Raw genomic sequence first — 55,604 nt, 5'->3', positions numbered from 1 at the left:
CAACACATCGTCGGCAAGGAGACCGCATGGCAGACGCACCATTGATCACGATGATGCGAGCCTTCCTCGTTGCAGCGGGCGCGATGCTGTGCCTGCTGCTGGGTATAGGCAACGTCAACGCCTACAGCGGGTTTGGCACCGCGGTGATCGAGGATCGGGAAGGAATACCTTGTTTCGGCCTGCCTCCACGGGCACTGGAATGGGTCCGATCGCCCCGTATCCTGCAAGCGGTGATGGTCTATCACCACGACACGGTGAAGGCATGGTCGTTCATGTACGACCTGACTCCCGCAGAGCCTTTGGCGCCGGGCCAGTGCATCGTCTACGGTGATCTGCCAGCCTCGGCCACGCTGCGCACCTCTCCACAGCCATTGATTCCTGCAACCTTGTATGAGGTCTACCTCAACGCTCCCACCAATGGCCCAATCAGGGGCTACACGGCGAAGTTCTGCCTGAAAGCTGCGCCTGACGGATCGACTCGGGTGATCCCCATCAGGTACGAAAAGCGGACGGGTTGGAGCGCAGCTGTCTGCCAACCCTGACGGGCTACGCGGCAGAACGTTATGTTATATCCTGTCACGCCGGTCGAGCATCCCACGTGGCCCCTTCCCCCTCCCTCCGCCTGGCCTCCATCGACCAGCTGCGCGGCACCGTGATGCTGTTGATGTTGCTCGACCACGTGCGCGAGACCTTCTTCCTGCAGCACCAGGTAAGCGACCCGATGGACGCGGCGACGGTCTCCCCTGCGCTGTTCACCTGCCGTCTGCTGGCGCACCTGTGTGCGCCCGTGTTCGTCCTGTTGACCGGCCTGTCGGCCTGGCTGTACGGCCAGCGCCAGGCGGATCCGCGCCGGGCCACCGCAGCCTTCCTGCTCAAGCGCGGGCTGTTCCTGGTCGTGCTGGAACTGACCCTGGTGAATTTCGCCTGGACCTTCCAGCTGCCGCCGGACACGCTGTACCTGCAGGTGATCTGGGCCATCGGGCTGAGCATGATCGCGCTGGCCGGGCTGCTTTGGCTGCCACGCCCGGCCCTGCTGGTGCTGGCAATCGCGGTGGTGGCCGGGCACAACCTGTTCGACGGCTTACGGGTGCAAGGCAATGGCCTGCTGGCGGTGCTGTGGAAAGTGCTGCACCAGCGCGACTGGATCGAGGCCGGTGCGCTGCGCCTGCGCACGTCCTATCCGCTGCTGCCGTGGATCGGGGTGATCGCCCTGGGTTATCTGTTGGGACCGTGGTTCGCCCGCGAGCGCGACCCGACGCAGCGCCAGCACTGGCTGCTGTGGGCAGGCGTCGGTGCGCTGGCCCTGTTCACCTTACTGCGGTTCGCCAACGAGTACGGGGATGCCCCTTGGCAGTACCAGACCACAGCACTGCGCACCTGGCTGAGCATCCTCAACATCACCAAGTACCCGCCGTCGCTGCAGTTCCTGCTGCTGACCCTGGGCGTGGGGCTGTTGCTGCTGCGCCTGTACGAATGGCCGCCCCTGGCGCGTGCGCTGCGCCCGCTGGCCGATATCGGCGCCGCGCCGATGTTCTTCTACCTGCTGCACCTGTACGTGCTGAAGGGGCTGTACCTGGCCGCGCTGGCGGCCTGGGGGCCGACCCATGGCGAGTTGTATGCCCTGGATTCGGTCAGCGGCCTGCTGCTGGTGGCCTGTGCGCTGGCGGTGGTGCTGTACCCGCCGACCCGGGCATTCGCGAGGTTCAAGGCGCGAAGGCGTGACCTGGCGTGGTTGCGGTACCTGTGATCGCCCAGGCCAGTCCGGCAATCCACGCATGGCGTGGATCTTATCTCTTGCCAATCTGGCACCTTGGGTGCCGAGAGCCCGGCGTGGGCGACCGTGTGGATCCAGGTCTTGCGACCGAGAAGTAGCTTGGGTCCCCACGCCGGATTCTCCCTGAACCGCCCGAACAGTTGGTTGAGTTGGCGCTCGAACTGATAAGACTGGGCAAGCGGGGAGAGCTCTCGACCCTGTCAGCCTAGCGGAGTTCTGCCATGTTTGGGATCGGGATCGATGTGAGCAAAGCCACGCTGGATGTGGCCGTCCATGGAGAGCAGTTTCGCCAATTCAGCAACGACAAGCGCGGCTTTGTGCGCTTGATTCGGTGGCTGAAGACGTGGCCGATCAAGCAGGTCGTTCTTGAGGCAAGCGGGGGTTACGAGCGTGCTGCTCTGGATGTATTGCACGCCGCTGGCCTGCCGATGGTACGAATCAATCCGGCGCGTGCACGGCGATTTGCCCAAGGCACGGGCCGTGCCGCCAAGACCGATCGGCTCGATGCGACAGTGCTGGCACAGATGGCCCATTTGTTGCCGCTGACCCGCTACGTACCGCCTGCTCCTTGGCAGCAGCGTCTGGCTGAATTTGCGCAATGCCGCAGGCAACTGGTGAAGATGCGGGTCAGTGAGATGCAGCGCTTGCGGCGATTGGTCGATCCGGATCTGATTGCGATGAAGCAACGCCATATAGCTCAGCTATCTGACGACCTGAAGCAGTTGGATAAAGCTATTGCCGAGCAGCTTGAGGGGCAGCCTGGCTGGAAGAATATCGGCGCGCTCAAAGGCGTCGGCCCCATCCTGATCAGCACACTGGCCTGCGAGTTGCCCGAACTGGGCAGCTTGGGAAGCAAAGCCATAGCATCGCTGGTGGGGTTGGCCCCGATGAACCGCGAAAGTGGCACCTGGCAGGGCCAACGGCGGATCAGTGGTGGGCGCGCGGTGGTACGCGAAGCCCTTTACATGGCGGCCCTGACGGCCATCCGGTACGAGCCAAGGCTGCGCGCGTTTTACGCTGGCCTGAAGGCCAAGGGCAAAGCGAGCAAGGTGGCGCTCGTGGCGGTCATGCGCAAAATGCTGGTGATCCTCAACGCCCGTAAGCGAGACGCCGAGGTGGCCCTCGGCTGCCCCTGACAAGACAGTTGCTACTGAAAGCGGATCGGGCCACAGGCCTATAATTCCGCGATGAATTCCACCGCTATCGCTTCCGACGACTTCCTGGGTCACCCCAAGGGCGTCTATGTCTGCTTCTTCACCGAAATGTGGGAGCGCTTCTCCTTCTACGGCATGAAGGCGCTGTTGCTGCTGTACCTCACCAAGTACCACCTGTTCGGCGACAAGGCCGGCCTGGACCTGCTCGGCGCCTACGGTGGCCTGGTGTACTGCATCCCTGTATTCGGCGGCATGCTGGCCGACCGCTGGCTGGGCATGCGCCGGGCCGTGCTGTTCGGCGGCATCCTGCTGGTACTCGGCCACCTTGGCATGGCCTTCGAAGGCCACGCTGCGTACCGGGTGAACGGCGAAGTGGTGCGCGACACCTCGGCACTGGCGGTGACCTACCTGTCGCTGGCGCTGATCATCATGGGCGTCGGTTTCCTGAAACCGAACATCTCCACCATTGTCGGCAAGCTGTACGCCAAGGACGATCCGCGCCGCGATTCGGGTTTCTCGCTGTTCTACGCCGGCATCAACCTCGGCGCGCTGTTCTCATCGCTGGTGTGCGGCTTCCTCGGCGAGGCCTACGGCTGGAAGTACGGTTTCGGTGCGGCCGGCATCGGCATGCTGGCCGGCCTGGCCATGTTCCTGTGGGGCCAGAAGTACCTGCAGGGCCACGCCGAGCCGCCGCAACCGGCGGCGTTGAAGCAGAAGGTGCTGGGCCTGCCGCGCGAATGGCTCATCTATCTGTGCGCGGTGCTCGGTGTGTTGCCGGTGGCGTGGCTGATGTGGGCGGCCGGCAACGGCGCGTTCGCGCTGGGCGGTGAAATCAGCCTGGCACTGATGTTGATGGTGGTGGTGCTGGGCGGCGTGCTGGTCTGGTTCGCCTGGTTCACCGGCAGCAAGTGCACGCCGGTACAGCGCCAGCAGATGATCGCGCTGATGGTGCTGATCTTCATGGCGCTGGTGTTCTTCACCATGTACGAGCAGTCCTACGGCTCGTGGGTGACCTTCACCGACCGGCTGCTGACCAAGGACATCGTGCCCTCGCTGGTGATCACCGGCGGTACGCCGCTGCCGTGGTCGATCCTCTCACTGCTGCTGGCACCGCTGGGCTTCGTGGTCAGCGCGCGGTTGTCCGAGCGTCGTCCGGGTTCGGCTGCGCCGCGCACGTTCTTCGCCGCCATCGTCGTGCTGATGCTGGTGCTGCTGGTGCGCGACTGCCTGGTGATTCCGCAGACCGCCGGCTCGCTCACCTATCTCGGCGGCCTGTTCCTGGTGCTGCTGGCACCGGCCTTCGCCGCGCTGTGGACGTGGATGGACCGCCGCGGCTGGGAACCGGGCAAGCCGGTCAAATCAGCCTGGGGCCTGGTGATCGGCGCACTGTCGTTCGTGCCGCTGGCACTGGCCGGGCAGCAGGTTGGCGCCACCGGCGAGATGGCCAGCGTGTGGTGGCTGGTGCTGGCCTACTTCCTGCTGGCCAGTGGCGAGATGTGCCTGTCGCCGGTCGGCCTGTCGGCGGTGACCCAGTTGGCCGTGCCGCGGGTGATGAGCCTGATGATGGGCACCTGGTTCCTGGCCACCGCCTTCTCGGAGACGCTGGCCGCGCTGTTCGGCAAGCTAGCCGCGATCGAGGTGCCGGAAGGCGAATCGCTGGACATGGTGGCCGCCGCCGGTGCCTATGCGCACCTGTTCTGGCTGCTGATGTGGATCGGCCTGGGCTGTGCGCTGGCCGCTTTCATTGCCGCGCCACTGTTGAAGAAGATGATGCACGGGGTGAAGTAAGCCCACGCACAGGCAGGAACCGGGGCGGCGGTTGGATCATCCGCCGCCCTTTGCGTTACGGCGCCCTGCCCTTGCCGTCCGCAGCCGCAGTCGTGGCGGTCTTGCCACCCAGGCTGCGCGACAGGAAGGCCAGCAGCTTGCCGTAGTACTCGCTGCGATGGGCCTGGGTATAGAAGCCGTGCCCTTCGGTCTTGTAGTACAGGCTTTCCACCGGCGTACCGGCACGCTTGAGCGCCGCTTCCATGCGCTCGGTGTGCTGGACCGGGGCGCGCTTGTCCTGGCCACCGGCCGCCAGGAACACCGGCACCTTGATCCGCTCGGCCAGGTTGACCGGCGAGACCGCGCCCAGCGTGGCCGGATCACCCAGCCACTCGCGCAGGTAGCTCATTCCGGAATCGCGGTCCTGGATATCGCCGCCAGTAAACATCAGCGGCAGGTCGTAGACGCCCACATAGCCGGCCGCGCACTGGTACAGCCCCGGTTCGCGCGCGGCGCCCATCATCGCCGAGTAGGCACCGTAGCTGGCACCGTAGATGCAGATGCGCCGGGCATCGGCGATGCCTTCGCTGATCGCCCAGCGCGTGGCGTCGGTCACGTCGTCCTGCATCGCGCGCCCCCACTGTTCCAGTGCTGCCCGGCTGTGGGCACGGCCGTAGTTGCCCGAGCCGCGGAAATTGATCTGCAGCACGGCGTAGCCGGCAGCGGCCAGCAACTGGTTCTCGTGATCGAAACTGCCGTTGTCGAATATCCCGATCGGCCCACCATGCGGCACCACCACCATCGGCAGGTCACGGCCAGTGCTGCCATGCGGGACTGTCAGGAATCCATGGAGCTCCAGCCCGTCACGCGCCTTCAGCAGGACCGGCCGCACCGACGCAGTGCTCTCCGGGTCAATCCATTCGCTGCGCGCCATCAGGAAGCGTGCCTGGTTGCGGTCGCGGTCGTAGAGGTAGAACTCGCCCGGATTGGAACCGGACCCGGTTTCCACCAGCAGCCGGCGACCGTCGCGGGTACTGGAGGTGATGAATACTGCACGCCCGGGGAAGGCCGCCTCCAGGCTGCGGTACAACCGTGCCTCGTCCGAGCTTTCGTCGAAGAACCGGGTATGCGGCGTGTTTCCCAGGAACAGCGCACCGACCGGCACGGTGCTGCCCGGGCTGCGGATCAGTCGTGCCGGATCGACAACCTCATCGCGCAGCACGACCTTGCGCTCCTGCGTGGCCGGGTTCCAGCTGACGATGGCATCGGGGCCGCTGGGCTGCTCGCTGAGCAGGTAGGCCAGCTGGCCGTCGGCGGAAAAGCCCAGCGCCGCCTCGCTGCGACCACTCCGTTTCTCATCGTTGACCAGCGCCCAGTCGCCACCGTTGCGGTGGTAGAGCCGATGGACGTTGTCAGTACCGGCGCCCTGTACGAAACGTACGTCGCCGCGGGCATCCACCACATAGGAGGCACCCGGCATCGGCGCGCGGGCCAGCAGCCGCTGCTTGCCGCTTGCCAGTTCCAGCTGGGCCGCATAACCGTTGGCATCCAGCCGCGATCCGCCTACTGCGATGACCACGTGCGCATCGTCGCCAGGCAGGGCGTCACTGAGGAACGCCGCGGCCGACCTCCGGTACTTGGGCCGCACGCGCAGGCCAAGGTCGCGGTAGCCCACCAGTAGTTCCGGTCGTCCGGTGCGTGCATCCAGTGTCAGCAGCTCGCCGGTGGCCCACGGCGCATCGCGGGTACCGAACTTCTGCGCCAGACCGAACATCACCTGATCGTTGTTGACCCAGTGCAGGCCGAAGACATGCGAATTGAGTGGTGGGCGCAGGTTGCCCACCGGCGTGTTGTCGTCCGTACGAAGGATGATCACAGCGGTGAAGCCGTCCGCAGGCACGGTCGCGGCCAGATAATCGCCCCCGGGAGACAGCATGACATCGCCGAACTTGTCCGCTCGCACATAGGCGCCCAGATCGATCGCAGCAGCGGTTCCACACCACAATCCCGCCACGATGATGGCGGCCAGCCAGCGCTTGTGCATCCTTCTCTCCCCCTGCCTGGACCCCTTGTCCCGGCTGGCCGATTCTAGGCAGGCCAGTGCCCGGCCCGCCAGTGGCGTACAAAAAACGACGGCACCGTTGCCGGTGCCGTCGTTACCACTACCTTGGAGAGAGAGTCAGGACGTGGGTTCGGGGGGCGTGCGCCGGGTCAGTGGACCCCGCGCACCGCCAACGTGAGGGCCAGGATGCTGAGGATCACCGCGATGGTGCCGTCGAGCACGCGCCAGGTGCTGGGCTTGGTGAACAGCGGCGCCAGCAGGCGCGCGCCCAGGCCCTGCGCGGTCAGCCACAGGCAACTGGCGGTGACCACACCGGCAGCGAAGGCCATGCGGGCGTTGCCGAAGTTCTCGGCGATCGAACCGATCACCATCATGTCCAGCCAGAAGTGCGGGTTGATCAGCGAGAAACCGACCGCCGCCATCAGCACTGCGCGGCGGCTGCCGTCGTCGCTGTCAGCCTCGCCCATGCCGCCGCCACCGGCGATCGCGCGGCGCGCCGACTTCATCGCGTACCAGGCCAGGAACGCCACGCCCGTCCACAGCACGGCGGTGGTCAGCCACGGCAGCGCCGAAGTGAGCGTGCGCAGGCCGGCCACGCTGGCGAAGATGAAGATGGCATCGATGGCCGCACAGGTGGCGACCACCGGCACGATGTGCTTGCGCAGGATGCCTTGGCGCAGGATGAAGGCGCTCTGGGCGCCGACCACGGCGAACAGGCCGATGCCGGTAGCTGCACCAGAGAACCAGGCACCGAGGCCGGTGCTGGCGGAGATGACCGAGAACATGGGATTCACTGCCTTTACTTGCTTGGGGGGGACGGTGCCTCGCGAAGGCGGACAGCACCGGAACGAGCGCCATTGTCGCGCCGCAACATGAAAAAGACGAGCTAAACTTCCTAAACCAACATTAGCGGAACTTAATTCGATGCGTATCGACCATGCCCAGCTGCGCGCCCTGGCCGCAGTGATCCGCGAAGGCAGCTTCGACCGCGCCGCGCAGTCGCTGAATGTCACCCCGTCCGCCATCTCGCAGCGGGTCAAGGCGCTGGAGGACCGGATCGGCCGGCTGCTGGTCAAGCGCGGCACCCCGGCCACCGCCACCGCCGAGGGGCAGTTGCTGGTGCAGCTGGCCGAGCAGACCGCCCTGCTCGAGCACGATGCGCTGCACCGGATGGGCCTGGCCGATGAGGACCTGCCGCAAGCCAGTATTCCGGTGGCGGTGAACCACGACAGCCTGGAAACCTGGTTCCCGCAGGCGGCCTACCAGTTCGCGCAGACCACCGGCACTACGCTGGACCTGCGCGTGGAGGACCAGGACCACACCGTGGAGCTGCTGCGCCAGGGCACGGTGCTGGGTGCGGTGACCACCCTGGACGAGCCGGTGCAGGGCTGCCAGATCCATGCGCTGGGCAGCATCCGCTACGCCGCCACCTGTACCCCCGAGTTCCGCGAGCGTCATTTCGCCAAGGGCGTGACCGCGCAGGCGCTGGCGCAGGCCCCGGTGCTGGTGTTCAACCGCAAGGACGACATGCAGTCGCGCTTCGCCCGGCGCATGGCCGGCGACGACCTGCCCAGCACCGCGCCGACCTGGTGGATTCCGTCCACGCGCGCCTTCGTGCAGGCCAACCTTGGCGGCATGGGCTGGACGATGAATCCGTTGCCGCTGGTCAAGCGGCACCTGGACGCGGGCCGCCTGGTCTACGTGCGCCAGCGCGCGTGGGAAGACGTGCCGCTGTACTGGCAGCATTGGAAGGGCGACGTGCAGACCATGGCCTTGCTGACCCGCGCGGTGCTGGATGCCTCCTCGGCACTGATCCGGCGTAAGCGCTGAAAAGGGGACGGAGGGGATTAAGTCGTATAAGGCCCAAGCGACACATCGGGCAAAGACGACTTAATCCCCTCCGTCCCCTTTTTGCTCCATCCAATCTCCATCAACCCTCCACACCGGGTCCATGCGTGATGCGGATACTGGCGGGCCAATCACTACAAGGGTGTCCGGTATGCCGATAGCCGTGCGCGATGCGCGCCCCGAAGATGCCGCCGCCTGCATCGACCTGCGCGGGCGCACCCGCGAAAACGCCTTCAGCGCCGCGCAGTTGGCAGAGCTGGGCATCACCGAGGACAGCTGGGCGGCCGGCATCGGCCAGGGCGATTCGATCGGCCGCGTCGCCTGGGAGGGCGAGCGCATGGCCGGCTACTGCTTCGCCGACCGCGACAGCGGCGAGGTGCTGGTGCTGGCCCTGCTGCCCGAGTATGAAGGCCGCGGCATCGGTCGCCAGCTGCTGCAGGACGTGGTCAGCCTGACCCGCGATGCCGGCCACCAACGCCTGTTCCTGGCCTGTTCGGCCGACCCACGCTCGCGCTCGCATGGCTTCTACCGGCGCCTGGGCTGGCGCCCGACCGGGCAGGTCGACGAGGCCGGTGACGAGATTCTTGAGCTGGTCTGAGTGAAGCTGTCGCCAGGGATGGCCTGACGTTGGCAAGGCTTCGCTCGCCGGGTATCACCCGGCGCTAGCGGGTGAGGATGGCGCGAAACGCCGGATGCTGCGTTGCATCAAAAACAGACCGGATCCGGTTAGAATCGCATACGGATGCTGCAAGGCGTTGTTTCTTCACGCCCTTTCCCTGTCCCACGCGCATCCTGACCCCTTCCCCTCCGCCAACGATCCCGCCCCCATGAAGAAATTTGGCAAGGCTCTTCTCGCCCTGCTCGTGCTGCTGTTGCTGGCCGCCGCGCTGTTCCTGTACTGGCCGCTGACGCAGCGCTCGGTGCCCGCCGCCAGCAACGACAAGCCCGTCGACGTTGTGCTGGTCGGCGCCGGCATCATGAGCATCACCCTGGCCACCTACCTGCAGGAACTGCAGCCGGACTGGAACATCCAGGTCTACGAACGCCTCGACGGCGTCGCCGGTGAAAGCTCCGACGGCTGGAACAACGCCGGCACCGGCCACTCGGCCTTCGCCGAACTGAACTACACCCCGGAACTGCCCGACGGCAGCATCGAGACCAAGCGCGCGGTCGGCATCGCCGAATCGTTCGAGGTCTCGCGCCAGTTCTGGTCGCACCAGGTGAAGGAAGGCCGGCTGAGCCAGCCCAGCGACTTCATCAACCCGACCCCGCACATGAGCTTCGTCTGGGGCGATGACAACATCGCCTACCTGCACAAGCGCCAGCAGGCCCTGGTGAAGAATCCGCTGTTCTACGGCATGCAGTACTCCGAGGATCCGGCCCAGATCAAGCAGTGGGCCCCGCTGCTGATGGAAGGCCGTGACCCGAAGCAGAAGGTTGCCGCAACCTGGATGCCGCTGGGCACCGACGTCAACTTCGGCGTGATCACCCGTCAGCTGACCGCCGGCCTGCAGCGCAGCCCGAACTTCAGCCTGCATCTCAACCACGAAGTGAGCGCGCTGCGGCAGAACGCCGACAAGAGCTGGAACGTGACGGTGAAGGACCTCAAGGCTGGCACCGAGACCACCACCCACGCCCGCTTCGTGTTCATCGGTGCCGGTGGCGCTGCACTGAAGCTGCTGCAGATGTCCGGCATTCCGGAATCGAAGGACTACGCCGGCTTCCCGGTCGGTGGCCAGTTCCTCGCCTTCCAGGGCCAGGACGTGACCTCGCGCCACGGCGTGAAGGCCTACGGCATGGCCGAGACCGGCTCGCCGCCGATGTCGGTGCCGCACCTGGATGCGCGCAAGCTGGACGGCAAGCCGGTGGTCCTGTTCGGGCCGTTCGCGCTGTACAGCACCAAGTTCCTCAAGCACGGTTCGTGGTGGGACCTGTACTCGTCGGTGAACCACAACAACGTCGGCCCGATGCTGGAAGTGGGCAAGGACAACCTGGACCTGGTGCAGTACCTGATGGGCCAGGCGCGCCTGAACGATGCCGACCGCCAGGCCGAGCTGGTCAAGTACTTCCCCACTGCCAAGCCGGGTGACTGGAAGCTGGTGACCGCCGGCCAGCGCGTGCAGATCATCAAGCGTGATCCGCTGAAGGGCCCGGTGCTGCAGTTCGGTACCGAGATCGTGACCGACAAGGACCACACCATCGCCGCCCTGCTCGGCGCTTCGCCGGGTGCGTCGACCTCGCCGCCGATCATGCTGGACCTGATGGCCAAGGCCTTCCCGGACCAGATGAAGGCCGGCTGGGAAGCCCGCCTGCGCGAGATCGTGCCGTCGTACGGGCGCAAGCTCAACGACAGCGCCGCGCTGGTCAACGAGATCCGTACGCTGACCAGCCAGACCCTGCATCTGCCGTATCTGGAAGTGCCGGTGGATGCGAACGCGGCATCGCCTGCTGCGGCTGCAGTGCCGGCAGCGGCCAAGGAAAAGCGCAACGCCAACGAGGAACTGCAGGCGCTGTAAGCCCGCAGTTTGCTTTCGATGGAGACGGACGGCCACCTTCGGGTGGCCGTTTGTTTTTGTGCGAAATGGGTCGGATTCCTCCCGCACGGGAGGGCTCTGACCTGCACCTGGGCGCCGATGATGGGGTCAGAGCCCATTGCCTGCGGCAACGGGCTCCGACCCCGGCCCGCCACTGCTCTGCGCCGGAAAGCCTCCCGCGAATGACGCGAATTGTAATGTTGTTACGAATTATTTACATTTGCGTCCTGTGCAGTGATCGCACCTCCCCAGATGGACCTGACCGTGCCCGAAGCCGCCGCCCCGGGTGCTGGACGACTGTTGCCGCCCTTCCCCGCTTCCGAGCCTTGAGCCCACCATGTCCCTGATCCTCCGTAACCGCCTGCCCCGCCGCGCGTTGCTGCCGGCTGCCCTGCTTTCGTCGCTGACCCTGCTGGCCGCGCCCAGCGCGTTCGCCGCCGCCGATGGCACTGCCGATGCCAAGACCCTGGACCGGGTCAGCGTCCGCGCCGAACAGTCCGCACCACCGTCGAGCACCACGCGCCTGCCGATCACCCTGCAGGAGACCCCGCAGTCCGCCACCGCCATCAGCCTGCAGCGCCTGCAGGACGAATCACTGTTCAGCATCAACGATGTGATGCGCAATGTAACCGGCGTGAGCGTGTCCTTCTATGACACGCAGCGCCCGCTGTACTACGCGCGCGGCTTCGCCATCACCGACTTCCAGGTCGATGGCATTCCCACCTACAGCGGCTCCACCAACCAGGAGTACGACACCGCCTTCTACGACCGTATCGAAGTGATCCGCGGCGCCAACGGCCTGCTCAGCGGCGCCGGCGTGCCGTCGGCCACGGTCAACCTGCTGCGCAAGCGCCCGGGCAAGGAATTCGATGCGTCGTTCGCGGTCAGCGCCGGCAGCTGGGACTACCGTCGCATGGAGGCCGACGTGACCGCGCCACTGACCGCCGACGGCCGCTTCCGCAGCCGCGTGGTCGCCGCCTACACCGATCGTGGCCTGTATTACGACCGCTACGACGAGAACAAGATGGCCGGCATGGCGGTGCTCGAAGGCGACGTCACCGACAGCACCACGATCACTCTCGGTTACCAGAGCCAGGACAACAACCCCACCGGCTCGACCTGGGGCACCGTGCCGTTCTTCGACAACCAGGGCCATTTCGCGCACCTGCCGCGCTCGACCAACCTGTCGCCGAAATGGAGCTACTGGAAGCGCGAGAGCAACACCGCCTTCGCCAACCTGGAACAGCGTTTCGGCGACAACTGGCTGTTGAAGATCAACACCGCCTATACCCGTGGCAACGTGCAGAACGTGCGCCTGTACGGCACCGGCAACCCGGACCCGGTGACCGGCGCGGGCATCTACCTGCGCGCGGCCGCCGGTGATTCGAAGGACACCCGCCGCAACGTCGATGCCTACCTGACCGGCAGTTTCGATCTGTTCGGCCGCGACCACGACGTGACGCTCGGCGCACAGTGGTCGGACCTGGAAGGCACGACGAATACCCTGGCACTGAACTTCCCGAACGACTGGGCGCGCTGCGGCAGCGAGCGCTGCTACTACATTCCCAGCGTGTACAACTGGAACGGCGACATCTCCGAGGTGACCTACCGCCGCACCGGCGCGCGCCGCGTGGCCAAGACCACGCAGAGTGGCGTCTACCTGGCCACCCGCCTGCGCCTGGCCGATCCGCTGTCGCTGATTGCCGGCGCACGCCTGAGCCGCTGGGAAACCCTCACCCGCTCCTACAACGCCGCTGGCGCCTACACCGGCACCAGCGGCGCGTACAAGGTGAGCGATGAAGTCACTCCCTACGTGGGCCTGGTCTACGACATCACCCCGAACGTGTCGGCCTATGCCAGCTACACCGAGATCTTCAACCCGCAGAACTTCAAGGACCGCAACGAGAACCTGCTGGCACCGGTGCAGGGTTCGAACCTGGAAGCGGGCATCAAGACCCAGTGGCTGGACGGCCGCCTGACCGCCAACGCCGCCGTGTTCGAGGCCAAGCAGGACAACTACGCCGTGCGCGACATGGGCGTGCCGGAAGGTTCGCTGAGCGATGGCACCTCCGCCTACATCGGCGTCAACGGCACCAAGGCACGCGGCTGGGAAGTAGACGTCAACGGCGAGATCCTGCCGGGCTGGACGGTCAATGCCGGCTACACCCACGTCAAGGTCACCCGCGCGGCTACCGACCTGCTGTACGCCAACCCGCCGAAGGATCTGTTGCAGCTCAACACGCAGCTGCAGCTGCGCGGTGCGCTGGAACGCCTGAGCGTTGGCGGTGGCGTGCAGTGGCAGAGCAAGGTGCAGGGCTACAACATCGCCTATCCGCTGGGCGGCACGGTGACGGTGAACCAGCCGGCCTACATGCTGATGCAGTTCAATGCCAACTACCGCATCAGCGACAGCTGGACCGCAACGCTGAGCGTGCGCAACGCACTGGACAAGACCTACTGGGCGAATCTGGACTACAACAACTACGGCGAACCGCGCTTCGTGTCGGCCAGCCTGCGCTGGAAGTTCTGAGCAACCCGCGAACCGGTGGGTGCCTGGTGGGTGCCGACCGTTGGTCGGCACGCTCTCCGCCACGACCCACGGTCGTGGCCTACCTGAATGGGCCCGCCTCCGCGCGGGCCCTTCCTTTTGCTGCACTGCAGGTTGCGGCGTCCTTCGTAATTATGTCGTAATTACATCGACACCAATCGGAAGCCGGTCGATGAACCCGAGCTGGGATACGTTGGAACGCAGCCGCCAGGCCCGCCTGGAACGTGCCGCGCCGTGGGCCCGGGGACGCGAGGTCGCCGCCGGCGACGTAGGCGAGCTGCTGCACGCAATGCTGGAGCCAGGCGACAAGGTCTGCCTGGAGGGCAACAACCAGAAGCAGGCCGATTTCCTCGCCCAGGCCCTGGCCGATCTTGACCCGGCCCGCGTGCACGACCTGCACATGGTGCAGTCGGTGCTGTCGCTGCCGTCGCACCTGGATGTATTCGAGCGTGGCATCGCGTCGAAGCTGGACTTCTCGTTCTCCGGCCCGCAGTCAGTGCGGTTGGCCAACCTGGTGGCTGAAGGGCGCATCCAGATCGGTGCCATCCACACCTACCTGGAACTGTTCGGCCGCTACTTCATCGACCTGACCCCGCGCGTGGCCCTGGTCGCCGCGCAGGCCGCAGATCGGCACGGCAACCTGTACACCGGGCCGAACACCGAAGACACGCCGGTGATCGTCGAAGCCACCGCCTTCGGTGGCGGCATCGTCATCGCCCAGGTCAACGAGATCGTCGACACCCTCCCCCGCGTCGACATTCCCGCCGACTGGGTCAACTTCGTGGTGCAGGCGCCGAAGCCGAACCATATCGAACCGCTGTTCACCCGCGACCCGGCGCAGATCTCCGAGATCCAGGTGTTGATGGCGATGATGGCGATCAAGGGCATCTACGCCGAGTACGGCGTGAACCGCCTCAACCATGGCATCGGCTTCGACACGGCGGCCATCGAACTGCTGCTCCCCACCTACGCCGAATCGCTCGGCCTGAAGGGAAAGATCTGCCAGCACTGGGCGTTGAACCCCCACCCGGCACTGATTCCGGCAATCGAATCGGGCTTCGTCAGATCGGTGCATTCGTTCGGTTCGGAACTGGGCATGGAGAAGTACATCGCCGCGCGAGGCGATGTGTTCTTCACCGGCGCCGATGGCTCGATGCGTTCCAACCGCGCGTTCTCGCAGACCGCCGGCCTGTATGCCTGCGACATGTTCATCGGTTCCACACTGCAGATCGACCTGCAGGGCAACAGCTCCACCGCCACCCGCGACCGCATCGCCGGCTTCGGTGGCGCACCGAACATGGGTTCCGATGCACGTGGCCGGCGCCATGCCAGCGAGGCCTGGATCAAGGCCGGCCAGCAGGCCGCACGCCCGGGTGAGATGCCGCGCGGGCGCAAGCTGGTGGTGCAGAAGGTGGAAACCTTCCGCGAACACATGGCGCCGGCCTTCGTCGACCGCCTCGATGCCTGGGAACTGGCCGAGCGCGCACAGATGCCGCTGCCGCCGGTGATGATCTACGGCGACGACGTCAGCCATGTGCTGACCGAGGAAGGCATTGCCAACCTGCTGCTGTGCCGCACCCCTGAGGAGCGCGAACAGGCGATCCGTGGCGTGGCCGGCTATACCGCCGTGGGCATGGGGCGCGACCGCGCGATGGTGGAGAACCTGCGCGACCGCGGCGTGATCCGCCGTCCCGATGACCTCGGCATCTCCGTGCGCGATGCCAGTCGTGATCTGCTGGCGGCGCGTTCGGTGAAGGACCTGGTGCGCTGGTCCGGCGGTCTGTACGACCCGCCCAAGCGCTTCCGCAACTGGTAAGGGGCTGAGCATGGAAACCCTCGACTATCGATTCGAAGGGCACACTGCGGTGCAGTTTCCGCGCGGAGCGGTGCTGGTCGGCGTGCTGGCCTCGGGCAACCTGGAAATCCTGCTGGAGCCGGCCGCACTGGACGGCGCGATGACGGTGCGCATCATCACCGCCGCGAAGGGCTTCGGCAGCGTGTGGCAAGCGGTGATCAGCGACTTCGCACAGCGTCATCCGCTGCGCGATGTACGCATCTCGATCAACGATGCCGGTGCGACCCCGGCGGTAGTCAGCCTGCGCCTGGACCAGGCCGTGGAAACCCTGCTTGCTGGAGAACCACGATGAACCGGACGCAGCGCTACAGCTACTACGAAGCCGATGCGCGCGAGCGTATCGCCAGCCTGGTCGATGCCGGTTCCTTCAGGGAATTCCTCGGCCCGGCGCGGCGGATGATGAGCCCGCACCTGGCACAGCTCGACCAGCCCGCGGCGTTCGACGACGGCATCGTTGTCGGCGAAGCCACGCTGCGTGGCCGACGCGTGCTGCTGGCCGCGCAGCAGGGTGAATTCATGGGCGGCGGGGTGGGCGAGGTGCACGGCGCCAAGCTGACCGGGCTGCTGCGTCGTGCAGCCGAAACACATCCCGAAGGCGTGCTTCTGCTGCTGGACACCGGTGGTGTGCGCCTGCACGAAGCCAATGCGGGGCTCATCGCCATTTCCGAGATCATGCGCGCCACCCTGGACGCGCGTGCAGCGGGTGTGCCGGTGATCGCGCTGATCGGCAGCGGCAACGGCGCCTTCGGCGGCATGGGCATCGTCGCCCGCTGCTGCACTACGGTCATCATGTCCGAAGAGGGTCGCCTGTCGCTGTCCGGCCCGGAAGTGATCGAGACCGTGCGCGGCGTGGAAGAGTTCGATTCCCGCGATCGCGCGCTGGTCTGGCGCGTAACGGGAGGCAAGCACCGCTACCTGATCGACCAGGCACAGGTGCTGGTGCCCGATGCCATCGAGGCCTTCGCGCAGGCGGCCAGCAACGCGCTGCAGCCTGATACCAGCAGCACCGATCCGGATACTGCACTGGCCGCGCTGCAGGCCCGCCACGCTGCACTGAAGGCGCGCCTGCAGGCCTGGGGCGATTGCCGCGATGGCCTGGAGATCTGGGCCCGCCAGGGCATCGCAGCCCCCGAGCGACTACCGCTGCTCGACACCGATGAGTTCCTCATCGCCACCGCCGACCGGAGCCTGCCATGAGCATGCCGCTGCAGACCCTGCTCGATGCCCTGTTCCCGCATGGGCATGCCATTGCGGTGAACGATTCGGTGCTGACCGGCAGCGCTGCCACCGAGGATGGCAAGGTGACCGTGATCGGTACCGCCGACAAGCTTGAAGTCGGCGTGGACCACGCACTGGCACTGGCCGAAACCGTGCTTGCCAGCACCGGCGCACATCCACAGCGACCGATCGTGATGCTGGTGGATACCTCCGGCCAGCGCCTGGCGCGGCGCGACGAACTGTTGGGCATCAATGGTTACTTTGCACATCTCGCGCAGACGCTCGATCTGGCACGCCGCCGTGGCGCGCGCCTGATCACCCTGGTCTACGGCGAATCCGTCAGTGGCGGCTTCCTCTCATTCGGCCTGATGGCCGACCAGATCCACGCCCTGCCCGATGCACAGGTGCGGGTGATGGACCTGCGCGCAATGGCGCGGGTGACCAAGCAACCGCTGGAGAAGCTGCAGGCGCTCAGCCAGAGCTCGCCGGTATTCGCGCCGGGCGTCGCCAACTACGTGGCGATGGGTGCGGTGGACTCGTTGTGGGAGGGCGATCTTTCCCAGCACCTGCTGCAGGCCCTGCGCACGCCCGCCGAAGGCGACCTGCGTGCCGCACGCGGCGCACAGCGTGGCGGTCGCGCCCTGGCGGCAGGGGTTTCGACTGCGGTGGCCCACGGCGATGCCTGAGCGGCCCGACCGCCACACGCTGGCCTGGCTGTCGGCCGATGCCGACTGGCGGGCTGACGTGACTGCACACGAACCGCGCCTGGCAGCATGGTTCGCACAGGGCCTGCCAGGCATGGTGGCACGCAGTGCGGCGGATGATCCCGACCCGCGGCTGCGCCTGGGGGTGCCGCTGCCGCCAGGCGAAGGCAAGCAACGGCTGGCGCTGCGCGTGGCCCTGCAGGACATCCAGCACCTGCAGCCTCCCCCTGCCCTGGATGAGATTCTCGCCGGCGGCGTTCCGGCTGATTGGCAGGCGGCACTGCAGGCAATGCTGCGGCTTGCACCGGCCCGCGTGTTCGGTGCCTTCGCCTGGCAGCACCTCAGCGGCCTGCCCTATGTGCACGCCCGCTCGGACATCGACCTGCTGTGGCAGGTGGATGACGCGTGGCAGGCCGACCTGCTGGTCGAGCGCCTGCAGCACTGGGAAAGCGCCTACGGGCATCGAGTCGATGGCGAACTGTGCCTGGTGGATGGTGGCGCGGTGAACTGGCGCGAATACGCCGGGCGCAGCCGCGAGGTACTGGTCAAGCGCCTCGATGGTGCCGCACTGGAACTACGTGATGCGTTGTTCGCCTCCACCGGGGTGAGCGCGTGAACGCCCTCGTGCAACCGGCGGTCAGGCCAGCTGCCGTGGACAGCGCGCGTCTGGGGCGCCTCGCCATCGCCAGCCTGCACGCCGAACTGGCCCTTGCACCCAAGCCAGGGTTGGTCACGCCATTCGACAGCGGCAGCCACCACGACATGGACGCAGGCACGTTCCTGCGCAGCCTGTTTACGCTGCGCCACTACTTCATCGCCGTGGCCGACGCCGGTGCCAGCGCGGCACCGTTCCAGACGTTGCGCCGGCACGGCATCGCTGCGGAGATATCGATGCTGCACGCCACTGCGGGCATCAACACCCATCGCGGTGCGATCTTCAGCCTTGGCCTGCTGGTGGCGGCTTCCGCTGCCTGTCGGGGCCGCGCGGGCGGCGCCATCGCAGCCGAGCAGGTCTGCCAGGAAGTGCGCCGCTGGGCTGCCGAGCTCGCCGGCGCACCGCTGGATGCGAACAGCCCTGGCCAGCGCGCGCGCGCACGGCACGGCGTGCAGGGTGTGCGCGAACAAGCGACCGCCGGCTACCCGCTGCTGCGCGAGGTGGCACTGCCTGCCCTGCGCCACGCGCTGGCCAGCGACCTGCCACGCGAGGCCGCGATGTGCCAGACCCTGATGCAGCTGATCGCGTGCGTGGATGACCTCAACCTGCTGCACCGTGGCGGCGTCGACGGCCTGCGCTGGGCCCAGCAACAGGCGCGAGGGTTCCTCGATGCCGGCGGCGCCTTCGTGCCCGGCTGGCAGGCACGCCTGCACAGCATCGGTGATGGATTCGTCGCACGCCGGTTGAGCCCCGGCGGCAGTGCCGACCTGCTGGCCTGTGCCTGGTTCCTGCTGCAGCAGGAGGTCGCATGAGTCTTGCCCTGCTCTGCCCCGGCCAAGGTGCGCAGCATGCGGCGATGTTCGACCGCGTGCGCGATCTGCCTGCCGTGCGCGACGTACTGGAGACCGCCAGCGCAGTGCTTGGACGCGACGTGTTCGCGGCAGCTGCTGACGAATCGCGCTTCGACAATGTTCTGGCGCAGCCCTTGCTGTGTGCAGCCAGCCTTGCGCACTGGCAGGGACTTCGCGAAGCGGTGCCTGCACCGGTGCTGGTGGCCGGCTACAGCATTGGCGAGCTCGCCGCGCACGCCATCGCCGGCAGCTTCGATGCCACCACCTGCCTGGCGCTGGCTGCGCAACGTGCGCAGTTGATGGACGGCGCCAGCCCCGCCGATGCAGGCCTGCAGGCGGTGCTCGGGCTGGAACGCCATGTACTGCAGCCGCTGTGCGATCTGCACGGCGCGCACGTGGCCATCGCCAACGGGCAGGACCATTTCATCGTGGGCGGCACGCACGCCTCGTTGCAGCGGCTGGCCGATGCAGCGCGGGCGCAGGGCGCGGACATCCGTCTGCTGCCGGTGCGCGTGCCCGCACACACACCATTGCTGGCGGCGGCGGTCGCACCGTTCGCTGCCGCACTCGATGCATCGCCACTGCAGGCCCCACGCCTGCCGCTGCTGGCCGGCATCGATGCGCGACCGGTGCGGGACCGCGCAACGGCAGTCAGCACGCTGTCGTTGCAACTGGCGCAGACCATCGAATGGGCGCAGGTGATGCGCCAGGCCTTCGAGCGCGGCGCGCGCGTGTTCCTGCAGCTGGGCCCGGGCAACGCGCTGGCGCGCATGGTCGCGCCGGCCTATCCGTGCTGCGAGGTGCGCGCGGTGGAAGAGTTCCAGAGCCTTGAAGGTGCCGCGGCCTGGGTCCGCAGCGCGCTGGAACGGCTGCAGTAACGGGTTCGAGCAGTACGTATCACGCAACACGCCGTACGTCGCCTTACCCCGGGATGGCGGGTCTCCATCCGTGCTGTACGTGAGTCACGTGTCTGGGAGGGCGCATGAGTCCACAAATCGCAACGATCATCGGTCTGGTGATCATGTTCATTGTTGCCACGGCGATGCCGATCAACATGGGCGCCGTCGCCTTCGCGCTGGCCTTCATCATCGGCGGGCTGTGGGTCGACATGGGCGGCAAGGAGGTCCTGGCCGGCTTTCCCGGCGATCTGTTCCTGACCCTGGTCGGCATCACCTACCTGTTCGCCATCGCGCAGAAGAACGGCACCATCGACCTGCTGGTGCACTGGGCAGTAAAAGCCGTGCGCGGCCATATCGTGGCCATTCCGTGGGTGATGTTCGTGATCACCGCGGTCCTCACCGCGTTCGGTGCGCTGGGCCCGGCGGCGGTCGCGATCATCGGTCCGGTCGCGCTGCGCTTTGCCAAGCAGTACAACATCAATCCACTGATGATGGGCCTGCTGGTCATCCATGGCGCGCAGGCCGGTGGCTTCTCGCCGATCAGCGTGTACGGCAGCATCACCAACGGCGTGGTGCAGAAAGCCGGGCTGGAAGTGACCGAGATGGCGGTATTCCTGACCAGCCTGGGCTTCAACTTCATGATGGCGACGATCTGCTTCTTCGCGTTCGGCGGCATCGCCCTGCTGCGGCGTGGCTCGATCACCGCGGCCGGAACGCTCGGCAATGCCGAGCTGGCGATGGCCGGTGGCCCACAGGCCTCGTCGCGCCAATTCGCCATCGAAGGCCATGGCGCGCTGGTCGCAGCCGGCGGCGGCACGCTCAGCAATGATCCGGCAGCACTGGATGCGGTGAGCCTGACCCGCGAGCGGCTGTTCACCCTGATCGGCCTGCTCGGCCTGGGCGTGGCCGCGCTGATCTACAACCTCAACGTCGGCCTGGTCTCGATCACCGTGGCTGTCGCGCTGGCACTGCTGTCGCCACAAAGCCAGAAGGGCGCGGTGGATGGCATCAGCTGGTCCACCGTGCTGCTGATCTGCGGTGTGGTGACCTACATCGGCGTGCTGGAACATGCCGGCGCGGTGGACTTCATCGGCAATGGCGTGTCCGACATCGGCATTCCGCTGCTCGGCGCGCTGCTGGTCTGCTACGTCGGCGGCATTGTCTCCGCATTCGCCTCGTCGGCTGCGGTGCTGGGCGCCACGATTCCGCTGGCGGTGCCGTTCCTGATGCAGGGTCACCTCAGCGCCGCCGGCGTGATCTGCGCGCTGGCGGTGTCGTCCACCATCGTCGATGTCAGCCCGTTCTCCACCAATGGCGCACTGGTGGTGGCTTCGGCAGCCAAGGAGGAACGCGAGACCCTGTTCCGCCGCTTCCTGGTCTACAGCGGACTGGTGGTGGCCCTGGGGCCGCTGCTGGCCTGGCTGGTATTCGTGGTACCGGGCTGGATGTAACCACCCAACGGTAGTGCCGGCCGCTGCCCGGCAATCCCATGAAGCCATCCAGCGATCATGGGTTGCCGGCCAGCGGCCGGCACTACCTGGCGGTACACTTCCTCCATGGCCATTGCCCCTGCCCCGCGGTCACCGAAGAAGCGCGCACCTCTGTACGAAGAGGTGGCCGAACACGTGCGCGAGCGCATCTACGATTACCGCCTGCCGCCGGGTGAGTGGATCGACGAGCCCGCACTGTGCGAAGAACTGGGGATCAGCCGTACGCCGCTGCGCGAGGCGCTGAAGCTGCTGGCTGCCGAAGGCCTGGTGCAGATCGATGCCGGTCGTGGCTGCCGGGTCACCCGGTTGACGCTGGAAGACCTCAACCAACTGTTCCCGGTGATGGCCATGCTGGAAGGCCGCTGTGCGCACGAAGCGGTCAGGCACATCGACGATGCCGGCGTGCAGCAGCTGGAAGACCTGCATGCGGCGATGGAAACCGCGGCGGCCGAGGGCAACATCGCCGAGTACTACCGCAACAACTACCTGATCCACGAAACCGTGCAGCACTACGCCGGCAACCCGTGGCTGATCCGCATCACCCACGACCTGCACCGCATCCTGAAGATGCATCGCGGCCGCCAGTTGCTGACCCCGGGCCGCACCGCGCAGTCGCTGGCCGAACACCGCGAATTGATGGAGTGCTTCCGCCGCCGCGACGCGCAGGCTGCCGAACGCACCATGGAGCGCCATCTGCTCAGCCAGGGCCAGGCACTGGCCGCCTATGTGGCGGCAGGTGGGCTGTTGAACGTGCCGGCGCCGTTGCCGACCGAAGGCGGCGGTTGAGCGGATGAGGTTGCCGGCCAGCGGCCGGCACTACCAGGACGTGACCTTGGCCGGCATCCTGGAACATCTCGTCAATCGCCACCACCGCAGCTGCCACCGTCACCACCCCCACCGCTGTCGCCGCTACCGCAGTCGGAGCTGCTGTAGCTGTGATGGCTGTGGTTGTCACTGGAATAGCCAACGGAGGTGTCATGGCTTCCGCCGCCATCCCCCCGGCTGCCCGAGCCACCGGCCGTGGCCACCGCCATGCACAGGATGGCGCCGACCAGCGGCAGCAGCCAGACCAGCAGCAACTGCACCGTCCGGCCGCCTGCCGAGAGGCCATCGCGCCTGACGATCACCACGGTAGCCACCACGTTCAGGCCCAGCACCAGCAGGACCAGCAGCAGGGCAACGATCAGCATTCGGCGGTTCCGTGCCTGGACTGGGGGCATTATGGCCTGCCTCCCCGGCAATGGCCCTGCCTGTCATGAAGATGGGACAATGTAGGGCGCGCTGGCCTGCTTCCGGGCCGCCGGCGCCCCCCGCACCACACGGAAGAAGAAGAACAACAACATGCTGAAAGTCATTTTCGATACCGACCCGGGCGTCGACGACGCCCTGGCCCTGCTGTACCTGCACAAGCACGCCCAGATCGACCTGATCGGTGTCACCACCACCTTCGGCAACGCCTCGGTGGAGTCGACCACGCACAATGCGCTGTACCTGAAGCAGGCCTGGGGCTTTGCCGCTCCGGTCGCACGCGGTGCCGGCGGCCCGCTGCAGCCGGAAGCCACCCCGGAAGCCTGGCCGGTGCACATCCATGGCCACAACGGCCTGGGCAACCACCCGGTGCCGGCCGAACTGGACGTGGCCGCCGACGCGCGCCCCGCCCACCAGCTGATCATCGACCTGGTCCGCGCCCATCCGGGCGAGGTGACCCTGGTCGCGGTCGGCCGCATGACCAACCTGGCCCTTGCCCTGCAGCAGGCGCCGGACATCGCCGGCCTGGTACGCGGCGTGGTGATCATGGGCGGCGCCTTCCACGTCAACGGCAACATCACCCCGGCCGCCGAGGCCAACATCTGGGGCGACGCCGAAGCGGCCGACGTGGTGTTCACCGCCAGCTGGCCGGTCACCGCCATCGGCCTGGACGTGACCACCCGCGTGGAAATGGACCGTGACGGCCTGGACAAGCTGGCTGCGATCGGTGGTGCCGATGCCGAACTGGTGCGTGCGCTGTCGCAGGATTACGTGGACTTCTACCTGCAGGCCGGCCACAAGGGCATGGTCGTGCACGACTGCTGCGCCTGCATCGCGCTGACCCGTCCGGAGCTGTTCCAGTTCGAGCGCGCCAGCGTGCGCGTGGCCACCGACGGCGTCGCCCGCGGCATGACCATTCCCAAGCCGGAAGGCCTGGCGTTCGGCCCCAGCGTGTGGGACGGCCACGTGGTGCAGTCGATTGCCATCGGCGTCGATGCGGCCGCCGTGCTGGCCGACATCGAGCAGACCCTGAAGGTCTGACCCGCTAGCGCTTGGCCCTGCCCGGGACCGTCTCGGGCAGGGTCCACAGCACCGGCAGCACCAGCACCGCCACCAGCGCGATCATCGCGCCTGGCGCTGCTGCCCAGCCGCTGCGTTCCACCCACCATTGCGCCAGCCATGGCGTTGCCCCGCCGAAGAAGGCCGTGGCCATTGTCACCCCCAGTGCCAGCCCACTCACCCGCCCTTCGCCGGGGAACTGCTCGGCCGTGGCCGGGGCCGCCACCGCGCTTACACCACCGGCCACGCAGGCCAGCAACACCGCGGCCAGCGCGATGCCCAGCGGCGTCGCCTGCGCCATCCACGCGAACAAGGACAGCGGCAGCAGCGCTGCCAGCACGGTCAGGCCCAACAGCACCGGCCGTCGTCCGGCACGGTCGGACAATGCGCCGCACAGGGGCGTGATCGCGATCACCGCCACGGCCGCAATCGTCGACAGCCACAGCGCATCGCCCTCATCGTGGCCCCGCGCATGCAGGAATGCGGGCACATAGGTGATGCCGACGTAGTAAGTAATCGAGCCCAGCGCCGAGATCGCGAACGTGCGCGCCACCGCCAGCGGATGGTTGCGCAGCACATGCTTCAGCGGCGTCGCGGGAATGCTGCCCTCGCGGCGCTGCCGCTCGAACTCCGGCGACTCGTGCATGCCCGAGCGCGCGACCAGGATCACCAGTGCCAGCGCCGCGCCAACGAAGAACGGAATACGCCAGCCCCAGCTGTCCAGCTGCGCGGGCGCGAGCAGCGCCACGGTAACCGCAGAGATCGCCACCGCCAGCAGCGCACCCACCTCGCTGGCTGCGGACGCCAGCGAGGTCACCAGGCCACGTCGCTGCGCCGGTGCGCTTTCCAGCAGGTACGCCACCACCCCGGTGTACTCACCGCCCACCGAAAACGCCATCACGCAGCGCAGTACCAGCAGCAGCACGCCCGCCGCGGTGCCTGCGGTGGCCGCGGTTGGCAGCAGCGCAGTGGCCAGCATTGCCGCCGCCATCAACGCCATCGAAGCCAGCAGCATCCAGCGCCGGCCCAGGCGGTCGCCCAGATGACCAAAGCACAGCGCGCCCAGCGGGCGCATCAGGTAGGACACCGCGAAGCCGGCCAGCGTGACCAGCAGCGCCTGTTCGCCGCCGCCGAAGAACACCCGCGACAAGACCGTGGCGAAGTACAGGTACAGGGTGAAGTCGTACCACTCCACTACCGTGGACAGGCCCGCCACCCACATCGAGCGCTGCCGCGCCACCGTCATTGCGTGTTCGCCTTCAACAGCCTCGATCCCGGTTGCACAGGTTCGGGGCAGGATGTCATGGCCGGGGTGAAATACGGGTCATCGGCTATCCATCGCCTGCATGTACTGGGTTTCATGGCCGGTGAAGCGCTCACCGTCAAAGCCGAAGCAGAAGCGGCCTTCCTCGAACACGCGGTAGACCAGCAGCGCACCATTGAGGCAGAACTGCGGCTGGTCCACGCCCGTTTCCAGTGTCCCGTAGCCGGTAGCATCACCGCCCTTCCCCGCCGGCCCCGTGAAGGCATCGATCGGCAATGGCTTGGCGCGTCCGGTGCGGGTGTCGACCAGCACCAGCGTGCGCTGGAAGTACTCTGGACGATCATCGACCTGTACCAGCAGGTAGTGCTGGTTGAAATTGGGCTTCTGGTGCTGGAGCGCATCTCCGATAGCGGCCCGGTGCGACGTATCGCAGAAGTCGACCGGGCTGTAGCGGTAGCTGCAACCGTCGTGGTCGTAGGGCAGGTTCATGCCGGAATAGCTGATGCTTCCCTCGCTGTCCACGTCGTGGCCCAGTTCCGGCGTGCTGCACAGCAGCCACGAGCGCTGCGCATCTTCAGGATCGGCCATCAGCTTCGGTTCGCGGCCCTGCTCATAAGACGCGCCGCCCGGAAATTCCTGCCCGAAGCGCTGGCGGACGATGGGACGTGCCTTCTCCAGCGGCAGACCGATCTTCACGCCACGGAACGAGACGAAGGTCATCGTCGGCAGGATCACCTCCTCCACCGGCAGTCCCTTCCATTGCCCCTGCACGCAGAACGTGGCGATCTCGTTCTCCTCATCCTCCTTGCAGGGCTGTGGCGCATTCGCGGCCAACCAGGGGTGGGCCGGGCGGTCGGTCTGCTGATCGATGTACCAGCCGTCCAGCGCGCAGGTCGGCAAGGCATCGAGCAGCGGAGAAAGGTCTGTTGCGGTGGCCGGGGCGGCCAGCGGTGTGCCCGCTGCGGGTGTCCCGGTCAGCGCATCCGGTGTGCGCTGGCATGCGGCCAGCACGAGTAGACCGACCAGCAGCGCGACGTGGCGCGCACGCTGGATTGAATGCTGCGTTCCCTGCATTGCGTGTTTCCTGGTTTCGACACCCGCTAGATGATCGCCGATCCCGAGGCCATGCAGGTGCGTGGATGCATTGACCCCGCCAGTTACCCCGGCAGCTGCAATTCGGCCCGCAGGCCACCGCCCTCACGGTTGTGCAGCCGCAGCGAGCCGCCCAGCGACTGCGCCAGCTGCACGGCGATGGCCAGACCCAGCCCGGTGCCGCCGGTATCGCGGTTGCGTGAGCTTTCCAGCCGATGGAACGGTGCCAGCACCGCCTGCAGCTGGTCCTCCGGGATGCCGGGGCCGCGGTCGGACACGCTGATCCACGGCCGGCCTGCTGCATCGCGCCCCGCCTCGATCTCGGCACTACCGGCGTAGCGCAACGCGTTGTCGACCAGGTTGCCGACCACCCGCCGCAGCGGCTGCGGCCAGGTCTGCACGGTCAGGCCTGTGGGTGCGCCACCACTGACCGCCTTGCCCATGTCTTCATAGTCGCCCACCACGCTGGCCAGGAACGCGCCAAGATCCATCGCCACTGGCGCGCCACTGGCCACGTGGCTGCTGCGCGCGTAGGCCACGCCTTCGCGCACCAGTTGCCCCAGGTGGTCCAGGTCATCCAGCAGGCGCTGCTGGGTGGCATCTTCGGGCAAGGTTTCCACGCGCAGCTTCATGCGCGTGATCGGCGTCTGCAGATCGTGCGAGATGGCCGCCAGAATCTGCAGCCGCTCGCTGACATGGCCACGGATGCGCGCCTGCAGTGCATTGAGCGCGGCTGCGGCCGTGCCCACTTCGGCGGGGCCGTCTTCGGGCAGCATCGGTGCGTCCTTGCCAGGCTGCAGTTGCTCCACGGCGTGCGAGAGCTGCTGCAGCGGGCGCAATGCCAGCCGCACCGCCAGCCAGGCGCATACCAGCAGCAGGGCCAGCTGCACCAGCAGCACGGCCGGCAGCCAGCGCGCCAGCGGCAGGCCCGACGGGGTGACTTCGATGGTCAAGGGGGTGCCGTCGTGCAGGCGCAGTTCCACCTCGAACCGCTCCGGCAGGCGAGCCACCTGGCGCGCCTGCAACGGATAGCGGTGCTGCAGGCTGTCATCGATGATCGCCGTGACCTGGCGTGCACGATCGGTCTGCAGCCCCGGTCCGGCCGCGGCCGGGCGCAGCAGGTAACGGTAGGTGCGCCGCTCCAGCCGCGGCACCCAGGCCGCGCGCTGGCCTGCGGGCAGGTGCTCCAGCAGCGCGACACTCACGGCCACGTCTTCATCGAGGTTGCGCAGCATCATGCTGCGGGTGGACTGGTAGCGTTCGAAGAACAGCAAACCGAAAGACAGTGCGTGGGCCAGCGCCAATCCACCCAGCAGCACCAGCAGCAGGCGCGCCGACAGCGTGCGCGGCCAAGGCAGGCGGCGCGCGCGGGCGTTCATTCCTCCGGCCCCAGCAGCTGCACCGGCACGCTGAACACGTAGCCTTCGCTGCGCACGGTCTTGATGTAGGTGGGCTCACGCGCGTCATCGCCCAGGCGCTGGCGCACGCGGCTGACCAGGAGATCGATGGAACGATCGAACAGTTCTGCATCACGGCCCTGGGTAAGGCTGAGCAGCTGGTCGCGGCTGAGCACACGGTTGGCGTGGTCGAGAAACACGCGCAGCAGGCGGAATTCCGCACCGCTGAGCGGATAGGCGGTGTCCTGCGCATCCAGCAGATGGCGGGCAGTGGTATCCAGGCGCCAGTCGCCGAAGGCCAACTGGCGGCCGGCTTCACTCACCTGCAGGTTCGGCGGCAGCATCTGCGTGCGCCGGATCACCGCATTGATGCGCGCCAGCAGTTCGCGTGAGGAGAACGGCTTGGTCACGTAGTCATCGGCGCCCATTTCAAGGCCGATGATGCGGTCGGTTTCGTCGTCGCGGGCGGTCAGCAGCACCACCGGCACCGCGCGATGCTTGCCGGCACGCAGGTTGCGGCACAGGCTCAACCCGTCCTCGCCGGGCATCATCACGTCCAGCACCACCAGGTCCACCGCGTGGGTGTCCATCAGCGCGCGCATCGCACGGCCGCCATCGGCCTGGCTGACGCGCAGGCCGTTGCGCTGCAGGTAGTCGGCCAGCATCTGGCGGATCTCGCTGTCATCGTCGACGACAAGGATGTGCGGTACGTGGTTCATTGCGTTCTCGATGAAGACGGAGGTCAAGGCCGCGCGGCGCGGCCATGGTAGCGCGGCTCAGGGGCTGGCCAGCAGGCGCTGGATCTCGCTTTCGGTACGTGCGTAATCGCCTTCACCGTGGTGGCGGTAGACCACCCTGCTCTGCCGGTCGACCAGGTAAAGCGCCGGCCAGAAGCGGTTGCCCCAGGCGTTCCAGATCCGGTACTGGTTGTCCTGCACCACCGGCCAGGTGATATCCAGCCGCGCGATGGCCTTGCGCACATTGCCGGGCAGGCCTTCGTAGGCGAACTCCGGAGTATGCACGCCGATCACCTGCAGGCCCTGCCGCGCGTAACGTGCATGCCACTGGTGCACATGCGGTGCCACGTTGAGGCAGTTGCTGCAGGCGTAGGTCCAGAACTCGACCAGCACCACCTGCCCACGCAGTTGATTCAACGCGAGCGGTGGGCTGTTGTGCCAGGGCCCGCCGCCATCGAACCCGGCAGCAGGAGCGGCCTGCGCCGGATGCGCACCGGCCTCCGGGCTGGGCAAGGCCATCAGCACCGCCGCCCCACCCAGCAGGCCCAGCAGCAACGGCAGTACATACACACGCAGCGCGCCCATCGTTCAGCCTCCCTGCTCGGCCAGCGGCAGTTCGGCCGGCTTCACGCCTGCGGCTTCCAGAATGCTGTCAGCCACCTGAGCCGGGTGCGAGAGCAGCGACACATGGCTGCTGCCGATCGATTGCAGCTGCGCGCCAATGCGCTTTGCGGTGGCCGCCTGCAGTTGCGGCGACAACATGAGGTCGTCACGGCTGAGCACGTACCAGCTCGGCTTGCTGCGCCATGCGGCCACAGTGACGGACTCACCCAGCGCGCTGGCCTTCAAGGGCACCTGCGTGCTGTACAACAGTGCAGCGGTCTTCTTCATCACATCCGGTGCGAAGTCCTGGGCGATGGCGTCGGCTGGCAGGGTCAGGTAGCCGTCCTTCTCCTGCAGGCGCGTCAGGCCCGGGCCGACCGGATAGCCCTCGCCCTGCTGTGCCGATGACTGCCCGGCATCCGGTGCGAATGCGGCCACGTACACCAGCGCCTGCACCTTGGGATCGTTGCCCGCTTCGGTGATGACCGTGCCGCCCCAGCTGTGGCCGACCAGCACGACCTTGCCCGGTGCGGCGGCAATCGCGCGACGGGTGGCGGCCACATCGTCGGCCAGCGAGGTAAGCGGGTTCTGCACGGCCACCGCAGGCAGTTTCCAGTCATGCAGGGTCGTGATGACCTTGTTCCAGCTGGAGCCATCGGCGAAGGCACCGTGGACCAGGATGACGGTGGGCGCGGCGCCGGCATCGGCCTCGGCGGCGAATGCCGGCGTCGCGACGCCGGCAAGGGCGAGGGCAGCGGCGAGCAGGGTGGTGCGGATCATGGGTGGCACTCCGGTGTTGGGAGTGGCCATTTCCGCCTGGGGGTGTATCGGCGCTGTTTCGCTGCGAGGCAGAGTTGTACCGGACTGTAGGGCGGCGGCGGATTTCTACAGTTGGATACATTCGGCCGCTGGGTATGGCCCGGCGAACGCCCGACGCGGCGTCTTTGTATCTGACTGTACGACCCCCCTGACACAGCCACAGTCGCTGACAAAACCCCGGGCAACAGCACACGTTGCCGATACCTGCGTGGCTCGGAATGGCCTCCATCGACCACTGGCCCGCAGGACACTCCCATGATCAGCTCCGCTTCTTCCGTGTATACCCCCCGCCTGGACGCCGTCGGCCGCTGGCTCTCGCCATTGGCGCTGCGCGCCCTGCTGGCCTGGGAGTTCTTTGAATCGGGCCGCGAGAAGCTGGGCGGACAGAACTGGTTCGCCGACCTGGAAGGGCGTTTCCCGTTCCCGTTCTCCACCCTGCCTGCATCACTCAACTGGCAGCTGGCCACCTGGCTGGAACTGGTGGGCGCGGTGATGCTGCTGTTGGGCCTGGCCACGCGCTCGGTGGCCTACATCTTCTGGGTGCTGACCCTTGTTGCCATCGCTGCCGTGCACTGGCCGGACCAATGGAACAGCCTGGGTGAGCTGTGGCAGGGCTACGCAATCACCGACCAGGGCTACGGCAACTTCAAGCTGCCGCTGCTGTTCCTGGCCATGCTGCTGCCGCTGATCCTCAACGGCGGCGGTGCACTCAGCCTGGACCGCCTGCTGGCCGGCCCGCAGCGCGCCACGGCGGGCAACGACGGCCTCGGCTGGGGCGTGAGCCTGATCGCCCTGCTGCTTCCGGTCGCCGCGCTGCTGCCCGGTATCGGTTTCGGTGGCGCACTACTCGGCGGCGCCCTGCTGCTGGGTTACCGACTGCGCCGTCGCCGCAACGCCTGATCCGCTTCACCCCTTCCCGCGCTTCTTCCCTTCGTTTCCGTCGCCTTCAAGCGGCGTCCATCCCGCACGCCCTGCGTGCCCATCCAAGGAGTCATCACCATGTCCGTCTCGACCAAGAACACCGCTGCTTCCCGTCTGCCGCGCATCGGCGCCATCGGCATCGTCCTGGCCGGTGGCCTGCTGCTGGCCGGCCAGGCGGCCGCGATCCAGCCACTGGCCATCGGTGCCGTGGCCATGAGCGCCGCCGCCGAAGGCAAGTGCGGTGAAGGCAAGTGCGGCGCCAACAAGGCCGCCACTGGCAAGCCTGCCGCCAAGGCCAAGGCCAAGGTGGCCGAAGGCCAGTGTGGCGAAGGCAAGTGCGGCGACGCTTCGTTTGCCCGCACCGACCGTGACCACGACGGCCGGGTCTCGCGTGCCGAGTTCAACGCCGTGGCGGCCAAGCGCGCCGCTGAATTCGACCGCATCGACACCGATCACGACGGCTACATCAGCGAACAGGAGGCGCACGACTACCTGCGCAGTGTCTACACCGCCAACGGCAAACCGATGCCGAAGGGCCTGTTCTCCCGCGTCAACGACTGATCGTTCCCCTCGGCGCCGCCGCCACGGCGGCGCCACTGCCCTGGAGTACCGTCGCATGCGCTTGCCCCTGCCTTCCGCCAGTGCCGGTCTCGGCCTGCGCCGTGGCCTGATCGATGAACTGCTGGCGATGCCGGCCGATGCCATCGACTTCCTCGAAGTGTCGCCGGACAACTGGATCGGAGTTGGCGGTGCCCACGGCGCCGCGCTGCGCCAGCTGAGTGAGCGCCATCGCCTGACCTGCCACGGCCTGTCGCTGTCGCTGGGAGGGCCGGACCCGCCGGACCGCACCCTGCTGACGCAGACCCGCGCGTTCCTCGACCTGCACCAGGTGCAGCTGTACAGCGAACACCTGAGCTACTGCGCCGCCGGCGGCCATGTCTATGACCTGCTGCCGCTGCCGTTCACCACCGAGGCCGTGCATCACGTTGCCGGTCGAATCCGCCAGGTGCAGGACACACTGGGCCGGCGCATCGCCGTGGAGAACATCTCCTACTACGCCGTGCCAGGCGCGGACATGAGCGAGATCGACTTCATCACTGCAGTGCTGGCCGAGGCCGACTGCGACCTGCTGCTGGACGTCAACAATGTCTTCGTCAACGCCTGCAACAACGGCTACGACGCCTTCGATTTCCTGACACGCGTGCCGGCCCACCGCGTCGCCTCGCTGCACGTGGCCGGCCACTTCGACGAAGACGATGGCTTCAAGATCGACACCCACGGCGCGCCGGTGAAGGGCGTGGTCTGGGCGCTGCTGGGTGAGGCCTATGCGCGTGTCGGCGTGCGCCCCACCCTGCTGGAGCGCGATTTCAACTTCCCGCCTTTGGCCGAGCTGCTGGCCGAGGTGGAGCAGATCCGCCACGCGCAGGCCGATGTGCTGCTGCCCGAGGTGGCCCATGGCTGAGCCGCTGGCCACCCTGCAGCAGCGCTGGGCCGACCATGTACGCGACCCATCGATGCCCGCGCCTGAGGGCATCGATGCACGGCGGATGGCGGTCTACCGCCGCCTCTGCATCGACAGCCTGGACAGCCTGCTGGCAGGCAGCCTGCCGCGCCTGCAGGCGCAACTGGGTGATGCCTGCTGGCGCGACACCGTGGAGCACTACTACGCGCGGCATGCCTGCCATACCCCACTGTTCCCGCAGATCGCCGGCGAATTCGCCGCGTGGCTGGGCGTGCAGGCAGACCTCGCGCTGCCGGGCTGGGTGGCGGAACTGGCGCATTACGAAAGCACGCAGCAGGCACTGCACATTGAAGCGCGGGACACCGGCCAGCAGCCGTTGCATGCGCCACAGGCAGGCAGCGTGCTGGCGCTGTCTCCACTGGTGCGGGTGCTGGGCTACCAGTGGCCTGTGCATGAGGACGCCGGCCAGAACGGTGCGCCTACCACGATGCCGACGTTGCTGCTGCTGCGACGCCTGGGTGACTTCAGCCTGCAGGTGCAGGAACTTTCACCGCTGGCATATGCGCTGCTGTCGGCGTTCGGCGATGACGGCGCCCGTGCGGAAGACGCGCTGCAGGTACTGGCCGATCTGCATGGCGTGGCCGCCGACGAACTACGCACAGCCTGCATTCCGCTGCTGGGCGAGCTGTGCGCGGCCGGCGTGCTGGTTGTGCCGAACGACTGTTGAAGGCGCCGGCCAGCGACCGGCACTCCCCATTCCTTGGCCGGCCAGAGGCCGGTGCCACCCATTTCCTGATTCGAGGTTTGATCATGGCTGTTTCCAATACGTCCTCCCTGCACGGCTGGCGCCTGTTCGTGGCCATCGCCGTGGTCCTGATCGCCTTCGCACTGGCGGCGTTCACCCTGCAGCCCGACGTGGTCGAGGGCAGCCGCGCGGCGATCCGGGTGACGGCACGCACATCGTTCCTGCTGTTCCTGGTCGCCTTCACCGCATCCTCGTTCGCCAGCCTGCTGCCCAGCCCGTTCACCCGCTTCCTGCTGCGCGAGCGTCGCATCGTCGGCCTGTCGTTCGCGTTCTCGCACCTGCTGCATGCGGTGGCGATCACCGCCTTCGGCATCCTCAACCCCGCGTTCTGGCCGGCGCGCTCAGTCCTGGCCAACCTGCCGGGCACGATCGGCTATGTAGCCATCCTCGCCCTGGCCATCACCTCGCATCGTGGCATCGCCCGCCGCATGGGGCCCACTGCGTGGCGTCGCCTGCACGTGACCGGCATGTGGATCATCGCCGCAGTGTTCACCTATTCGTACTTCAAGCGCGTGCCCGGCAACTTCTGGTACGCGGTGCCCTCCGCGTTGCTCTTCACCGCCGTCGTGGTGCGTGCGATCGCCAAGCGGGCGCAGTCGCTGCGGCGCAATGCGCATGCGCGGCCGCCGCTGCGGAGTTCTTGAGGAGGCGGTTACCTGTAGAGCCGAGCCCATGCTCGGCTGCCTCTGGTTCAGCCGAGCATGGGCTCGGCTCTACAGAGGGATCCCAGCACGAAAGGCAGCGAATTCCCTGCGGAAAGGGATCTGACCCCACTTCAGGTCACGGGGCGCGGCGCAGGGTGATCAGGGTGATCTCCGACGGCACGCCGATGCGCGCGGGGAATCCGGCCCACAGGCCAGCGCCATTGCTCACGTACAGTGTCATCCCGTCCACCTCGTAACGCCCGGAGACATAGCCACCGTTGGCCTGCTTCACCAGCTGGTCCATGCCGATGATCTGCCCGCCGTGGGTATGCCCGGACAACTGCAGCTTTACGCCGCGCGCCGCCGCCTCGCGCGCGTTGCGCGGACGATGGTCAAGCAGGATCACCGGTGCGGACGGATCGGCCCCGGCCAGTGCAGCATCCAGATCCGGCAGCGGCAGACCGTAGCGTGCGGCCACCGGGTCGGTGACCCCGGCGATGGTCAGCGCCGCATCACCGCGCCGCACCTGCATGTGGCTGTTCTCCAGCACCTGCATGTGCAGCGCGCGAAACGCCTGCATCCAGTCCTGGTACTGCGCGTAGTACTCGTGGTTGCCGGTGATGGCGACGACACCGTCCGGCGCCCGCAGGTCCGCGAGTGGGCGGGCGTCGTCACGGCGGGCCTCGACACTGCCGTCGATCAGGTCGCCGGTGATCACGATCAGGTCCGGCGTCAGTGCGTTGCTCTCATCCACCACCCTGCGCACCCAGTCGCCGGTCAGCAGGCGACTGGCGTGGATGTCGGTCAGCTGCAGCACGCGATAGCCGTCGAACGCAGCGGGCAGTCCGGCGATGCTCACCTCGATCTGCCGGGGCTTGGGCACCGCCATGCCCTGGCTGATGCCGTAGCCACTGACCAACAGCGCAAGCAGCGCCGCCGCCGGGCGCAGCAGCGGCGCACGAAGCGCCGAAACAGCACGGGGCCAGCGCAGCAGGCGGGAAGCGAGCAGGCCCACATCCAGCGCCAGCATCAGCAACGCCAACAGCAACACCGCCGTGGAACCAGTGGCCAGCGTGGCGATGGCCAGCTTCGGGATCTCCGGCGAGGCCATCGTGCCCCAGAACATGGCGACGATGCGCAGCTGCACGGCAACGCCCACCAGCAGCAGCGACAGCACGACCTTCATCCAGATGGGCATGCGCAGTGGCCAGAACAGGCGCCAGGCCACATACAGGCCCATCAACAAACCGATCGTACTCAGCACTGCAACCATCCGGAAAGGAAAGCGGGCCCGCCATGGTGACGGTTGTGGGAGGCGTTGTGTAGAGCCGGGCCCATGCTCGGCTGCCCAGGAAGCCGTCGAGCATGCCTCGACGCTACAGAACCCCGATCGCGCATGGCTCGACGCTACGGATGCCCCAGGCGCTCCACCCGCAGGCGGGCGATGCGACGCTTCTCCATCGCCAGTACGGTGATGCGAACATCCGCAATCTCCACCGCGTCACCGATGTCCGGCAGGCGCCCCAGACGCTCCAGCACCAGGCCGGAGATGGTCATGTAGTCGGCACTCCGCGGCAGCGATACGCCGGCCAGCCGCTGCAGGTCGTCCAGAGTCAGCGCACCATCGGCCTCCCACTGGTCCTCGCCCTGCGCGACCACGCCATAGCGCTCGTCCTGGGTATCGACCAAGTCACCGGCAATGGCCGCCAGCAGGTCGTTGGCGGTCACCAGGCCTTCCACGCTGCCGTACTCGTCCACCGCCACCGCCAACGGCACCGGGTGCTGGCGGATCAGTTCCAGCGCCTGCAGCGCGCTGGCACTGGACAGCACGTACTGCGGCTCGCGCAGGTTGCCTTCCAGCTGCAGCGGCCTGCCCTGCAGCAGGTCGGCCAGCAGGTCGCGGCTCTGCACCACGCCACGCAGGCTGTCCAGGTCGCCATCACCCACCAGCAGGCGGGTGTGCGGCGACGCCACCAGGCGTGCCACCACATCCTCCTGCCCACGGGCCAGGTCGATCCACTGCACGTCGGCACGCACCGTCATCACGCTCGACACCGGGCGATCGGCCAGCCCCAGCACGCTGCGGATCATCTCGTGCTCCGCCGGCTGCAGGCGCTCTTCGGCATCGACGTGTTCGTCCGCGCTTTCGTCGTCGTGGCCATTGGCCGGGCGCGCGCCCAGCATGCGCAGCACGGCGTCGGCGGTGCGCTGGCGGAACGGCTGGCGGCGCTCGTTGCGCTCACGGTTGAAACGCACCCACTGGTTGAACGCCTCGACCAGGATCGAGAAGGCAATCGCCGCGTACAGGTACCCCTTCGGAATCTTGTAGCCCAGGCCCTCGGCCACCAGGCTGAAACCGATCATCAGCAGGAAGCCCAGGCACAGCACCACCACCGTGGGATGCTTGTTGACGAAGCGCGTCAGGGGCTTGCTGGCCAACAGCATCAGCGCCATCGCGATGGTCACGGCGGCATACATCACGCCCAGGTTGTCGACCATGCCCACCGCGGTGATCACCGAGTCCAGCGAGAACACCGCGTCGAGCACCACGATCTGTGCCACCACCATTGCGAAGCTGGCGTAGACCTTCTTGCCATCCTCGTGGTGTTCGCGGCCTTCCAGCCGTTCGTGCAGCTCCATGGTGCCCTTGAACAGCAGGAACAGGCCACCGCCCAACAGGATCAGGTCACGCCCGGAGAAGCTGTGGTCGAACAGCGTCAGCAGCGGCTCGGTCAGTTTCATGATCCACGCCAACGCCGCCAGCAGCACCAGCCGCATCAGCAAGGCCAGCGCCAGGCCGATTACCCGCGCACGGTCACGCTGGTGCGGCGGTAGCTTGTCGGCAAGGATCGCGATGAACACCAGGTTGTCGATGCCGAGAACGATCTCCAGCACGACCAGGGTTGCAAGGCCCATCCAGATCGAGGGGTCAGCCAACCATTCCATTTCAGGTCCGTTTCGTCAGTAGGTAAGGGAAAAGAGCGACCGCTCAGTCAGCGTCCTGTGCCTGCGCCGGGTCGTGCCCGAGCAGGTCGCCGGGCGTGCACTGCAGCTCGCGGCAGATCGCATCAAGGGTGGAAAAGCGGATGGCGCGCGCCTTGCCGGTCTTCAGGATCGACAGATTGGCCAGGGTGATGTCGATGCGCCCGGCCAGCTCGGACAGGGTCATGCCGCGTTCCTGCAGCATGCGGTCCAGGGTGATAACGATCGTCATCAGATGACACCGTCGAGGTCGTCGCGCATCGCTGCGCCCACGGCGAAGACGCGCGCCAGCACGAACAGCATCAGCACGGCAACCAGGCCAGTGATCGACATGCCACCGCCGACCTCCATCCAGGTGAAATCCGGGCCCATCCAGGCCGCATAGGCACCGATCAGGATCGACAGCAGTTCCATTGCCAGCATCAGCCAGGCCATGCGCTGCAGGCGCCGTGCATTGGCGTGGGTGAACGGCCGCTCGCGCGCCGCCGACTTCAGCAGCCTCAGCAGATGGCGCAGGAACAGCAGGCACAGCACCAGCAGCGCGATGATCGCGCCCAGGCCCAGGCAGAAGTGCAGGAACAGATCATTGCCGTGCGCGGCAGCGGCCTCGGCGTCATGCACGCTGTCGAGCAGCCAGCGACGGTCGTGGGCGACCAGCGGCACCGCCAGCAGTGCGGCCAGGATGCCCAGCCAGCACATCGCCCGGACGGCCTGTACGGCGGCCTGGGCCAGGGCAAACAGGCCTCGCGCGGGTCTGGCGCGGGCGGGACGAGCGGTCAAGCGGCCTCCGGTGTTGGGGTGGACGCGCCGCCCCGGGATGGATTTATCGATAAACGATATATCACACGCCCCGTGAAAGGCTGAACCGCAGGCGTGGCTCCTGTCAGGGCCCGGGCGCGCCACGCTCCAGCATCGCTTCACCCGGCGTCGCAGAGGCCATCGCCTGCACGCCGGCATCGGCGGCCTGCCGCGTGACCAGGCGGAAGCGCACCTGCAGCTTGCCCTGCCCCGGGGTGGCCCAGCCGTACTGGATGGCCACCTGATCGGCCGACAGCGGCCCACGTCCCGGCAACGAGCGCGCCTGCAACGGCATCGGCGCGGCCTGCACCAACCGGGCGAATCCCTTCTGTACGACCGCCGCGTCGGCCTTCTCGGCGTAGACCGTGCACGTGCCATCATCAGCCCAGCTCACCGCATAGCGGCCACTGGCCAGGGGCACCATCCAGGCCACGCCCGATTGCCCCTGCAACAGCGTGGCGGCTTCGGCGGGCTGCAGCGGCGACAGCCCATTGGATTCCATCAGCGACTGCAACCGCGCCGGGGCCCCGATGTGCTGCATGCAGGCGGTATCGAACAACTCGCTGAAGGGATCCTGCGCCGGAGCCTTGGCCTTGGGCGTGCGCGCGGGTTGCGCCGCCGCCAGGGTGGGCAGCAGGGACAAAGCCAGCCAGAACGCAGGACGCATCGGGATTCCACGCTACGGAAAACAGCAGGGAGGATGGCAAAGCCCGGGCGTGCCGCGCAATGGGTCATGGCTTGACAGCCGCCACCGGCGGGAGGATTATCAGTTAACGAATTAGTTAATTAGCTCGCCATGGACCGAATCTTCGAAGCCCTTGCCTCCACCGCCCGCCGGCAGATCCTGGCCTATCTCAGTGCCGGCGAACTCAGCGCGGGCGAGCTGGCCGAGCGCTTCGACTTCAGCAAGCCGGCGTTGTCCAGCCACCTGCGCATCCTCGAGGAAGCCGGACTGATCGAACGCGAGAAACGCGGCCAGTTCGTGTACTTCAGGCAGGTACCCGACCGTTTGGCCAACACGTTGTTCTCGTGGGCGGCCGAAGTCTGCCCGGTCGGCGGCCCGCTCAAGCGTGAAGCCCGCGCCCGTCGCAAGGCCCCCGCCCGCTGATCCGCCCCGCCAAGGAGCATGACGATGCCTGGTTCGACCCGCGATCGCCGTTCGTTTCCAGCAGTGCAGCTTCCGGCACAGGACGGCGGCAGTCCGACCGAAGTCACCCTGATCGCGCAGCTCGGCATCGGTGCCGGTGACGCGCTGGTGAGTGACGCCGGCCAGCGTCAGCGCCACCACCCGGCGTTCATCGATGCGTTGGATGAACCTTCGGCGCGACTGGGTGGCATGCACCTGCAGCACGGGGATGCCTCCTCGCTGTACAGCTTCACCGTCGGTGCCGGTGGCCACCCGTTTCATCGCCATGCAGGCCCGCGCATGTTCACCGCCATCGCCGGCAGCGCGGGAGCCGAGCTGCGTTTCGCCACCGCCTCCGACACGCAGCTGGCAGCAGATCCTGGTGCCTTCGCGCGCACGCTTCGGCGCATCCGCATCCCACCGGACTGCCTGTTTACCGTGCGCTTCGGCGGCGGCACCTGGCACCAGTTCGCGTCGAACCATCCTGCACATCCCGCGCTGTTCGCGTTGTCCTGCCACAGCAATGAACTGGCCGGCGCGATGAGCGAGCAGGCGCGTGCACAGGTGCAACGCAATGCCGCCGATATCCCCAGCCTGACCGAGGTGCTTGCGGAATCGCACTGGCCTTCGGGCACCTCGCTTGCGGCGGCACCGCTGTTGCAACTGTCGCTGCAGGCGGCGCCTCCCAGCCTGTGCGCACATCTCTGCGCGCGTACCCGTGCCCTGCTCGGCCCGCTGCGCCGCATCCCCATGCGGCCGCTGCGCGGGTTCGTCGAACGTGCCACACCGGCCTATCCCATCCGTTCGCGGCCCGCCGCCACCGATGGCCTGCTGCCCACAGCGCTGCCGCACAGCCACTACCAGGACCTGACCACCCTGTGCCTGGAACCCTCGCAGGTGGTTCACCGTTCCGCGTCGGCACTGCTGGCCGATGTACTGGACGGCTTCCTGCGCAATCCGCCCAGCGGCGTAGGCCATCTGATGGCGCTGCGAAACCGGCTGGTGGCGCCGTTGCGGTTGCGCACGTCGCCGCTGGGATGCCCGGTGTCGTCACTGCTGTCGACCGATCGCAGCCGGTTGTTCGCTGGTCGATTTCCGGTGCTGGATTCGCACATCGATGCGCAGGACAACGACGCCGAAGTCCTGCTCGGCGCCGACGATCGGCACCTGCGTTTCCGCAGCAGCGTGCGCGTGCAGCGGCGTAGCGATGGACATGTCGAGATCAGCCTGGGCTCTCGCGTGCAGACCTTCAATGCGTTCGGCGGCATGTACATGGCACTGATCGACGCCGGGCACCGGCACTATGTCGCGCCGGCACTGTTGCGGCGTGCGGTGGAACACGCCTTGGCACCGGAGCTGGCCAATGTTGGGGATCCGGCAGCACACCCTGCGCACTGCTGCCCCTGGAACACGATGCGCCGGGCCCTGCGCGGTTCCGCTCAGATCACGATTTCGCCCTCGTCCTCGCCATCCCAGTAGTGGATGCGGCTGGCGCGCACGTGAATCAATACCAGTCCCGGTGTATCCACGCCCTGTTCGAACCATCGCTCCAGGTCCTTCACCCAGTGCTGGCTCATCGTGGCCCGGTCGCGCACCAGCGCTGCCCTGCCCTGCACGTGCACGAACAACGGTGGCCTGCCCAGCAGCGACTTGCTGCCGGAAAAACCCAACGCGACGGCGGGGTCAGCTTCAATCTCGCGCACCATGTCGGTGTCTTCGGTGGTGAAGAACCAGCTGTCACCGTCATAGTCCACGTCGCCGTTGTTGCTCATCGGACGACCGGCAATCTCTCCGCAGGCGTGGGTCTGCAGCATCGTGAAATCGATGCCGGCCATTTTCCTGGACAGTTCAGGCAGGGTGAGCTGAGTCATGTCGTCGTCCCTCGTCGGATGGAATCCCAGCGTCTGCGCAGAGCGGTGACCGAAGCGTGGATGGGCAGTTGCGACCTCTTCACAGAAAACGCGATAGGGCGCATGGCACGTGTGTGACGCATTCCTCACCACCACACCCGCGTTAAAGGCGGATGGAGGAACGGTCCTCCACGCCGCGACACGCCTCTAACAGGGCATTGCCCGAGAATCGCGCAACCTCGCGATGCATCCGGCATGGCCGCCGGCATCACCGGGGCTCCCCTCCGCAACCGCATGGCCCCCACATGGACCTGTTCGCCTGGCTCGCGTTCGGCTGCTACCTGTTGACGTTCTTCATTGTCTCGCTGTTTGCTGCGGCCTACCTGAAACGCTCCGACTTCATGCCCTACCACGGCCAGGCCGTGGGCCTGCCATGGAAGGAGGTCGAACCGCGCATGCAGTTGCTGCTGATGGCACTCATCCGCGTGGTCGGCGCCGGTTGGATCGCACTGGCCGGCGCCGGCGTGATGCTGGCCTGGCTGATCTTCTTCGGCGGACACTTCGCGCTGCCGCAACTGCTGGCCTTCCAGTTGTTCTGCCTGGTCGCCACCGTGCCGCCGGTGCTGGTCGCTTCCGGCGTGCGGCGACGCACCGGTGCGCGTACACCGGTGCCCGCCGGCGCCGCGGTGGTGCTGCTGTCGGTCATCGGATTCGTGCTGGCCCTGTTGGCACTGTCCTGATGCGTGCTCCCTCCTATCCCTCCATCGAGGCTCCCATGAATCCCGAATCGATCTTCTACAGCGTGGTCAACGGTGATCTGCCGCCCTCCCAGGCGGGCACCCTGCTCGGCTGGCGATTCGTCGACTACGACGACGCACTGCGCCGCATCCATGTCGAGTTCGACGCCGGGCCGATGCTGACCAACCCGATGGGCAACGTGCAGGGAGGCTTCCTGTCGGCGATGCTGGATGACTGCATGGGGCCGGCGATCTACGCCACACTGCCCGCCAACCGCATCGCGGTCACGGTGGAATCCAAGACCAGTTTCGTCAGTCCGGCACGACCAGGGCGCATCATCGGTTGGGGCGAAGTCGAGCACAGCAAGGGGAGCATCGCCTTCACGCGTGGCTGGCTGACTGACCCGGCAGGCAACGTACTGGCCACCGCCACCGCCACCTTCCGGGTGGGTGCGCTGCGCTGGCGTGGATTATCGGTACCACGTCCGATCGCGCGCCGGATGATCGCGCGGACGCTGCGGCGGGTGCATGCACGCATCGGCTGACGCATGCCCTCAACGCGTGATGCGACCGCCACCCGCCACCCGTACCCGATCACGCCCCTGCGCCTTGGCCCGGTACATGGCCGCATCGGCGGCTCGTAGCAGGGTGCGCCAGCCCAGCGCGTCGGTGCCGCCCTCGGCCACGCCGAAACTGGCGGTCACCCGCAGCACGGTGCCGCCGGCCAGCGCGATGTCCATCTGCTGCAGGGCCAATCGCAATGACTCGGCCAGCTGGCGGCCACCGGCCAGATCACCGTCGGCCAGCAGCACCAGGAATTCCTCGCCGCCATAACGGGCGATGCTGTCGCTGCGGCGCAGCTGATGCCGCAACAACTGCGCCACCCGCACCAGCACTTCGTCGCCGGCATCATGGCCATGGCCATCGTTGATCGCCTTGAAGCGATCCACGTCCAGCAGGATCACCACGGCGCTTGCATCGCCCCCCGCGTGTCTCTGCTGCACCACCTCATCCAGCGCGCGCCGGTTCAACAATCCGGTCAGCTCGTCGGTGCCAGCGAGCTGGCGCAGCTCGCTGGTCAGTGCCGAGCGCTCGCGCGATTTCTCACGCAGTACTTCGATGGCGTCGAACAAGCGCTGCATCTCGGCCAGCGGGTGGGTGATATGCTGCTCCGGACCGGGTGCATCCGAGGCAAGCTGGATCACCTGCGCCTGCGCCTGCAGCAACGGCTGCAGGATCTGCCGGTGGGCAATGCGCAATGCCACGCCCAGCACCACCAGTGTGCCCAGCGCGGTCGCCACCAGCACGGCCAGGCGCATGGCCTCGCGATTGCGGGTGCGTTCAAAGCGGGCGATGGACACGCTCAGGTAGCCATCACGCAGCGCCTCAAGCGACTGCAGGGTCGGCACGTAGCGCGTGGTGAATTCGGCGGCGGTCCATGGCGGCGGCAGGCCTCGGCGGCCATCTTCGATCAACTGCTCGATCATCGGCAGCGATTCGCCGAAGAACTGCCGACGCGCCATGTCCCAGTGCCATGACAATTCAGGGTCACTGCGGAACACCGACTCGTGGCTGCCCGCCAACCGCCACAGCTCCAACAGGCGACCCTCGGTCTGCAGTGCAGCGCGTACCTGTTCCTCCCGCCATGCCCCTGGCACCGCCACCGGCGCCATCACATTCGAGGCCAGGCGGCCACCATGCTCGCGAAGATCGATCAGCACCTGGCCCTGCATCGCCGGAATCGCTGCTTCACGGTCGGCGCTGACCAGCACGTTGATCTGTGCCGAGGTCAGCAGGTGCAGGCGATCGACCACGGAGAACATGCCACTGATCGCACGCTCCACCTCCTCCACGCGGCGTGCGTCATGGGGTTGCGCCACGACCCGGTCGACCGCAGCCCGCGCCGATTGCAGGCGACGTTGCGCGTCGGCCAGCAGCCCATGCTCGTCGACCACTCCCGGATCAGCCTTGAACACGGTGTCCAGCTGCAGCAGGGCAGCGTCGACCCGCTTGCGCGCGGCCACCAGCTGCGCGGCCAGCGGTGCCTGCTCGGCCGCATCGGCCGGGTCGGCCCCCAGCAGGCTGTTGGCGGGGCCGCGTTCGGCCGACACCAGGTTGGCCAGGTCGAAGGTCTGCCGCAGCTGGCGCAGGCTGGCCAGGTTGTCCTCGGCGGCCGTGAAGCGCAGCGTGCCCTGCACCAGTGCGATGGCCATCAGCGGCAGCGTACAGACTACGAACAGCCCAGCCAGGATCCAGACCCAGGTCCGCAATCCGATGGGCGACGCCTTGCGGGCCATGCACATTTCCCCTGTAGTGCCGAACACTGTAACGGCCGGCTACACAGGCGCCAAGCCACTCGCGGGCCAACCGTGGCGGTGGGTATACCCTGCCGACCGCGAACGCACCGACAAGGCCGCGCGAACATTCGAACCGGGACAAATACGTCATGCCCAGCCGCGTCAGATCCAGCGCTGGTCGACCAGTTCGCGCTTCACGTAGGCGTAGAACACCGGTGCCGCCACCAGGCCGGGCAGGCCGAACGCCGCTTCCATCACCAGCATCGCCAGCAGCAGCTCCCAGGCGCGCGCCTGGATTTCACCGCCGACAATGCGCGCGTTGAGAAAGTATTCCAGTTTGTGGATCACGATCAGGTACAGCAGCGCGGCCACGGCCACGTAGAACGAGACCGACAGCGCGACGATGGTGATGATCGTGTTGGAGATGATGTTGCCCACCACCGGCAGCAGGCCGGCGATGAAGGTGATCAATACCAGCGTCTTGGACAGTGGCAGGTGCACGCCGAACAACGGCAGCACGCCCAGCAGGAAGATCGCGGTGAACACGGTGTTGAGCAGGGAGATCTTCACCTGCGCGAACACCACCTGGCGGAACGCGGTGGCCAGGCGGCTGGTGCGCCCGATCAGCTCCTGCGCCAGCGGCCCCATCGTCGGCAGCGGCAGTTCATCGTACAGCGCGATCATCGCGCCCAGCACCATGCCGATCAGTACGCGTACACCCACCTGCACCACCGAGGTACCGGCCACGCCCAGCTGGCGCTGGTGCTCGGCGGCCCAGTCATTCAGCGCCGCACGCAGCGCCGGCATGTCCTCGGGGATATACGGCTGCAGCAGCGCCGGTACCTGGTGGCGCGACGAATTGAGGATATCCATCAGCCGTGCCAGCAGCGCGTCCGGCCCACCGGTCTCGTTGCGGAAGAACGACGCCACACCGATCCCGGCCAGCACCAGCGCGCTGATGATGATTGCCGACAACACGATCACCGCGATCGCCCGCGCCCGCCCCGGCGGCAGCCTGCCTTCCACGGTGGACGCCAGCACATGGGTCAGCTGGAACACCAGCAGGCCCGACAGCAGCGTTACCACCAGGCCGAGCTTCAGCGCCAGCCACATGCCCAACAGCATCATCAGCCAGGCCGCGATCCTCGCAACGGGGGGCTTGGGCTGGGCAACGAGGGCGTCTTGCATGGGCGGCGCGTCCGGGCGGGGTGGCCCATGGTAGAGGATTGGCGTGCCGATTCCGCGTGCAGGATGAACGGGCGTTTCGGCCTCGTTCGGCGGCAGCCGTGCCGCATTCACTCGCCGTAGCTGGCTGTGTTCTTGCCCTGCCGCTTGGCGTGGTAGAGCGCGCGGTCGGCCAGTGCCAACCAGTCCTCGACACTACCGCCACGCGGCGTCGCGGCAATACCGATACTCACGCTGAACTCCACGCCCGGCGTGGCCTGCCGCGCGGCCTCCAGCAGGTGCAGGCGCACCCGCTCGGCCACGTGCATCGCATCGACGGGCGCGCAGTCGCACAGCAGCACCACGAACTCATCGCCCCCCAGCCGCGCGGGCGTATCACCGGGCCGGGCAAAGGTGCGCAATGTCGCCGCGATATGCCGCAGCACCTCGTCACCGGCGCGGTGGCCATGCGAGTCATTGATGCGCTTGAAATCATCCACATCGAGCATCAGCAGGCAGGCAAAGCCGCCCTGGCCCTGGGCCCGGTCCAGCGCCTGCTGCGCACGCAGGATCAGGAAGCCACGGTTGGCCAGCTCGACCAGCGGGTCCATACGGCTGAGCCGCTGCAGCTGACGGTTCTGCGATTTGACCCGGCGCGCCAGCTGCCAGCTGAGAATGCTGAGGCCGATGCCATACACGAACAGGAACGGGACACTCAGCACGATCGTGCGCTGCGAGGTGACCGGCTGGTAAGGGAAGCCGAGCAACCACCAGGTGAGTGCGAAGCCCAGCAGCAGGGCCAGCGTGGCGCGCATCGCCAGGCGCACGCCACCGGCAGCGATCTTGTCGGCCACCAGCAGCGCGGCGAACAGTGCGCTGGGCACCGCGCTCAACGCCATGAAGGCGATCCAGCCACCGCCGAAGAAGGAGTCGGCCACCATGCAACGGAACTGGACGACCGCCGGCTGGCGGGAGCGCTGGGTCAGCAGCAATGCCAGTGCCGGCCACGCCAGCGCGTTGAGCAGCAGCAGGACCCACGCCAGCCCGCCATCCTGGCGTTCAAGCATGATCGAGGCGATGGGGATCGCTCCCAGTCCATTGCCGACGAAACGCATCCACCCGATGCGACGTGCCGCGCCAATGCCTTCGACCGCGCCTTCCGCCGAATCGGTGAAGAATGGCATTGCCGCCCCCTTGCGCGATCGCACCTGCTGCTAAGGCCCTTGCCGGGCTGCCTGCGATGAGTCTGACAGCTTTGCGTCAATTCGGGATCAAGGTTGCACGATATCGCGCGGGCCGGCTGCCACGCTCCGCGGCCCCACCCCGTGGTCACCTGCGTCGGGGCGCAGCCGTCGATCCCCGCACCATCAGGCTGAAATCCAGCGTCTGTTGAAGCGGAACATCCACCTGTTCGATGATGGCGAGCAGCAGGTTGACCGCGCGCGCGCCGATTTCCCGCATCGGCTGCCGGATGGTCGTCAGCGGCGGCGTGAGGTAGCGGGAAGACGCCAGATCATCAAAGCCGACGATGGACAGGTCTTCCGGCACGCGGATGCCCAGCTCCCGGCAGGCCGCCAGGGTGCCCAGCGCCATCTGGTCGCTGAAGCAGAAGATCGCCGTTGGTGCGGACGTGCCGTCCAGCAGCGCCATGGCAGCCGCATGGCCGGATTCCACTGAAAAATCCCCCGGCACGATGCTCAGCTGGCGCAGGCGGCCACGCACCTTGCCGGCCCCCCGTACCCCTTCCAGGCGCTGCTGGTGCAGGGGATTGTCCGGCGGCCCACCGACCACGGCGATCCGTTCATGGCCCAGTGCGTACAAGTGCTCCATGACGGCGCGTGCGGCGGCGGCATTGTCGATGTGCACACTGGGCAGGCCCAGCGCGGGATCGAACTCGCAGCCGTTGACCACCGGCGCGGCAGCCCCCCTCTGCTGGACAATCTCGCGCGCCGTCGGTGGCAGGCGATGGCCAAGCACGATCATGCCGTCGGCCTCGTTGCGCCGGAGCATCTGCGCGTAGCGTTCCTCGCGGTCGGGTTGGTCCTGCGTATCGCCCAGCAGCACCGCATAGCCGACAGCCTGCGCGGCGTCTTCCGCCCCTTGCAGGATCTGCGCGAAGAACGGGTTGGCGATATCCGGCACCGTGACCAGGATCTTGCCGCTGCGCTGGGTCTTGAGCGTGCGGGCAACCGTGTTGGGCACGTAGCCCAACGCCGCGGCGGCCTGCTCGATGCGCGTGCGCGTGGCCGGCAGTACTTTGTCCGGCCGCGAAAGTGCACGCGACACGGTGCCGGCGGAGACGCCGACGTGCTTTGCGATGTCGTAGATGGTGGCCATGGCGTTAGTTCTCCCGCCCGCTGTGCACTGCACAACAGGTCTTGCGTAAGCCCCTGCTAGGATAATGCAATCGATTGCATCGAGGGCGAATCACGTTGAAGACGCTCAAGGGTCCAGCGCTGTTCCTGGCGCAGTTCATCGGCGACACGGCTCCTTTTGATCGGCTGGACACGCTGGCCGGATGGGCCGCGGGTCTGGGCTATTCTGGCGTACAAGTCCCCACCACGGCGCCCCACCTGTTCGATCTGGCCGAGGCCGCGCGCAGCCAGGCGTACTGCGACGACCTCGCCGGCATGCTGGCAGGTCATGGCGTGCAGATCACCGAGCTGTCCACCCATCTGCAGGGGCAGCTGGTCGCGGTCCATCCGGCCTACGACAGCCTGTTCGACGGATTCGCACCCGCGGACAAACGTGGCGATCCCACGGCCCGCCAGGCCTGGGCGGTGGAGCAGCTTCTGTTGGCCGCCAAAGCCAGCCAGCGGCTGGGGCTGACCGCGCATGCCACGTTCTCCGGCGCATTGGCCTGGCCCTATTTCTATCCCTGGCCGCAGCGCCCACCGGGACTGGTGGAAGAAGCCTTCGCCGAACTCGGCCGCCGCTGGCGCCCGATCCTCGATGCCTTCGATGCCTGCGGCGTGGATCTCTGCTTCGAGATCCACCCGGGCGAGGACCTGCACGATGGCGCGACCTTCGAACGCTTCCTCGATGTGGTGGATCATCACCCCCGCGCCAAGATCCTGTACGACCCCAGCCACCTGCTGCTGCAGCAGATGGACTACCTGGGTTTCATCGACCGCTACCACGCGCGCATCGGCATCTTCCACGTCAAGGACGCGGAGTATCGCCCCAGCGCAAGCAGCGGCGTGTATGGCGGCTACCAGGACTGGATCGAGCGTCCGGGCCGCTTCCGTTCGCTCGGTGATGGCCAGATCGACTTCAAGGCGATCTTCTCGAAGTTCGCCCAGTACGACTTCCCCGGCTGGGCGGTACTGGAATGGGAATGCTGCCTGAAGCACCCCGAGGACGGCGCACGCGAGGGTGCCGCCTTCATCCGCGACCACATCATCCGCGTGACCGACCGCGCCTTCGACGACTTTGCCGACAGTGGCACGGACGCCGCATCACTGCACCGCATGCTGGGAATCTGAGCCAAGACCGCCCCGGGAGGGCAAGCCATGACGCACGCCATGTCGCGCCTGGGCGCGATGATGTTTCTGCAGTTCTTCATCTGGGGGGCGTGGTTCGTCACCCTCGGAACCTACCTGGTGCAGGGCCCGCTGCAGGCCAGCGCCAGCCAGGTGGCCACCGCCTTCCTCAGCCAGTCCATCGGCGCGATCGTTGCGCCGTTCCTGGTCGGCCTGATCGCCGACCGCTACTTCGCGGCGCAGCGCATCCTCGCGGTGCTGCACCTGGCCGGCGCGGTGCTGATGTGGCTGGCGTCCACCGCCACCAGCTTCAGCGTGTTCTCGGCCTGCGTGATGGGCTACATGCTGCTGTTCATGCCGACGTTGGCACTGGCCAACAGCGTGGCGATGCGGCACATGCAGTCGCCCGAGAAACAGTTCCCGCTGGTACGCGTGGCCGGTAGCATCGGCTGGATCGTCGCCGGTGTGCTGATCGGCTGGCTGGGCTGGGAACAGGCCCATCGGCTTGAACTCACCTTCCGCATGGCCGCGCTGGCATCGCTGGTGCTGGGCCTGTATGCATTCACCCTGCCGCACACGCCGCCACTGGCACAGCAGCGCGATGCCGGGCTGGGGCAGATCCTGGGGCTGGATTCGTTGCGTCTGCTGAAATCGCGTGCCTATCTGGTGTTTTTCCTGGCGTCCATCGCCATCTGCATCCCGCTGTCGTTCTACTACAACTTCACCAATCCGTATCTCAACGACCTGGGCGTGCGGGGTGCAGCAGGCCTGCAGTCGCTGGGCCAGGTCTCCGAAGTGCTGCTGATGCTGGCCATGCCGTTCCTGTTCGTGCGGCTGGGAGTGAAGACCATGCTGGCGGTCGGCATGGCCGCCTGGGTGGTGCGCTACGCCATGTTCGCCTTCGGCGATGCGGGCAGCGGCTTCTCGCTGCTGGTGATCGGCATCGTGCTGCACGGCATCTGCTACGACTTCTTCTTCGTCACCGGCCAGATCTACACCGATGCGCATGCCGGCCCCGCCGCGCGCAGCAGCGCGCAGGGCTTCATCACCCTGGCTACCTACGGCGTGGGAATGCTGATCGGCACCTTCCTGTCCGGTGCGGTGGTGGAGCACTTCACCACCGAGGCCGGCCCCGACTGGCAGCAGATCTGGCTGTTCCCGGCCGGCGTTGCACTGGTGGTGCTGATCGCCTTCCTGCTGCTGTTCCGCGACCGGCCGGCGGTCGTGGCCACGCCTTCCACGCCCTGAGGACCCGCCCGATGCCCAAGCTTGGAATCGCCATCGTCGGCGCTGGCATGATCGGTGCCGTGCATCGTCGCGCTGCACTGCTGGCGGGCGCCGAGGTACGCGGCGTCGCCGCCTCGTCACCGCAGCGCGCGCATGAGGCCGCGCAGTCCTGGAATGTCCCACGCGCCTATCGGGTTATCGAGGAGGTGATCGCCGATCCTCAGGTGCAGGTCGTGCACGTGTGCACGCCCAACCATCTGCACCGCGCCATGGCACAGGCCGCGCTGGAAGCCGGCAAGCACGTGATCTGCGAGAAGCCGCTGGCGACGACGCTGGACGATGCGCGGGCGCTGGCGACACTGGCCGCATCGACCGGATTGGTTGCCACGGTGCCCTTCGTCTACCGCTACCACCCGGTGGTCCGCGAGGCGCGCGCACGCATCGCCCAGGGCGATCTGGGGCCGTTGCACCTGATCCACGGCAGCTACCTGCAGGACTGGCTGCTGGATCCGGCCAGCAACAACTGGCGCGTGGACCCCGCGCTGGGAGGCACGTCGCGCGTGTTCGCCGACATCGGTTCGCACTGGTGCGACCTGGTCGAATGGATCAGCGGCGAACGCTTCGCCGAGGTCAGCGCGGCGTTCGCCACGGTGATCGCCCAGCGTGGCGCCGTCAGCGGGCAGAGCTTCAGCACGCCAACGGCCGCCAGCGCGATGCAGGCTGTCACCAGCGAAGACGTGGCCGCAGCGATGTTCAGGACCGGCGCCGGCACGCTGGCGTCATTGACGGTCAGCCAGGTCTCGGCCGGACGCCACAACCGCCTCTGGTTCGAGATCGATGGCGCCAAGGCCAGCGTGGTCTTCAACCAGGAGGATGCCGAACGACTCTGGATCGGCCTGCCCGATCAGCGCGAGGAAACCTTCATGCGCGGCCCCGGTGCCGGCAGCGCCGAACAACGCCGCCTTTCCGTGCTGCCGGCCGGGCATGCACAGGGCTACGCCCAGTGTTTCGAGGCGTTTGTGGCCGACACCTATCGCGCCATTGAGGGCGAGCGGCCGCAGGGCCTGCCCACCTTCGAAGACGGCCTGCGCTCGGCACGGATCGTCGATCGCGTCATTGCATCAGCCAGGTCACGTGCCTGGACCACCATCGGTTGAATTCCGGGAGGATCTGTTGATGAAAGCTCTTTTCCGTAGAAGTGCAAGTCTCATCCTGCTGCTCGCTGCCCTGCCCGCCTTCGCGAGCGAAGCCGCCACCACGCAGAAGCCGATCGCGGTGCAGATGTACACCCTGCGCAATGCAGGCTCGCTCGATCAGCAGTTGAAGATCGTCCACGACGCGGGCGTCCGTGCGGTGGAAACGGTCGGTACGCAGAACACCAGCGCCACCGAACTCAAGCAGCTGCTGGACCGGTATTCGATCAAGGCGGTTTCGTCGCACGTGCCACTGGCCGAGCTGCGGGGCAACCTGGATGGTGTGGTGACGTTCAACCGGTCGATCGGCAACAGCACGCTGGTGGTGCCTTACCTGGACCAGAAGGACCGCCCAACCGATGCCGCGGGTTGGACCGCATTGGGCAAGGAGCTGGGCCGCATCGCCAAGCAGGTGCGCGGCAAGGGCATGCGCCTGGCCTATCACAACCACGACTTCGAGCTGGCCGACTTCGACGGCCAGACCGGGCTGGAGCTGCTGTTCGCAGCGGCCGGCCCCGACCTGCAGACCGAGCTGGACCTGGCCTGGGTCGCACGTGCGGGCCTGGACCCGGCGGTGATGCTGGGAAAATTCCGCGGTCGCGTGTTCGCGGTGCACGCCAAGGACAATGCGCCCAAGGGCCAGGCCCAGGACGAAGACGGATTCGCCGCCGTGGGCCAGGGCGTGCTGGACTGGAACGCGATCCTGCCCGCCGCTGCGGCGGCCAAGGTGCAGTGGTACATCGTCGAGCACGACCAGCCACGCGACCCGGCCAAGGTCATCCAGACCGGCGCGGACTACCTGCGTGAACACCTGCCCGCCAACGTGCCCACCCGTGCACGGCGCTGACGCATCAAGGAGCCCCACATGAAGATGATCCTGGCCCTGGCCCTGGCCCTGGGCGGCATGAGCACTTCAACGGCAGCCCGGGCCAAGGACGATCCTGCCGCCGGCGCGAAACTCTATGCCCAGCACTGCACTGCCTGCCACGGTGCTGAACGCGCCGGCGTACCGCCTACCTTCCCGGCGCTCACCGACGTCGGCAAGCGGCTTCAGCCCGCCCAGGTCAAGGACAAGATCAGGAAGGGCGGAGGATTGATGCCGCCCTTTGCCCAGCTGTCGCAGCAGGAGATCGACGACCTCGCCAGCTATCTGGCGAAGTAGGCGGCCGGCGACCACGCCGGCCGCGTGCCGCTACAGTTCGCGCACCCAGATGTTGCGGTAGCTGACCCTGGAGTCATGCTCCTGCAGATAGAGCGGCGCGCACGCATGGGGTGCGTACGAAGGCGCACCGATGTACTCGGTCCTGCCTGCCAGCACGGTGTCGTCCTGCACGAGTACGCCGTTGTGCAGCACGGTGATGCGCGCGGGCGACGTCAGGCCGCCGCCCTGCGAGAAGCGCGGTGCCTTCCAGATGATGTCGTAGACCTGCCACTGGCCCGGTGCGCGCGAGGCGTTCACCCGTGGCATGGCCTGCTTGTAGATCGAACCCGCCTGGCCGTTGGCATACGTCGGGTTGTTGTAACTGTCGAGCACCTGCAGCTCGTACAGTTCCTGCAGGAAGATGCCGCTGTTGCCCCGGTTCTGGCCGTCGAAGCCCTTCGTCTCGGTGGGGGTACGCCATTCGACATGCAGCTGGACATCGCAGAAGCGTTGCCGGGTGCGGATGCCCTTGCTGCCCGGAACGACGGTCATGGCGCCATCGGCAACCGTCCAGGACACGCGCCCGCCCTGCTCTGCCTCCCACGCCGAGACATCCTTGCCATCGAACAGCACGATGGCATCGGAGGGGGCCTTGCCTGGCGGCGTGGCCACGACTGCGGGCACGGGCGTCCACACTTCGGTCTTCTTCGGGTCACGCGCAGCGTCGGTACCGTCCTGAGCGAATGCAGATGCAGCGGCCAGCAGGCCGGCCGTGATCAACGCAGGGCGGATCATCAGGATGGTGTCCATCAGCTGGTCCCCCACGCGGGCGTACCGGGGACATAGGCCAGGTCACCGTCGTAGCGGCCCGGCACGGCGACGTACTGCAGCACACCGGTCGCCCCGACCTTTGAAGTGAAGAAGCCGAAGATGGCCAGCTGCTTGATCATCGTGAAGTAATGCGGCATGGCCTCGCCTTCCTCGGGAGTGCCGGTCTCGGTCACGTCGGCATTGCGTGCCTTGGCTTCGGCGTCCAGCGTTCGCAGCAACCCGGTGCGGGCTTCCGGCGTGAGCGATACGAAACGGCCACCGGCGCGCGTGTCGATGTCGGCCAGGCCGGCGCGGAACGTCGCCTGCTGCCGGGCGGTGTAACAGTCGCTGACGAACGTCGCCATGAACGCACCGGCACCCGCGTCCTTGGCCCCGGGCGTCCTTGTCCGCGGCAGGATGGTTTCGGCGATCTCGTCCAGCATGCCGATGTCGGCATCGGAGAACGCGGGCATCGCCCCGGCAGCCGGCACCTTGCCATGCACCAGCGCAGGCAGGCCAACCATGGCCGCACCGGTAGCGGCAACGATCATCTTCAACAGTTCGCGGCGATCCATCAGAGGTTCCCCGCTTTCAGTTCGCGTACCGCATGGTCGGCCGCGCGCGCGGTCAGCGCCATATAGGTCAGCGAGGGATTCACGCAGGCGCTGGAGGTCATGCAGGCACCATCGGTCACATAGACATTGGGGGCATCCCAGACCTGGTTGTGCGCATTCAATACCGAGCTTTTCCGATCACGTCCCATGCGTGCGGTCCCCATCTCGTGGATGCCCTTGCCCGGGGCATAGTCGTTGTCGTGCATCTTCACCTCCTTGACCCCGGCCGCCTCCAGCATCTCGGCGGCATCGGCGGCCATGTCCTTGCGCATCGCCAGTTCATTGGCGCGCATGGACACGTCCATCGCCAGCACCGGCAGTCCCCATTTGTCCTTGCGGTCGTGGTCCAGGCGGATCGTGTTGTCGTGGTGCGGCAGCATTTCACCGAACCCGGTCATGCCGATGCGCCAGTCACCCGGCACGGTCAGTGCCTCCTTCAGATCGGCACCGATGTTGAGCTCGGCGATCTCGCGCGACCATCCGGTGCGGCTGGCACCGCCCTGGTAGCCGAACCCGCGCAGGTAGCCGCGCTTGTCGGCCGCGACGTTGCGGAACCGCGGAATGTAGAAGCCGCAGGGACGGCGGCCGAAGTAGTACTTGTCTTCGTAACCCTCGACCCGGCCCGAGGCACCCGCACCGAAATGATGGTCCATCACGTTGTGCCCCAACTCGCCGGACGAAGAGCCCAGCCCGCCGTCCCAGACGTCGGTGGCCGAATTCATCAGCAGCCACGTCGAGTTGAACGACGACGCGTTGAGGAAAATGACCTTGGCCGTGTACTGGTAGGTCTGCCCGGTCTCGGCGTCGATCACCTCCACGCCACGCGCACGCTTGCGATCCTTGTCGTAGAGCACTTCCTTGACGATCGAGAACGGCCGCAAGGTCAGGTTCCCGGTCTTCATCGCCGCCGGCAGCGTCGCCGCCTGGGTCGAGAAGTAGGCACCGAAGGGACAGCCCAGGATGCACTTGTTGCGGTACTGGCAATTGACGCGCCCCTGCTCGGGCATCGGCTGGGTGATGTTGGCAGTGCGCGAGTGGATCATATGGCGCGTTCCGCCGAAGGCCTTCTTGATACGCGCGGCCACATCCTTCTCGACGATGTTCAAGGGAATCGGCGGCAGGAACTCGCCGTCCGGCAGCACGTCCAGTCCTTCGCGCGTGCCGGCGATGCCGGCAAACTTTTCCACGTGGTCGTACCACGGCGCGATGTCGGCGTAGCGGATCGGCCAGTCGGTCGCGAGGCCGTCCTTGAGGTTCGCCTCGAAATCCAGATCGGAGAAGCGATAGCTCTGCCGGCCCCACATCAAGGAACGACCACCGACGTGGTAGCCACGGAACCAGTCGAAGCGCTTGGTCTCGATGTAGGGCGATTCCTGTTCGTTGGCCCACATCCCTTCCAGGTTCTCGGCCAGGCCGTAGTCGCGCATCAGCACCGGGAACTCGGCCTTCATTGCCTGCGTTGGCCGGTTGCGGTGCGGGAAATCCCACGCCTCCTTCATCGCGTTGACGTAGTCCTTGACGTGCTCGATGTTGCGCCCGCGTTCCAGCATCAGGACCTTCAGGCCCTTTTCGGTCAGCTCCTTCGCCGCCCAACCGCCACTGATTCCCGAGCCAACAACAATGGCGTCGTAGTGATTATCTGCCATGGGTCTCTCACCTGGGTGGATATCGTTTCAGACGTCGCAGAGGCGGATCGCCTCGCGCAATGAGGCAACGGGATCGGGCGCTGCAGGCGTGAACTCCTGCGCCAGATACCCCTTGAAGCCGGTGTCGCGGATCGCGCGACAGATGGCCGGATAGTGGAGCTCCTGCTGGTCTCCGATCTCGTTCCGGCCGGGCACGCCTGCGGTGTGGTAGTGCTTGAAGCAGGCGTGATGCTTGCCGATGGTGGCGATGATGTCGCCTTCCATGATCTGCATGTGGTAGATGTCGTAGAGCAGGCCGAAGTTGTCCGAGCCGAGCCGCTGGCACAGCTCCACGCCCCAGGCGGAGTGATCGCACAGGTAGTCGTGGTGATCGACCCTGGAGTTCAGCAGCTCCATCACCAGCACCACGCCGCGCTTCTCGGCATGCCCGAGGATGCGCTTGAGACCTGCCTCGGCATTGGCCATGCCGTCCTGCGGGTCCATGCCGTTGCGGTTGCCGGAGAAGCAGATGAGATTGCGGTAACCAGCGTCGGCCACCAGATCGATGTGCCGCGTGTAGCGCTCCACCAATTGGTCGTGGAACTCACGGCCGGCAAAGCCCTTGGTCAGGCCCAGCTCTGCGCCGTTGCACATCGAGCTGTAGACGCCATGGGCCTTCAGCGTGGGCCAGTCTTCCGGGCCGACCAGGTCGATCGCGGAAGAACCGATGTCCTTCACCGTCGCGCAAAGCTGGGCGACGGACAGCTGCGGGAAGGTCCAGCGGGCGACGGAATGCTTCAGGTTGCCCTTGAGCGGCGCCGTGGCGGCGAATGCGGGCAATGCGCCCGCGGTTGTCGCGGCCCCCAGGCCAATGCTGCCGGCAACTGCGATGCGCAGCGCATCGCGCCGCGTGAGCCCCCTCGAAGGAGCCGGTCTGATCGAATGGATGGTCATCCACCTTCCGGCCTCCCAACCGGTATCAAACGCAACGATTCACAGCAATGCAATCGATTGCACCATAGGGGAGGAAATTGTCTGTTTGCAAGTCGCGGTGCACGAAAAACTGATGGTGCGAGGCACAACGCAGATGGCATCGCGCAAAAAGAAAAGCCCCGCATGAGCGGGGCTTTCTTTTCTGCTGCGAACGA

The 55,604-nt window shown here is 66.9% G+C and carries 55 protein-coding genes; 32 read left to right on the top strand and 23 right to left on the bottom strand.

Annotation, left to right across the window (positions count from 1 at the left end):
• Positions 1 to 26 precede the first annotated feature (26 nt).
• From CKW06_RS06210 to CKW06_RS06195, 4 genes are all read left to right on the top strand, one after another.
• A complete protein-coding gene (locus CKW06_RS06210) occupies positions 27 to 542 on the top strand; it encodes a hypothetical protein (RefSeq protein ID WP_024956291.1) in 516 nt (171 codons plus the stop codon).
• A gap of 56 nt (positions 543 to 598) precedes the next feature.
• The gene (locus tag CKW06_RS06205; protein ID WP_024956292.1) at positions 599 to 1,747 is read left to right on the top strand and encodes an acetyltransferase domain-containing protein; all 1,149 of its coding nucleotides are present in this window, start codon (positions 599 to 601) and stop codon (positions 1,745 to 1,747) included.
• Between the two features lie 248 nt (positions 1,748 to 1,995).
• Entirely contained in the window at positions 1,996 to 2,910 is a 915-nt protein-coding gene (locus CKW06_RS06200) for an IS110-like element ISStma6 family transposase (protein WP_095052037.1), read from the top strand.
• Between the two features lie 51 nt (positions 2,911 to 2,961).
• Positions 2,962 to 4,716, top strand: a complete 1,755-nt coding sequence (locus CKW06_RS06195) for a peptide MFS transporter (protein WP_012479435.1) — start codon at positions 2,962 to 2,964, stop codon at positions 4,714 to 4,716.
• A 55-nt stretch (positions 4,717 to 4,771) separates the two neighbouring features.
• Here CKW06_RS06195 and CKW06_RS06190 read toward each other — a convergent pair whose 3' ends face one another.
• Entirely contained in the window at positions 4,772 to 6,739 is a 1,968-nt protein-coding gene (locus tag CKW06_RS06190) for an alpha/beta hydrolase family protein (RefSeq protein ID WP_024957010.1), read from the bottom strand.
• A 167-nt stretch (positions 6,740 to 6,906) separates the two neighbouring features.
• Positions 6,907 to 7,542 carry a LysE/ArgO family amino acid transporter gene (locus CKW06_RS06185; RefSeq protein WP_005408523.1) on the bottom strand — a complete coding sequence of 212 codons (636 nt, stop codon included), beginning with the start codon at positions 7,540 to 7,542 and terminating at the stop codon, positions 6,907 to 6,909.
• Between the two features lie 139 nt (positions 7,543 to 7,681).
• Between CKW06_RS06185 and CKW06_RS06180 the strand changes: the two genes are divergently transcribed.
• From CKW06_RS06180 to CKW06_RS06120, 13 genes are all read left to right on the top strand, one after another.
• On the top strand, positions 7,682 to 8,587 hold the full coding sequence (locus tag CKW06_RS06180) for a LysR family transcriptional regulator ArgP (RefSeq protein WP_005412604.1): 906 nt from the start codon (positions 7,682 to 7,684) through the stop codon (positions 8,585 to 8,587).
• A 169-nt stretch (positions 8,588 to 8,756) separates the two neighbouring features.
• Positions 8,757 to 9,203, top strand: coding sequence for a GNAT family N-acetyltransferase (locus CKW06_RS06175; protein WP_024957009.1), 447 nt, complete (start codon positions 8,757 to 8,759; stop codon positions 9,201 to 9,203).
• Positions 9,204 to 9,432: 229 nt separating this feature from the next.
• Complete coding sequence (gene mqo, locus CKW06_RS06170; protein ID WP_024957008.1) at positions 9,433 to 11,121, top strand: malate dehydrogenase (quinone); 1,689 nt, start codon at positions 9,433 to 9,435, stop codon at positions 11,119 to 11,121.
• Between the two features lie 355 nt (positions 11,122 to 11,476).
• Complete coding sequence (locus tag CKW06_RS06165) at positions 11,477 to 13,669, top strand: TonB-dependent siderophore receptor (RefSeq protein ID WP_024957007.1); 2,193 nt, start codon at positions 11,477 to 11,479, stop codon at positions 13,667 to 13,669.
• A 190-nt stretch (positions 13,670 to 13,859) separates the two neighbouring features.
• The gene (mdcA, locus tag CKW06_RS06160; RefSeq protein WP_024957006.1) at positions 13,860 to 15,503 is read left to right on the top strand and encodes a malonate decarboxylase subunit alpha; all 1,644 of its coding nucleotides are present in this window, start codon (positions 13,860 to 13,862) and stop codon (positions 15,501 to 15,503) included.
• A gap of 10 nt (positions 15,504 to 15,513) precedes the next feature.
• Positions 15,514 to 15,834, top strand: a complete 321-nt coding sequence (mdcC, locus tag CKW06_RS06155) for a malonate decarboxylase acyl carrier protein (RefSeq protein ID WP_005408516.1) — start codon at positions 15,514 to 15,516, stop codon at positions 15,832 to 15,834.
• The gene (locus tag CKW06_RS06150) at positions 15,831 to 16,739 is read left to right on the top strand and encodes a biotin-independent malonate decarboxylase subunit beta (RefSeq protein ID WP_024957005.1); all 909 of its coding nucleotides are present in this window, start codon (positions 15,831 to 15,833) and stop codon (positions 16,737 to 16,739) included. Before mdcC ends, CKW06_RS06150 begins: the two co-directional genes overlap by 4 nt.
• A gap of 2 nt (positions 16,740 to 16,741) precedes the next feature.
• A complete protein-coding gene (gene mdcE, locus CKW06_RS06145; protein WP_024957004.1) occupies positions 16,742 to 17,446 on the top strand; it encodes a biotin-independent malonate decarboxylase subunit gamma in 705 nt (234 codons plus the stop codon).
• Entirely contained in the window at positions 17,439 to 18,080 is a 642-nt protein-coding gene (gene mdcG / locus CKW06_RS06140) for a malonate decarboxylase holo-[acyl-carrier-protein] synthase (RefSeq protein ID WP_024957003.1), read from the top strand. The genes mdcE and mdcG overlap by 8 nt, the downstream gene beginning before the upstream one ends.
• Positions 18,081 to 18,115: 35 nt before the next feature.
• Positions 18,116 to 18,931 carry a triphosphoribosyl-dephospho-CoA synthase MdcB gene (mdcB, locus tag CKW06_RS06135; protein ID WP_077684430.1) on the top strand — a complete coding sequence of 272 codons (816 nt, stop codon included), beginning with the start codon at positions 18,116 to 18,118 and terminating at the stop codon, positions 18,929 to 18,931.
• The gene (mdcH, locus tag CKW06_RS06130; protein ID WP_024957001.1) at positions 18,928 to 19,848 is read left to right on the top strand and encodes a malonate decarboxylase subunit epsilon; all 921 of its coding nucleotides are present in this window, start codon (positions 18,928 to 18,930) and stop codon (positions 19,846 to 19,848) included. The genes mdcB and mdcH overlap by 4 nt, the downstream gene beginning before the upstream one ends.
• A gap of 104 nt (positions 19,849 to 19,952) precedes the next feature.
• Positions 19,953 to 21,320, top strand: a complete 1,368-nt coding sequence (locus CKW06_RS06125; protein ID WP_005408510.1) for an SLC13 family permease — start codon at positions 19,953 to 19,955, stop codon at positions 21,318 to 21,320.
• Positions 21,321 to 21,425: 105 nt separating this feature from the next.
• Positions 21,426 to 22,145 carry a GntR family transcriptional regulator gene (locus tag CKW06_RS06120; RefSeq protein ID WP_024957000.1) on the top strand — a complete coding sequence of 240 codons (720 nt, stop codon included), beginning with the start codon at positions 21,426 to 21,428 and terminating at the stop codon, positions 22,143 to 22,145.
• A 71-nt stretch (positions 22,146 to 22,216) separates the two neighbouring features.
• Here CKW06_RS06120 and CKW06_RS06115 read toward each other — a convergent pair whose 3' ends face one another.
• Complete coding sequence (locus CKW06_RS06115) at positions 22,217 to 22,549, bottom strand: hypothetical protein (protein WP_024956999.1); 333 nt, start codon at positions 22,547 to 22,549, stop codon at positions 22,217 to 22,219.
• Positions 22,550 to 22,700: 151 nt separating this feature from the next.
• On the opposite strand from CKW06_RS06115, the gene CKW06_RS06110 reads away from it, so the two are divergent.
• Positions 22,701 to 23,648 (top strand): nucleoside hydrolase, encoded by a 948-nt coding sequence (locus CKW06_RS06110; RefSeq protein ID WP_024956998.1) that lies wholly within the window; start codon positions 22,701 to 22,703, stop codon positions 23,646 to 23,648.
• Between the two features lie 4 nt (positions 23,649 to 23,652).
• Here CKW06_RS06110 and CKW06_RS06105 read toward each other — a convergent pair whose 3' ends face one another.
• From CKW06_RS06105 to CKW06_RS06080, 6 genes are all read right to left on the bottom strand, one after another.
• On the bottom strand, positions 23,653 to 24,912 hold the full coding sequence (locus tag CKW06_RS06105) for an MFS transporter (protein ID WP_024956997.1): 1,260 nt from the start codon (positions 24,910 to 24,912) through the stop codon (positions 23,653 to 23,655).
• Positions 24,913 to 24,990: 78 nt separating this feature from the next.
• On the bottom strand, positions 24,991 to 26,004 hold the full coding sequence (locus CKW06_RS06100; RefSeq protein WP_024956996.1) for a hypothetical protein: 1,014 nt from the start codon (positions 26,002 to 26,004) through the stop codon (positions 24,991 to 24,993).
• Between the two features lie 83 nt (positions 26,005 to 26,087).
• Positions 26,088 to 27,401 carry a sensor histidine kinase gene (locus CKW06_RS06095; protein ID WP_024956995.1) on the bottom strand — a complete coding sequence of 438 codons (1,314 nt, stop codon included), beginning with the start codon at positions 27,399 to 27,401 and terminating at the stop codon, positions 26,088 to 26,090.
• Positions 27,398 to 28,138 (bottom strand): response regulator, encoded by a 741-nt coding sequence (locus CKW06_RS06090; protein WP_010483437.1) that lies wholly within the window; start codon positions 28,136 to 28,138, stop codon positions 27,398 to 27,400. Before CKW06_RS06090 ends, CKW06_RS06095 begins: the two co-directional genes overlap by 4 nt.
• A gap of 57 nt (positions 28,139 to 28,195) precedes the next feature.
• A complete protein-coding gene (locus tag CKW06_RS06085) occupies positions 28,196 to 28,741 on the bottom strand; it encodes a redoxin domain-containing protein (protein WP_024956994.1) in 546 nt (181 codons plus the stop codon).
• A gap of 3 nt (positions 28,742 to 28,744) precedes the next feature.
• Positions 28,745 to 29,539 (bottom strand): alpha/beta fold hydrolase, encoded by a 795-nt coding sequence (locus tag CKW06_RS06080; protein ID WP_024956993.1) that lies wholly within the window; start codon positions 29,537 to 29,539, stop codon positions 28,745 to 28,747.
• Positions 29,540 to 29,833: 294 nt separating this feature from the next.
• Between CKW06_RS06080 and CKW06_RS06075 the strand changes: the two genes are divergently transcribed.
• From CKW06_RS06075 to CKW06_RS06055, 5 genes are all read left to right on the top strand, one after another.
• Positions 29,834 to 30,478: an HvfX family Cu-binding RiPP maturation protein gene (locus tag CKW06_RS06075; protein WP_024956992.1), complete on the top strand. Its 645-nt coding sequence runs from the start codon at positions 29,834 to 29,836 to the stop codon at positions 30,476 to 30,478.
• Positions 30,479 to 30,577: 99 nt separating this feature from the next.
• Positions 30,578 to 31,060 (top strand): HvfA family oxazolone/thioamide-modified RiPP metallophore, encoded by a 483-nt coding sequence (locus CKW06_RS06070; protein WP_024956991.1) that lies wholly within the window; start codon positions 30,578 to 30,580, stop codon positions 31,058 to 31,060.
• 55 nt (positions 31,061 to 31,115) lie between these two features.
• Positions 31,116 to 31,961 carry an HvfB family MNIO-type RiPP peptide maturase gene (locus CKW06_RS06065; RefSeq protein ID WP_032963547.1) on the top strand — a complete coding sequence of 282 codons (846 nt, stop codon included), beginning with the start codon at positions 31,116 to 31,118 and terminating at the stop codon, positions 31,959 to 31,961.
• Positions 31,954 to 32,688, top strand: coding sequence for an HvfC family RiPP maturation protein (locus tag CKW06_RS06060; protein ID WP_024956989.1), 735 nt, complete (start codon positions 31,954 to 31,956; stop codon positions 32,686 to 32,688). Before CKW06_RS06065 ends, CKW06_RS06060 begins: the two co-directional genes overlap by 8 nt.
• 83 nt (positions 32,689 to 32,771) lie before the next feature.
• Entirely contained in the window at positions 32,772 to 33,410 is a 639-nt protein-coding gene (locus CKW06_RS06055; protein WP_024956988.1) for a ferric reductase-like transmembrane domain-containing protein, read from the top strand.
• 136 nt (positions 33,411 to 33,546) lie between these two features.
• Here the strand turns inward: CKW06_RS06055 and CKW06_RS06050 are convergent, their stop codons facing one another.
• The 5 genes from CKW06_RS06050 to CKW06_RS06030 form a co-directional block, all read right to left on the bottom strand.
• Entirely contained in the window at positions 33,547 to 34,683 is a 1,137-nt protein-coding gene (locus tag CKW06_RS06050; protein WP_032963544.1) for a metallophosphoesterase, read from the bottom strand.
• A gap of 134 nt (positions 34,684 to 34,817) precedes the next feature.
• Complete coding sequence (locus tag CKW06_RS06045) at positions 34,818 to 36,356, bottom strand: TerC family protein (protein WP_024956986.1); 1,539 nt, start codon at positions 36,354 to 36,356, stop codon at positions 34,818 to 34,820.
• A gap of 43 nt (positions 36,357 to 36,399) precedes the next feature.
• Complete coding sequence (locus CKW06_RS06040; RefSeq protein ID WP_024956985.1) at positions 36,400 to 36,624, bottom strand: helix-turn-helix domain-containing protein; 225 nt, start codon at positions 36,622 to 36,624, stop codon at positions 36,400 to 36,402.
• Positions 36,624 to 37,091, bottom strand: coding sequence for a DUF2975 domain-containing protein (locus tag CKW06_RS06035; RefSeq protein ID WP_005408493.1), 468 nt, complete (start codon positions 37,089 to 37,091; stop codon positions 36,624 to 36,626). The genes CKW06_RS06040 and CKW06_RS06035 overlap by 1 nt, the downstream gene beginning before the upstream one ends.
• A gap of 184 nt (positions 37,092 to 37,275) precedes the next feature.
• Positions 37,276 to 37,857 carry an NMCC_0638 family (lipo)protein gene (locus CKW06_RS06030; RefSeq protein WP_005408492.1) on the bottom strand — a complete coding sequence of 194 codons (582 nt, stop codon included), beginning with the start codon at positions 37,855 to 37,857 and terminating at the stop codon, positions 37,276 to 37,278.
• A gap of 129 nt (positions 37,858 to 37,986) precedes the next feature.
• Here CKW06_RS06030 and CKW06_RS06025 point away from each other — a divergent pair, with 129 nt between their 5' ends.
• Both CKW06_RS06025 and CKW06_RS06020 read left to right on the top strand, forming a co-directional pair.
• Positions 37,987 to 38,298 (top strand): ArsR/SmtB family transcription factor, encoded by a 312-nt coding sequence (locus CKW06_RS06025; protein WP_005408491.1) that lies wholly within the window; start codon positions 37,987 to 37,989, stop codon positions 38,296 to 38,298.
• Positions 38,299 to 38,322: 24 nt separating this feature from the next.
• On the top strand, positions 38,323 to 39,795 hold the full coding sequence (locus tag CKW06_RS06020) for a DUF2867 domain-containing protein (RefSeq protein WP_024956984.1): 1,473 nt from the start codon (positions 38,323 to 38,325) through the stop codon (positions 39,793 to 39,795).
• Here the strand turns inward: CKW06_RS06020 and CKW06_RS06015 are convergent.
• Positions 39,756 to 40,187 carry a pyridoxamine 5'-phosphate oxidase family protein gene (locus CKW06_RS06015; RefSeq protein WP_024956983.1) on the bottom strand — a complete coding sequence of 144 codons (432 nt, stop codon included), beginning with the start codon at positions 40,185 to 40,187 and terminating at the stop codon, positions 39,756 to 39,758. The two genes, CKW06_RS06020 and CKW06_RS06015, sit on opposite strands and share 40 nt — an antisense overlap.
• A 284-nt stretch (positions 40,188 to 40,471) precedes the next feature.
• Here CKW06_RS06015 and CKW06_RS06010 point away from each other — a divergent pair, with 284 nt between their 5' ends.
• Both CKW06_RS06010 and CKW06_RS06005 read left to right on the top strand, forming a co-directional pair.
• Positions 40,472 to 40,906: a hypothetical protein gene (locus tag CKW06_RS06010; protein WP_024956982.1), complete on the top strand. Its 435-nt coding sequence runs from the start codon at positions 40,472 to 40,474 to the stop codon at positions 40,904 to 40,906.
• 35 nt (positions 40,907 to 40,941) lie between these two features.
• Positions 40,942 to 41,448 (top strand): PaaI family thioesterase, encoded by a 507-nt coding sequence (locus tag CKW06_RS06005; RefSeq protein ID WP_024956981.1) that lies wholly within the window; start codon positions 40,942 to 40,944, stop codon positions 41,446 to 41,448.
• 9 nt (positions 41,449 to 41,457) lie between these two features.
• Here CKW06_RS06005 and CKW06_RS06000 read toward each other — a convergent pair whose 3' ends face one another.
• The 4 genes from CKW06_RS06000 to CKW06_RS05985 all read right to left on the bottom strand — a co-directional run bounded on the left by CKW06_RS06000 (position 41,458) and on the right by CKW06_RS05985 (position 46,701).
• Positions 41,458 to 43,200: a GGDEF domain-containing protein gene (locus CKW06_RS06000; RefSeq protein WP_024956980.1), complete on the bottom strand. Its 1,743-nt coding sequence runs from the start codon at positions 43,198 to 43,200 to the stop codon at positions 41,458 to 41,460.
• 162 nt (positions 43,201 to 43,362) lie between these two features.
• Positions 43,363 to 44,388 (bottom strand): AI-2E family transporter, encoded by a 1,026-nt coding sequence (locus tag CKW06_RS05995; RefSeq protein ID WP_024956979.1) that lies wholly within the window; start codon positions 44,386 to 44,388, stop codon positions 43,363 to 43,365.
• 107 nt (positions 44,389 to 44,495) lie between these two features.
• Entirely contained in the window at positions 44,496 to 45,548 is a 1,053-nt protein-coding gene (locus CKW06_RS05990; protein ID WP_024956978.1) for a sensor domain-containing diguanylate cyclase, read from the bottom strand.
• 145 nt (positions 45,549 to 45,693) lie between these two features.
• A complete protein-coding gene (locus CKW06_RS05985; protein WP_024956977.1) occupies positions 45,694 to 46,701 on the bottom strand; it encodes a LacI family DNA-binding transcriptional regulator in 1,008 nt (335 codons plus the stop codon).
• A gap of 95 nt (positions 46,702 to 46,796) precedes the next feature.
• Here CKW06_RS05985 and CKW06_RS05980 point away from each other — a divergent pair, with 95 nt between their 5' ends.
• The 5 genes from CKW06_RS05980 to CKW06_RS05960 are packed head-to-tail and all read left to right on the top strand — an operon-like array spanning position 46,797 to position 51,428.
• Positions 46,797 to 47,849, top strand: a complete 1,053-nt coding sequence (locus CKW06_RS05980) for a sugar phosphate isomerase/epimerase family protein (RefSeq protein ID WP_024956976.1) — start codon at positions 46,797 to 46,799, stop codon at positions 47,847 to 47,849.
• A 27-nt stretch (positions 47,850 to 47,876) separates the two neighbouring features.
• Positions 47,877 to 49,094 (top strand): nucleoside permease, encoded by a 1,218-nt coding sequence (locus tag CKW06_RS05975; protein WP_024956975.1) that lies wholly within the window; start codon positions 47,877 to 47,879, stop codon positions 49,092 to 49,094.
• 11 nt (positions 49,095 to 49,105) lie between these two features.
• Positions 49,106 to 50,230 (top strand): Gfo/Idh/MocA family protein, encoded by a 1,125-nt coding sequence (locus CKW06_RS05970; RefSeq protein WP_024956974.1) that lies wholly within the window; start codon positions 49,106 to 49,108, stop codon positions 50,228 to 50,230.
• A gap of 19 nt (positions 50,231 to 50,249) precedes the next feature.
• Positions 50,250 to 51,113 carry a sugar phosphate isomerase/epimerase family protein gene (locus CKW06_RS05965; protein ID WP_024956973.1) on the top strand — a complete coding sequence of 288 codons (864 nt, stop codon included), beginning with the start codon at positions 50,250 to 50,252 and terminating at the stop codon, positions 51,111 to 51,113.
• 18 nt (positions 51,114 to 51,131) lie between these two features.
• A complete protein-coding gene (locus CKW06_RS05960) occupies positions 51,132 to 51,428 on the top strand; it encodes a c-type cytochrome (protein ID WP_012479397.1) in 297 nt (98 codons plus the stop codon).
• 30 nt (positions 51,429 to 51,458) lie between these two features.
• On the opposite strand, the gene CKW06_RS05955 is transcribed toward CKW06_RS05960, so the two are convergent.
• The 4 genes from CKW06_RS05955 to CKW06_RS05940 are packed head-to-tail and all read right to left on the bottom strand — an operon-like array spanning position 51,459 to position 55,410.
• Positions 51,459 to 52,217: a 3-keto-disaccharide hydrolase gene (locus CKW06_RS05955; RefSeq protein WP_032963553.1), complete on the bottom strand. Its 759-nt coding sequence runs from the start codon at positions 52,215 to 52,217 to the stop codon at positions 51,459 to 51,461.
• Positions 52,217 to 52,792: a gluconate 2-dehydrogenase subunit 3 family protein gene (locus CKW06_RS05950; RefSeq protein ID WP_005412559.1), complete on the bottom strand. Its 576-nt coding sequence runs from the start codon at positions 52,790 to 52,792 to the stop codon at positions 52,217 to 52,219. Before CKW06_RS05950 ends, CKW06_RS05955 begins: the two co-directional genes overlap by 1 nt.
• Positions 52,792 to 54,477: a GMC oxidoreductase gene (locus tag CKW06_RS05945; RefSeq protein WP_024956971.1), complete on the bottom strand. Its 1,686-nt coding sequence runs from the start codon at positions 54,475 to 54,477 to the stop codon at positions 52,792 to 52,794. The genes CKW06_RS05950 and CKW06_RS05945 overlap by 1 nt, the downstream gene beginning before the upstream one ends.
• Before the next feature lie 27 nt (positions 54,478 to 54,504).
• Positions 54,505 to 55,410 carry a hydroxypyruvate isomerase family protein gene (locus CKW06_RS05940; protein WP_024956970.1) on the bottom strand — a complete coding sequence of 302 codons (906 nt, stop codon included), beginning with the start codon at positions 55,408 to 55,410 and terminating at the stop codon, positions 54,505 to 54,507.
• Positions 55,411 to 55,604: the final 194 nt, after the last annotated feature.

Source organism: Stenotrophomonas maltophilia (assembly GCF_900186865.1).
In the GTDB taxonomy this organism is placed as follows: Bacteria; Pseudomonadota; Gammaproteobacteria; order Xanthomonadales; family Xanthomonadaceae; genus Stenotrophomonas; species Stenotrophomonas maltophilia.
The sequence above is the reverse complement of the archived record's forward strand: the minus strand, read 5'-3'. Positions and strand labels throughout refer to the sequence as shown.

Coding starts and splice junctions, on each gene's coding strand:
- CKW06_RS06210 (WP_024956291.1), top strand. CDS start 27: ATGGCAGACGCACCATTGATCACGATGATGCGAGCCTTCCTCGTTGCA.
- CKW06_RS06200 (WP_095052037.1), top strand. CDS start 1,996: ATGTTTGGGATCGGGATCGATGTGAGCAAAGCCACGCTGGATGTGGCC.
- CKW06_RS06195 (WP_012479435.1), top strand. CDS start 2,962: ATGAATTCCACCGCTATCGCTTCCGACGACTTCCTGGGTCACCCCAAG.
- CKW06_RS06190 (WP_024957010.1), bottom strand. CDS start 6,739: ATGCACAAGCGCTGGCTGGCCGCCATCATCGTGGCGGGATTGTGGTGT.
- CKW06_RS06185 (WP_005408523.1), bottom strand. CDS start 7,542: ATGTTCTCGGTCATCTCCGCCAGCACCGGCCTCGGTGCCTGGTTCTCT.
- CKW06_RS06180 (WP_005412604.1), top strand. CDS start 7,682: ATGCGTATCGACCATGCCCAGCTGCGCGCCCTGGCCGCAGTGATCCGC.
- CKW06_RS06175 (WP_024957009.1), top strand. CDS start 8,757: ATGCCGATAGCCGTGCGCGATGCGCGCCCCGAAGATGCCGCCGCCTGC.
- mqo (WP_024957008.1), top strand. CDS start 9,433: ATGAAGAAATTTGGCAAGGCTCTTCTCGCCCTGCTCGTGCTGCTGTTG.
- CKW06_RS06165 (WP_024957007.1), top strand. CDS start 11,477: ATGTCCCTGATCCTCCGTAACCGCCTGCCCCGCCGCGCGTTGCTGCCG.
- mdcA (WP_024957006.1), top strand. CDS start 13,860: ATGAACCCGAGCTGGGATACGTTGGAACGCAGCCGCCAGGCCCGCCTG.
- mdcC (WP_005408516.1), top strand. CDS start 15,514: ATGGAAACCCTCGACTATCGATTCGAAGGGCACACTGCGGTGCAGTTT.
- CKW06_RS06150 (WP_024957005.1), top strand. CDS start 15,831: ATGAACCGGACGCAGCGCTACAGCTACTACGAAGCCGATGCGCGCGAG.
- mdcE (WP_024957004.1), top strand. CDS start 16,742: ATGCCGCTGCAGACCCTGCTCGATGCCCTGTTCCCGCATGGGCATGCC.
- mdcG (WP_024957003.1), top strand. CDS start 17,439: ATGCCTGAGCGGCCCGACCGCCACACGCTGGCCTGGCTGTCGGCCGAT.
- mdcH (WP_024957001.1), top strand. CDS start 18,928: ATGAGTCTTGCCCTGCTCTGCCCCGGCCAAGGTGCGCAGCATGCGGCG.
- CKW06_RS06125 (WP_005408510.1), top strand. CDS start 19,953: ATGAGTCCACAAATCGCAACGATCATCGGTCTGGTGATCATGTTCATT.
- CKW06_RS06120 (WP_024957000.1), top strand. CDS start 21,426: ATGGCCATTGCCCCTGCCCCGCGGTCACCGAAGAAGCGCGCACCTCTG.
- CKW06_RS06115 (WP_024956999.1), bottom strand. CDS start 22,549: ATGCTGATCGTTGCCCTGCTGCTGGTCCTGCTGGTGCTGGGCCTGAAC.
- CKW06_RS06110 (WP_024956998.1), top strand. CDS start 22,701: ATGCTGAAAGTCATTTTCGATACCGACCCGGGCGTCGACGACGCCCTG.
- CKW06_RS06105 (WP_024956997.1), bottom strand. CDS start 24,912: ATGACGGTGGCGCGGCAGCGCTCGATGTGGGTGGCGGGCCTGTCCACG.
- CKW06_RS06100 (WP_024956996.1), bottom strand. CDS start 26,004: ATGCAGGGAACGCAGCATTCAATCCAGCGTGCGCGCCACGTCGCGCTG.
- CKW06_RS06095 (WP_024956995.1), bottom strand. CDS start 27,401: ATGAACGCCCGCGCGCGCCGCCTGCCTTGGCCGCGCACGCTGTCGGCG.
- CKW06_RS06090 (WP_010483437.1), bottom strand. CDS start 28,138: ATGAACCACGTACCGCACATCCTTGTCGTCGACGATGACAGCGAGATC.
- CKW06_RS06085 (WP_024956994.1), bottom strand. CDS start 28,741: ATGGGCGCGCTGCGTGTGTATGTACTGCCGTTGCTGCTGGGCCTGCTG.
- CKW06_RS06080 (WP_024956993.1), bottom strand. CDS start 29,539: ATGATCCGCACCACCCTGCTCGCCGCTGCCCTCGCCCTTGCCGGCGTC.
- CKW06_RS06075 (WP_024956992.1), top strand. CDS start 29,834: ATGATCAGCTCCGCTTCTTCCGTGTATACCCCCCGCCTGGACGCCGTC.
- CKW06_RS06070 (WP_024956991.1), top strand. CDS start 30,578: ATGTCCGTCTCGACCAAGAACACCGCTGCTTCCCGTCTGCCGCGCATC.
- CKW06_RS06065 (WP_032963547.1), top strand. CDS start 31,116: ATGCGCTTGCCCCTGCCTTCCGCCAGTGCCGGTCTCGGCCTGCGCCGT.
- CKW06_RS06060 (WP_024956989.1), top strand. CDS start 31,954: ATGGCTGAGCCGCTGGCCACCCTGCAGCAGCGCTGGGCCGACCATGTA.
- CKW06_RS06055 (WP_024956988.1), top strand. CDS start 32,772: ATGGCTGTTTCCAATACGTCCTCCCTGCACGGCTGGCGCCTGTTCGTG.
- CKW06_RS06050 (WP_032963544.1), bottom strand. CDS start 34,683: ATGGTTGCAGTGCTGAGTACGATCGGTTTGTTGATGGGCCTGTATGTG.
- CKW06_RS06045 (WP_024956986.1), bottom strand. CDS start 36,356: ATGGAATGGTTGGCTGACCCCTCGATCTGGATGGGCCTTGCAACCCTG.
- CKW06_RS06040 (WP_024956985.1), bottom strand. CDS start 36,624: ATGACGATCGTTATCACCCTGGACCGCATGCTGCAGGAACGCGGCATG.
- CKW06_RS06035 (WP_005408493.1), bottom strand. CDS start 37,091: ATGTGCTGGCTGGGCATCCTGGCCGCACTGCTGGCGGTGCCGCTGGTC.
- CKW06_RS06030 (WP_005408492.1), bottom strand. CDS start 37,857: ATGCGTCCTGCGTTCTGGCTGGCTTTGTCCCTGCTGCCCACCCTGGCG.
- CKW06_RS06025 (WP_005408491.1), top strand. CDS start 37,987: ATGGACCGAATCTTCGAAGCCCTTGCCTCCACCGCCCGCCGGCAGATC.
- CKW06_RS06020 (WP_024956984.1), top strand. CDS start 38,323: ATGCCTGGTTCGACCCGCGATCGCCGTTCGTTTCCAGCAGTGCAGCTT.
- CKW06_RS06015 (WP_024956983.1), bottom strand. CDS start 40,187: ATGACTCAGCTCACCCTGCCTGAACTGTCCAGGAAAATGGCCGGCATC.
- CKW06_RS06010 (WP_024956982.1), top strand. CDS start 40,472: ATGGACCTGTTCGCCTGGCTCGCGTTCGGCTGCTACCTGTTGACGTTC.
- CKW06_RS06005 (WP_024956981.1), top strand. CDS start 40,942: ATGAATCCCGAATCGATCTTCTACAGCGTGGTCAACGGTGATCTGCCG.
- CKW06_RS06000 (WP_024956980.1), bottom strand. CDS start 43,200: ATGGCCCGCAAGGCGTCGCCCATCGGATTGCGGACCTGGGTCTGGATC.
- CKW06_RS05995 (WP_024956979.1), bottom strand. CDS start 44,388: ATGCAAGACGCCCTCGTTGCCCAGCCCAAGCCCCCCGTTGCGAGGATC.
- CKW06_RS05990 (WP_024956978.1), bottom strand. CDS start 45,548: ATGCCATTCTTCACCGATTCGGCGGAAGGCGCGGTCGAAGGCATTGGC.
- CKW06_RS05985 (WP_024956977.1), bottom strand. CDS start 46,701: ATGGCCACCATCTACGACATCGCAAAGCACGTCGGCGTCTCCGCCGGC.
- CKW06_RS05975 (WP_024956975.1), top strand. CDS start 47,877: ATGACGCACGCCATGTCGCGCCTGGGCGCGATGATGTTTCTGCAGTTC.
- CKW06_RS05970 (WP_024956974.1), top strand. CDS start 49,106: ATGCCCAAGCTTGGAATCGCCATCGTCGGCGCTGGCATGATCGGTGCC.
- CKW06_RS05965 (WP_024956973.1), top strand. CDS start 50,250: ATGAAAGCTCTTTTCCGTAGAAGTGCAAGTCTCATCCTGCTGCTCGCT.
- CKW06_RS05960 (WP_012479397.1), top strand. CDS start 51,132: ATGAAGATGATCCTGGCCCTGGCCCTGGCCCTGGGCGGCATGAGCACT.
- CKW06_RS05955 (WP_032963553.1), bottom strand. CDS start 52,217: ATGGACACCATCCTGATGATCCGCCCTGCGTTGATCACGGCCGGCCTG.
- CKW06_RS05950 (WP_005412559.1), bottom strand. CDS start 52,792: ATGGATCGCCGCGAACTGTTGAAGATGATCGTTGCCGCTACCGGTGCG.
- CKW06_RS05945 (WP_024956971.1), bottom strand. CDS start 54,477: ATGGCAGATAATCACTACGACGCCATTGTTGTTGGCTCGGGAATCAGT.
- CKW06_RS05940 (WP_024956970.1), bottom strand. CDS start 55,410: ATGACCATCCATTCGATCAGACCGGCTCCTTCGAGGGGGCTCACGCGG.